General features: G+C 40.4%; 44 protein-coding genes, 1 other RNA gene and 1 pseudogene (1 of these 46 running past the window's edge). 35 read left to right on the top strand and 11 right to left on the bottom strand.

The genetic code is table 11. The features are described 5' to 3' along the window. The 3 genes in view from nfi to CWB72_RS17125 are tightly spaced (at most 42 nt apart) and all read right to left on the bottom strand, a layout consistent with a single transcriptional unit that may run on beyond the window. Window positions 1-99, bottom strand: the beginning of a protein-coding gene (nfi, locus tag CWB72_RS17135; RefSeq protein ID WP_252371584.1) for a deoxyribonuclease V. The gene continues 564 nt to the left of window position 1, outside the view; 99 of the gene's 663 nt are visible here — the first part of the coding sequence; it begins with the start codon at window positions 97-99; its stop codon lies off the left edge, out of view. Window positions 100-141: 42 nt separating this feature from the next. Further along, on the bottom strand, window positions 142-915 hold the full coding sequence (locus CWB72_RS17130) for a Zn-ribbon-containing protein (protein ID WP_138633933.1): 774 nt from the start codon (window positions 913-915) through the stop codon (window positions 142-144). Window positions 916-917: 2 nt separating this feature from the next. Next, window positions 918-1181: a hypothetical protein gene (locus tag CWB72_RS17125; protein ID WP_138633930.1), complete on the bottom strand. Its 264-nt coding sequence runs from the start codon at window positions 1179-1181 to the stop codon at window positions 918-920. A 246-nt stretch (window positions 1182-1427) separates the two neighbouring features. On the opposite strand from CWB72_RS17125, the gene CWB72_RS17120 reads away from it, so the two are divergent. The 4 genes and pseudogenes from CWB72_RS17120 to CWB72_RS17105 all read left to right on the top strand — a co-directional run bounded on the left by CWB72_RS17120 (window position 1428) and on the right by CWB72_RS17105 (window position 6389). Continuing rightward, complete coding sequence (locus CWB72_RS17120) at window positions 1428-2078, top strand: GNAT family N-acetyltransferase (RefSeq protein WP_138633927.1); 651 nt, start codon at window positions 1428-1430, stop codon at window positions 2076-2078. A gap of 1620 nt (window positions 2079-3698) precedes the next feature. Continuing rightward, a pseudogene (locus tag CWB72_RS17115) lies at window positions 3699-4856 on the top strand (IS3 family transposase). Window positions 4857-5106: 250 nt separating this feature from the next. Next, entirely contained in the window at window positions 5107-5337 is a 231-nt protein-coding gene (locus CWB72_RS17110) for a helix-turn-helix domain-containing protein (protein WP_138633924.1), read from the top strand. Then, entirely contained in the window at window positions 5334-6389 is a 1056-nt protein-coding gene (locus CWB72_RS17105; protein WP_138633921.1) for a restriction endonuclease, read from the top strand. The genes CWB72_RS17110 and CWB72_RS17105 overlap by 4 nt, the downstream gene beginning before the upstream one ends. On the opposite strand, the gene CWB72_RS17100 is transcribed toward CWB72_RS17105, so the two are convergent. After that, window positions 6386-8062 (bottom strand): Eco57I restriction-modification methylase domain-containing protein, encoded by a 1677-nt coding sequence (locus CWB72_RS17100; RefSeq protein WP_138633918.1) that lies wholly within the window; start codon window positions 8060-8062, stop codon window positions 6386-6388. The genes CWB72_RS17105 and CWB72_RS17100 overlap by 4 nt on opposite strands. Window positions 8063-8306: 244 nt before the next feature. Between CWB72_RS17100 and CWB72_RS17095 the strand changes: the two genes are divergently transcribed. Then, a complete protein-coding gene (locus CWB72_RS17095) occupies window positions 8307-9362 on the top strand; it encodes a restriction endonuclease (RefSeq protein WP_138633915.1) in 1056 nt (351 codons plus the stop codon). A gap of 178 nt (window positions 9363-9540) precedes the next feature. Here the strand turns inward: CWB72_RS17095 and CWB72_RS17090 are convergent, their stop codons facing one another. Both CWB72_RS17090 and CWB72_RS17085 read right to left on the bottom strand, forming a co-directional pair. Beyond that, window positions 9541-9843: a DUF3301 domain-containing protein gene (locus CWB72_RS17090; protein WP_138633912.1), complete on the bottom strand. Its 303-nt coding sequence runs from the start codon at window positions 9841-9843 to the stop codon at window positions 9541-9543. Continuing rightward, window positions 9843-10871 (bottom strand): DUF3549 family protein, encoded by a 1029-nt coding sequence (locus CWB72_RS17085; RefSeq protein WP_138633909.1) that lies wholly within the window; start codon window positions 10869-10871, stop codon window positions 9843-9845. The genes CWB72_RS17090 and CWB72_RS17085 overlap by 1 nt, the downstream gene beginning before the upstream one ends. Before the next feature lie 140 nt (window positions 10872-11011). On the opposite strand from CWB72_RS17085, the gene CWB72_RS17080 reads away from it, so the two are divergent. Genes CWB72_RS17080 through CWB72_RS17065 form a run of 4 tightly spaced genes read left to right on the top strand, consistent with a single transcriptional unit; the run spans window position 11012 to window position 13117 of the window. After that, window positions 11012-11338, top strand: a complete 327-nt coding sequence (locus CWB72_RS17080; RefSeq protein WP_138633906.1) for a YqcC family protein — start codon at window positions 11012-11014, stop codon at window positions 11336-11338. Window positions 11339-11350: 12 nt separating this feature from the next. Continuing rightward, window positions 11351-12085: a tRNA pseudouridine(65) synthase TruC gene (gene truC / locus CWB72_RS17075; protein ID WP_138633903.1), complete on the top strand. Its 735-nt coding sequence runs from the start codon at window positions 11351-11353 to the stop codon at window positions 12083-12085. Next, window positions 12085-12525, top strand: a complete 441-nt coding sequence (locus CWB72_RS17070; protein WP_138633900.1) for a flavodoxin — start codon at window positions 12085-12087, stop codon at window positions 12523-12525. Before truC ends, CWB72_RS17070 begins: the two co-directional genes overlap by 1 nt. Window position 12526: 1 nt before the next feature. Continuing rightward, a complete protein-coding gene (locus CWB72_RS17065; RefSeq protein ID WP_138633897.1) occupies window positions 12527-13117 on the top strand; it encodes a hypothetical protein in 591 nt (196 codons plus the stop codon). Between the two features lie 56 nt (window positions 13118-13173). On the opposite strand, the gene dapD is transcribed toward CWB72_RS17065, so the two are convergent. The 3 genes from dapD to map form a co-directional block, all read right to left on the bottom strand. Continuing rightward, window positions 13174-14001 carry a 2,3,4,5-tetrahydropyridine-2,6-dicarboxylate N-succinyltransferase gene (gene dapD / locus CWB72_RS17060; protein WP_138633894.1) on the bottom strand — a complete coding sequence of 276 codons (828 nt, stop codon included), beginning with the start codon at window positions 13999-14001 and terminating at the stop codon, window positions 13174-13176. Window positions 14002-14009: 8 nt separating this feature from the next. Beyond that, window positions 14010-16628, bottom strand: coding sequence for a [protein-PII] uridylyltransferase (gene glnD / locus CWB72_RS17055; RefSeq protein WP_138633891.1), 2619 nt, complete (start codon window positions 16626-16628; stop codon window positions 14010-14012). A gap of 230 nt (window positions 16629-16858) precedes the next feature. Beyond that, window positions 16859-17647, bottom strand: a complete 789-nt coding sequence (gene map / locus CWB72_RS17050; RefSeq protein WP_138568032.1) for a type I methionyl aminopeptidase — start codon at window positions 17645-17647, stop codon at window positions 16859-16861. A gap of 264 nt (window positions 17648-17911) precedes the next feature. Here map and rpsB point away from each other — a divergent pair, with 264 nt between their 5' ends. The 19 genes from rpsB (at window position 17912) to CWB72_RS16950 (ending at window position 38682) form a co-directional block, all read left to right on the top strand. Next, the gene (gene rpsB, locus CWB72_RS17045) at window positions 17912-18640 is read left to right on the top strand and encodes a 30S ribosomal protein S2 (protein ID WP_130257130.1); all 729 of its coding nucleotides are present in this window, start codon (window positions 17912-17914) and stop codon (window positions 18638-18640) included. Between the two features lie 104 nt (window positions 18641-18744). Beyond that, window positions 18745-19596, top strand: a complete 852-nt coding sequence (gene tsf, locus CWB72_RS17040; protein WP_130257129.1) for a translation elongation factor Ts — start codon at window positions 18745-18747, stop codon at window positions 19594-19596. A gap of 150 nt (window positions 19597-19746) precedes the next feature. Then, window positions 19747-20484, top strand: coding sequence for a UMP kinase (gene pyrH / locus CWB72_RS17030; RefSeq protein WP_058030520.1), 738 nt, complete (start codon window positions 19747-19749; stop codon window positions 20482-20484). 23 nt (window positions 20485-20507) lie between these two features. Continuing rightward, window positions 20508-21065: a ribosome recycling factor gene (gene frr / locus CWB72_RS17025; RefSeq protein ID WP_138633888.1), complete on the top strand. Its 558-nt coding sequence runs from the start codon at window positions 20508-20510 to the stop codon at window positions 21063-21065. Between the two features lie 76 nt (window positions 21066-21141). Continuing rightward, window positions 21142-21915: an isoprenyl transferase gene (locus CWB72_RS17020; protein WP_138633885.1), complete on the top strand. Its 774-nt coding sequence runs from the start codon at window positions 21142-21144 to the stop codon at window positions 21913-21915. An 11-nt stretch (window positions 21916-21926) separates the two neighbouring features. Continuing rightward, window positions 21927-22793: a phosphatidate cytidylyltransferase gene (locus CWB72_RS17015; RefSeq protein WP_138633882.1), complete on the top strand. Its 867-nt coding sequence runs from the start codon at window positions 21927-21929 to the stop codon at window positions 22791-22793. Further along, window positions 22790-23980: a 1-deoxy-D-xylulose-5-phosphate reductoisomerase gene (gene ispC / locus CWB72_RS17010; protein ID WP_138633879.1), complete on the top strand. Its 1191-nt coding sequence runs from the start codon at window positions 22790-22792 to the stop codon at window positions 23978-23980. The genes CWB72_RS17015 and ispC overlap by 4 nt, the downstream gene beginning before the upstream one ends. 2 nt (window positions 23981-23982) lie before the next feature. Beyond that, window positions 23983-25335, top strand: a complete 1353-nt coding sequence (rseP, locus tag CWB72_RS17005; protein WP_138633876.1) for a sigma E protease regulator RseP — start codon at window positions 23983-23985, stop codon at window positions 25333-25335. Between the two features lie 68 nt (window positions 25336-25403). Then, entirely contained in the window at window positions 25404-27875 is a 2472-nt protein-coding gene (gene bamA, locus CWB72_RS17000; protein ID WP_138633873.1) for an outer membrane protein assembly factor BamA, read from the top strand. 58 nt (window positions 27876-27933) lie between these two features. Beyond that, window positions 27934-28404 (top strand): OmpH family outer membrane protein, encoded by a 471-nt coding sequence (locus CWB72_RS16995; RefSeq protein WP_436409865.1) that lies wholly within the window; start codon window positions 27934-27936, stop codon window positions 28402-28404. After that, on the top strand, window positions 28404-29441 hold the full coding sequence (gene lpxD / locus CWB72_RS16990) for a UDP-3-O-(3-hydroxymyristoyl)glucosamine N-acyltransferase (protein WP_138568008.1): 1038 nt from the start codon (window positions 28404-28406) through the stop codon (window positions 29439-29441). The genes CWB72_RS16995 and lpxD overlap by 1 nt, the downstream gene beginning before the upstream one ends. Before the next feature lie 10 nt (window positions 29442-29451). Then, entirely contained in the window at window positions 29452-29904 is a 453-nt protein-coding gene (fabZ, locus tag CWB72_RS16985; RefSeq protein WP_138568006.1) for a 3-hydroxyacyl-ACP dehydratase FabZ, read from the top strand. Continuing rightward, window positions 29904-30677: an acyl-ACP--UDP-N-acetylglucosamine O-acyltransferase gene (gene lpxA, locus CWB72_RS16980; RefSeq protein WP_130257119.1), complete on the top strand. Its 774-nt coding sequence runs from the start codon at window positions 29904-29906 to the stop codon at window positions 30675-30677. The genes fabZ and lpxA overlap by 1 nt, the downstream gene beginning before the upstream one ends. A gap of 80 nt (window positions 30678-30757) precedes the next feature. Then, entirely contained in the window at window positions 30758-31915 is a 1158-nt protein-coding gene (lpxB, locus tag CWB72_RS16975; RefSeq protein ID WP_138633868.1) for a lipid-A-disaccharide synthase, read from the top strand. Beyond that, window positions 31905-32501, top strand: coding sequence for a ribonuclease HII (gene rnhB / locus CWB72_RS16970; RefSeq protein WP_138568000.1), 597 nt, complete (start codon window positions 31905-31907; stop codon window positions 32499-32501). Before lpxB ends, rnhB begins: the two co-directional genes overlap by 11 nt. Then, window positions 32501-35992: a DNA polymerase III subunit alpha gene (dnaE, locus tag CWB72_RS16965; protein ID WP_138633865.1), complete on the top strand. Its 3492-nt coding sequence runs from the start codon at window positions 32501-32503 to the stop codon at window positions 35990-35992. The genes rnhB and dnaE overlap by 1 nt, the downstream gene beginning before the upstream one ends. 14 nt (window positions 35993-36006) lie before the next feature. Further along, window positions 36007-36963, top strand: coding sequence for an acetyl-CoA carboxylase carboxyl transferase subunit alpha (gene accA, locus CWB72_RS16960; RefSeq protein ID WP_130257115.1), 957 nt, complete (start codon window positions 36007-36009; stop codon window positions 36961-36963). 53 nt (window positions 36964-37016) lie between these two features. Next, on the top strand, window positions 37017-38342 hold the full coding sequence (gene tilS / locus CWB72_RS16955; protein ID WP_138634052.1) for a tRNA lysidine(34) synthetase TilS: 1326 nt from the start codon (window positions 37017-37019) through the stop codon (window positions 38340-38342). A 1-nt stretch (window position 38343) separates the two neighbouring features. Beyond that, a complete protein-coding gene (locus tag CWB72_RS16950) occupies window positions 38344-38682 on the top strand; it encodes a hypothetical protein (protein WP_138633862.1) in 339 nt (112 codons plus the stop codon). 52 nt (window positions 38683-38734) lie between these two features. Here the strand turns inward: CWB72_RS16950 and CWB72_RS16945 are convergent, their stop codons facing one another. After that, on the bottom strand, window positions 38735-39631 hold the full coding sequence (locus tag CWB72_RS16945) for a GGDEF domain-containing protein (RefSeq protein ID WP_130257112.1): 897 nt from the start codon (window positions 39629-39631) through the stop codon (window positions 38735-38737). Window positions 39632-39775: 144 nt separating this feature from the next. Here CWB72_RS16945 and CWB72_RS16940 point away from each other — a divergent pair, with 144 nt between their 5' ends. Beyond that, window positions 39776-41749: a cation:proton antiporter domain-containing protein gene (locus tag CWB72_RS16940; protein WP_138633859.1), complete on the top strand. Its 1974-nt coding sequence runs from the start codon at window positions 39776-39778 to the stop codon at window positions 41747-41749. A gap of 104 nt (window positions 41750-41853) precedes the next feature. Here CWB72_RS16940 and CWB72_RS16935 read toward each other — a convergent pair whose 3' ends face one another. Then, complete coding sequence (locus CWB72_RS16935; protein ID WP_138567990.1) at window positions 41854-43005, bottom strand: patatin-like phospholipase family protein; 1152 nt, start codon at window positions 43003-43005, stop codon at window positions 41854-41856. Between the two features lie 151 nt (window positions 43006-43156). Here CWB72_RS16935 and CWB72_RS16930 point away from each other — a divergent pair, with 151 nt between their 5' ends. From CWB72_RS16930 to CWB72_RS16905, 6 genes are all read left to right on the top strand, one after another. Continuing rightward, on the top strand, window positions 43157-44047 hold the full coding sequence (locus CWB72_RS16930) for a DUF3014 domain-containing protein (protein WP_138633856.1): 891 nt from the start codon (window positions 43157-43159) through the stop codon (window positions 44045-44047). A 131-nt stretch (window positions 44048-44178) separates the two neighbouring features. Beyond that, window positions 44179-44275, top strand: an RNA gene (ffs, locus tag CWB72_RS16925) — signal recognition particle sRNA small type. 345 nt (window positions 44276-44620) lie between these two features. Continuing rightward, a complete protein-coding gene (locus CWB72_RS16920) occupies window positions 44621-52687 on the top strand; it encodes a SpvB/TcaC N-terminal domain-containing protein (protein WP_171037351.1) in 8067 nt (2688 codons plus the stop codon). Window positions 52688-52697: 10 nt separating this feature from the next. Continuing rightward, window positions 52698-53135 carry a DUF4265 domain-containing protein gene (locus tag CWB72_RS16915; protein WP_171037350.1) on the top strand — a complete coding sequence of 146 codons (438 nt, stop codon included), beginning with the start codon at window positions 52698-52700 and terminating at the stop codon, window positions 53133-53135. A gap of 2502 nt (window positions 53136-55637) precedes the next feature. Further along, window positions 55638-57491 carry a motility associated factor glycosyltransferase family protein gene (locus CWB72_RS16910; protein ID WP_138633846.1) on the top strand — a complete coding sequence of 618 codons (1854 nt, stop codon included), beginning with the start codon at window positions 55638-55640 and terminating at the stop codon, window positions 57489-57491. Further along, window positions 57481-57671: hypothetical protein (locus tag CWB72_RS16905; protein WP_138633843.1), on the top strand; the 191-nt coding region annotated here is incomplete at its 3' end. The genes CWB72_RS16910 and CWB72_RS16905, both read left to right, overlap by 11 nt.

Raw genomic sequence — 57671 nt, 5'->3', positions numbered from 1 at the left:
ACCTGCAACGGTATTTATGCTATTAAACTCGTTATATGTAATGACTTGTTTTGCAAGTGTTGCTTGCAACAATTCTGCGTCATGAATTTTATCTGTCACAGTAACTTCCATTTATAGTTAGTATATTGTTGGGTAGCGCGATCACTGAAAATCCCAAGAGATATTCGACACCAGCTCACAGCTGTCACAGCGAAAATCAAATAAGCCAAACCAAGGTTCCTCTAACTTCCAATCACCGCCACAGCTTGGACATATTCGCGCTTGCTCTGCTGCCAAGCTCTCACCACCAACGCGATACAAATAGTAATAAACCGGCTTTTTGGTGAGATAGCGAATACGTTTAGACAAGTCCATACCACGACGGAACAAATCGCTTTCAGTACTAGAAATCTCTTCTAACGCCGCAAACTCACAGCGCGTGGCACCGTTGATCTGGATCTGATCGCATGCTTGCCAATCCTCTTGCCACTTAATTAAGGCCTTGTAATCGCCATTGGCAATGGCAGGAATTTTATAAAGTGGCACAGGCTGAAAGTCATCGCCGCAATACAGCGGGCTACATGTATGCACATAAGTGGTATATAAAATATAAGAAGACGGAGCGTCACACAGGTCGGCGCCATTGGCATGAATATCCTGACCGATCACCTTTACTTTCGGTGCCAATAAGCCTGCATCTTGTAAAAGCTCAATGGCCTTTTTTACAAACGGGCTGTGATTAAGTGGGTGTAGCGCATCTTCAAGCGGGCACATAACACGGGTAATAAAGTAGCCGTCTTTTAATACGGTCGGAAACTCATCCCCGAAGATCTGTCCGTTAAAACGTAGGGCATTCACCACGCGATTAATGGCACGCTCGGCATCATCTAGGGTGGTGTCTTGGTAACAATCAAAAGTTAAATCTACAACGAACATAATTAGTTATCTTTTTCTAATAGAGCGAGTAAGCGGTCAAGTTTTTGTTCAATGCGGTCAAGCTGACTTTGTTCTGTAGCCTTGGCTTTTGGGGCTGCTGCAGGTTGAGTGTTGATACAATTTGGATCATTTTTGTAGGCGGTCAACCCAGCAATAACCAAAGGCATAGGTACAGGCTCTGACAACTTAGATTTAGTTAAAGCAACAGTGGGTGTTTTGTTTTCAGCGACTAAGGCTGCAATAGCAGAATGAACAGCGGGATGCATGCGTTTTACTCAACAAAATAAAACGCATTCTAGCATAAATCTTTAAAGCGCATAGCTGAGCTCGTAACCATGCTAAACGGTTTGTTTTGCATAATGCACAGTGATCGATTCGTTCTTTCTATACTTATGTTAACAACGAGAGACTAGATATTACTGACTAGTATTAGCATGTCTTTTTGCTTAAAAAACACTCAGTAACTATAGTTGACTAAGTTTTCTAGTAAAAATTAGGTAACAGGAACAATAATGAAAATAGTAGAAGCAGATCAACTGAGCCTAAAGTATTTGGAGCCGGAAGAAATAAACATTGCAGCAAGCCTGCTATTTCAAGCTTATCATAGTGATGAATTACTAAAGCAAGTGTTAACTGCAGATTCTGACGTAGACTTTGCGAAAAAGTTGCGCGCACTTATTCGCGAAGAGTTACAAACATTCTCACAAAGTGGTCAAGCCATGCTAGGCGCGTTTATAGACAAACAACTTGTTGGTGTTGCGTGTGCAATCGCAACCAACGGGCCTTTGTCAGCGCAGCGTTTTTGGCATTGGCGTTTAAAACTCATGCTCAGCGCCGGGTATGTTCAAACCAAGCAACTGGTTGCTAAAGAGCAAGCGATAAGAGCGGCCCTAGAGCAATATGGCGAGTGTTTTTATTTGTCATTAATTGCCATTCATCCGAATGCGCAGGGGCAAGGTCTTGGTCATTACTTATTAAACGGGGTGGAGCAACTTCACCTAGCCGAAGAAGACATCACTGGCGTGGCGGTATTCATTACACAAACAGCGCAAAAAGCCTTCTTCTTAAAGCACCAATATGAGGTGATTGAGCAAATGACCTTCGGTGAAGTGTCGGGTGAGCTGATGTATAAAAAGTTAGATGCGGACGGATCGGAAAGTTAGCTGTGAGATATTTCCCACATGGTTGTGGGTTTTAGTGTTTTAAGCACTTTGTTTTGGCTGTGGTTTATATTTAAGTATATGAAAATAAAAAGGTATTTTATTTTTAAAATAATGTGACAACAAATGATTTGCTGTAAGTCGCTTTTGCACACGGCAAATTACCGTATAATTAATCATGTCAGGAAGGCAAAGGGATAGGAAAAACGGAATAAGCACAAGGTTATGGACAGGTGCCAGGGCAAGAAGCTCAACAGGATACTCAGGATGAGGTGTAACGGAGTTGCACTCAGGAATAGGATACACACAGGAGTGTGAGGACAGCCCAAAGACGGGTGAAGCGGAAACCAGGATGGTTACAGGTGTTAGGACAACACCTAGGATGAGGATGTAGTACAGGGTGTACTAGGAGCGCATAGGATTTTGCGAAGCGGATTTAGGATATTAGGAACACAGGACGTGTATAGGATTTTAAACGGATTTTTGGTTGTCGATGGAAGACGGCCATTCAGCGGAAGATAAAACAGGATTATAGGCTTTGGAAGCTATCATGGATGTTGTCAACTTTAGGCGCGACTTATGTTGCGCCTTAGTTCTTTCTGGCGTTAGGTTATTTCTTTTATCACCTCTAATTTTATCAATGTTTATCTTTTCTTAGGTAACAACCTCGACAAGAAAGTCTTTTATCTATTGAGTCTTTCCTCGCTTAATTAACCTTGTTGCGAATGCTTATTTAATTCAACGCATACTGCAAATCTAACAAAGCTCAAATTTAAGCAGTTGGAAATCAAGCTATCCTTCTTCTTTGACCAAGATTCTCATATTGGATGATAAATCAAAAAATTAGATAAGGACGGATCGGAAACTTAGCTGTGAGATATTTCCCACATGCTTGTGGGCTTTGGTGTTTTAAACACTTTGCCCTGGCTGTGGTTTGACTATAACAACATGAAAAATAACAAGTATTTCATTGTTAAAATAAAATGACACTAAATAAATTGCCGTAAGTCGCTTTTGCACACGGCAAATTACCGTAAACTTAATCATGTCAGGAAGGCAAAGGGATAGGAAGAACGGAATAAGCACAAGGTTATGGATTAAGTGCTAGGGCAAGAAGCTCAACAGGTTCCTCTGGATGAGGCGTGTAACGGAGTTGCACAATGGAGATAGGATACACACAGGAGTGTGAGGACAGCCCAAAGATGGGTGAAGCGGAAACCAGGATGGTTACAGGTATTAGGATGATACCTAGGATGAGGATGGAGTACAGGGTGTACTAGGAGCGCATAGGATTTTGCGAAGCGGATTTAGGATATGAGGAACACAGGACGTGTATAGGACTTTAAATGGACTTTTGGTTGTCGATGGAAGATAACCATTCAGCGGAAGATAAAACAGGATTTAGGCTTTGGAAGCTATCATGGATGTTGTCAACTTTAGGCGCGACTTATGTTGCGCCTTAGTTCTTTCTGGCGTCTGGTTTTTCAGCCGTATCGACTTTATGTCTGATTTCTCACCTCAAATGACTTTTCGTGCAAAATACACGTTGCGGAGCAAGGTGAACTGATTTAATTAGACAGGACACTTTAATAATGGAAAATGATCCAATTATTGAGGTGTTAAATGACAAAAAGAAAAGTAAGAAGTTATACGGCTGAGTTTAAGAAAGAGGCAGTAGCTTTAGTTACAGAACAAGGCTATAGCGTATCAAAGGCAGCAGCGTCTTTAGGTATCACAGATAAGTTGCTTTATAACTGGAAAGCCAAATTTGAAGCTGAGCAATCTGGTTCCGCTTTTGAATGAAGATGAGCGAGCTGAGCTTAAAAGACTACGAAAAGAAGTTAAAGATCTCAAAATGGAGAAAGAGATCTTAAAAAAGGCCAGTGCCTTCTTTGCGAAAGAAATGAAGTAAAGCATCAGTTCGTCAAAGACAATAGCCAAGCTTATCCTGTTGTTAAATTGTGCTCAGTCATGCAGGTGAGTCGCTCAAGTTATTACGCATGGCTAGAGCGGCCTGCAAAGCTTATAACGGCAGATGAATTACACCTGTATCGTAGAACCAAAAAGCTGTTTAAACGAAGTCGAGAGAGCTTAGGCTACCGTGAGTTGTGTAAGAACTTACGTAAAGAAGGTTTTAAAATAACATTCTATAAAACCAGAAAGCTAATGGCGCGGTTAAATTTAACTGTTAGGCAACGAGTAGCATATAGGGTAACAACCAAACGTAAGCACTCTGACGCAGTTGCAGATAATTTGTTTAACTTAAGCTTTAATCCTGTTGCCGCTAACCAAGTTTGGGCTGGTGATGTGACGTATTTGAAGACTGGCGAAGGCTGGATGTACTTAGCCATCGTAATGGATTTATATTCACGTCGTATAGTAGGTTGGCATATAGATAAGCGCATGACGACTGATTTGGTTATGAAAGCAATGATTAAAGCTTATAACCTAAGAAGACCGCCTAAAGGTTTGGTATTCCACTCTGATAGAGGCTCACAGTATACGAGTAGACGTTATCGCAACCTACTTAATCAGTTCAATATCAGGGCGAGTATGGGTGATGTTGGAGCTTGCTGGGATAATGCAGTGGTTGAAAGATTCTTCGGCAGTTTAAAGCATGATTGGCTACTAAAAGTACCACAACCAACTCGTGAGCATATGATAAATGACGTTGTTGAATATATGCGATATTACAATTTAGAAAGGCTTCATACGGCTAATGGTGATCTGTCGCCAGTAGAGTATGAGAATTCTTTAGAAAAAGTGTCCTGTTGGAGTTGACCAGTTCAGTTTTTCATTAATTCCTTTTTTGTTCTCCTTTCAATAAACCACATATTTTTTATTAATCAATACATGTGAATTAATTTTTTTTAATGCCTTAGCCCACTAAAGCATTGTTCCAATGCAGCGGGCAAAATCACAGATTTTGGAAAGAGATAGAAACCCAAACCAACCAGAAATGCTACTTATAGTGTGTAGACTCAAAGTCATCAATGTCGGACTATTTGGTTGATTTAAAAGGGGATAGGTAATGAGAAAACCAAGCAAGCTTCTGTTGGTAACTCTTTCTGAAAATGTGCAAAAGTTCAGAAGAGAAAACAGCCTGTCACAAGAGGAGTTGGCAGAACTGTGTGGATTTCACAGAACCTATATTGGCTCGATTGAAAGGTGCGAACGAAACGTAACATTGAGCACACTAGAAACCCTTTCTAAAACTCTGAATACCTCGGTTCCACATTTATTAAGTAAGGATACTCAATGACATTAAACACCTTAGAGATCGCCACAACCAAAGTTCAAAATATTAGTAGCTCAAATCTTTCAATTTACGATCACATCGATATTGGTGATTCAAAACTTTGGCTTACAAGTGAAGAGTTGTCGGCAATTCTTAATAAAAAACTAGTTGGGTACTCTTTTGAAGGGTTAGCATTAAGAACAAGGTCTAAGGTCGCTAAGGAAATAGTTTGTGAAGCACTTGGATACCCATTACCTTCTTCATTCAAAAAAGTACAACCAAGGTTTACTGGTCAGCAATTCGACACTTATGTGCAGAAATCTAATAACTTACAAGTTTGGAATGAAGAACTAGACGTTGAGCGTCGATACGTATTAATTCGAATAAATCAAAATTCAATTATCACAAAAGTTAAAGTAGTTACTGGTAGTGATCTTGTAGTGTTAGATACCACAGGTAAGTTGACCCAAAAGTATCAGGCAAAGTATTCGGGCACCGTAGAAGAGGCTTTATTACTATCTAAATCAGATACTGACAACCTTCAAGCAATAGTATCAGAAGGTAACTTAGACTTATCGAACTACTCCCCAACTAATTCACCCCAAAAGAGTCAATTGTTGAGCATAGAGCAGCTATATGCGTCTTTAAAAAATATTGTTGGTAAAGAGTTTGATGCACCAGAAGCAGATCAAGAAAGAAAACGAGGAGACTTATTACACTCTCTGGTTTGTAAAGCTCTCGGATATAAAGAATTTAATGACCATGGGACTTTCCCAGACGTAAAGCATCAGCTATTGGAAGTTAAACTGCAAACTTCACCAACAATAGATTTAGGCTTGATTTGCCCAGATAGTGAGTCAAAGTTAGACATTAACAAAATAGAACAAACCCAGATCAGACACTGTGACGTAAGGTACGCTATTTTTTATGGATCTATTGAAAATAAGAAAGTTGTTATAAGTAACTTTTATATTGTTACAGGGACAAAGTTTTTTGAACACTTTTCAAGATTTGAAGGCAAAGTTCTTAATAAGAAAATTCAAATCCCTTTGCCAACAAATTTTTTTAACGACTAATTTAATCCAAATGCCTGATATACGAGAGAATTAATAGCTGATTCCAGTTTCGTTCTCTCAATATCTGTCTCACAATTCATTCGAGCTTCAACAAGCTCTATTAGTTCTAATGCTATATCCGAATTAGGGTCAGGTAACGGAAAGTTTTCAACATACTGAGACATGAATCTTCGTTTGTTGGAATATAACTTATTGTTAAACTTGATATCGTAGTAGTCTTCAATGAACTTTGAATTAGCTACTGCCAGAAGCAAGAACAAGATACTGTCTTCTAGTTCCTCATTATCTTTTACAAGCCAATAACAATCACCATTTACAATTGAGTTAGTGTCGTCAAACCAAAAAGTAGGGCTTTCACAAATATCCCTGAAAACAACTTTTGGAGAACTCCATAACTCTGGGTTTTGAGGAACCCAAATTTCCCACCAATTTCTTTTGGCTTTGATTACATAGTTCCTACTAGATAATTGTTCTTTGTGAGAATTTAAATACTCTTCTGAAATAGGATAATCTTCAATGGAAACAGGGCGTTTTTTACCACTAACAGTGGTATGAGTGTATAACACACCTTTCAATCTCTGAGTCACAGATTGAGTATACTTGTTTCCTACATGGTGAGTGATTAAAGGGCGTACAAGCTCTGGTACGACACCAACCTCTTCTTCCCAGTTGTCTTTGATAAAAACGTTATCAGCTGTTGTTTTTATACCAACACGAATTTTACCTATGTCTTTAAAACGTAAATAGGTTCTTTCTTCTATATTATTTAGCCAAATTTCAGACGAGGTATCTTGTATTCTCCATACGTCTTTGGGAGAAGCGTCATACGTAAGAAAACCTTTTCTAACCTCATAAGTTTTACCATTTGAACAGGATATCACTCCCTCATGTTCTAGTGCCGAAATAGGTGAATCGCTGACAATTTCTGAGTTACAACTTTCTGTACTCTCATAAATTGAAACAAACTCAGTATGATCATGATTTTGAACTTTGAGTTTAAAGAACATTACTGCGGGAAGAACAGCAGCTTCAAATAGCTTTGTATCACCAAAATCTACGATTTTTTCAATCGAATACAAGTCAGAAAGTATATTTCTTAGGGTACCGCTTCCTTTTGTTGTAAGAAATCTATTTGAAACAATATAACCAGCAACACCATTGGGACTTAGAACTTTTGATGTTGCGACTAGAAAAGCTTGGTAAATATCAACTCGTCCCTTTAAACCAAACTGCTTGGCTAAGACTTGTGCTTTTTCGGCTCCAAGTACCTGAGTTCTAATGTAAGGCGGGTTAGCAATAATAAAATCAAATTTAATTTCATTGAATTCATGACTTAATGACTGATCTAAAAAGTCTCCAAAATAAGCTTTAAAAGTAACATTTGGGAAAAGCTCATTTATTCTTCGTTGAGCTTTCTCTAACGAAATTTCATTTGTATCAAACCCGAATACTTCGATTTCTTTGTTGTCATTGATGCGACTTAGTAGAGATATTATTAGCTCTCCGTCACCTATTGCAGGATCGGCAATTCTAACTATTTTTTGGTCTGCGAAATTGCTGTTGAAGCTCACTAATTCTTGCGAAACAAAATTAGATAATTGAGAAGAGGTATAGTGCGCTCCTTCACTTTTTCTGCACTCTACGTGTTCATATCTTTCTGCAACTTCTAACAAATTATACCTCTACTTATCGTCGTCATATATATGAAGATTAACATGATGATTCGGCTAATACACACTGTTAATTCACTTAGTTTCTCCTAATCGAAAATACTTCATATTGATCAATTAATTAATACGCCTTAGAAGTGAACAAACCTAATTAGCTACTTATAGTGTGTAGACTTAAAGTCATCAAAACTCAATCATTTCTCTTCCCAAAGATATCTAGCTTATTCCTTAGGAAAAGAAAAATAATATGGATTCAAAGGTTTTAAAAAACGCTCAAAGAAAAGTCGAAAACATAAAAAAATCAGATTATTCGATCTACGATAGCATCGATATTGGCGATCCTAATCTTTGGTTAACAAGAGAAGAACTAGTAGCGATCCTAAATCAGAAATTGAAAGGCATGTCTTTGGCAAACTTTGCATTAAAGACTAGATCAAAGGAAGCAAAAAAATTAGTTTGTGAAGCTCTTGGTTTTCCTACCCCTAATAGCTTCAAGAGAGTCAAACCAAGCTTTCCATGCTTACAATTCGATATCTATGTCCAGAAAAGAAACAACTTACAAGTATATAACGAAGCATTAGCAGCTCACCGAAAGTACGTTCTTATTCGAGTCGACAAAAACTCGATTATAAGTGAGGTCAAAATACCGCTAGGTAGTGAAGTAATTTTTTGGGACAGAACAGGAAAATTAACAAAAAAGTATCAAGCAACATTTGGTGGAGATCATTTACAGACTTCCTTGTTGATAAAAAAGGATACGAGTAGCCTTTCTTTGCTCGCTACTAACGAAATTATTGATTTATCGAGTAAGTCCCCGACAGAAGACCCAAAGAACAAAGAGTTGTATAGCGCTGTGTCATTATTTGAGCGACTCAAAACACTGATCGGTACTGAATTTGAAGCTCCTAAAATAGATCAAGAGCGAAAACGAGGGGACAAATTACATTCTCTGGTTTGCAAGGTTTTAGGGTATGAACAGTTTAGTGATTTAGGTAAGTATCCAGATTTAAAGCACCAGCTATTAGAATTAAAAATGCAAACTTCACCAACAATAGATCTAGGGGTAGCACTGCCAAATAGTCAATCAGCGCTTGATCTAGAAAAAGTTAACGGCAATCAGATAACTCATAGAGATATTAGATATGGCATTTTTTATGGTGAAATAAATGATACCAAAGTAAAGATTCGTAGCTTATTACTTACCAATGGAGAGAAGTTTTTCGAAAGCTTTAACCGTTGCGGAGGAATTGTTGTGAATAAGAAAAAGCAGCTTACTATTCCAAAAAATTATTTTTCAGAATAATTTCCACTCACCAAAATAAAAATAATGGTTAACAATATCAGTGTGTTAACCATTTTCCTGTAATTATCTGATTAAGGGTTATTCTAGTGAGTGGATATAAGCAAAGTGCGAACAAGCTACATGATTCTATAGCTTGCTCGGTAGATGAATTAGCTCAGTAGATGAATTAGCTTCAGCGTTAGCCCAAGCGATGCGGTGGAATATCTGCTTGCACTAGCTTTTCATTTTCAAGATACAAATAACCTTGATATAAACTCTCGCCGTCTGAGCTAAATTCAAACAAAAACTGACTTTTTATTCCCAAACGACCACTTTTTAAAATACCGGGTAGCACTTTTTTACAGGCGACACTGAGCAACTGCACTTGCAATTGCTTTGCTTGTCTTTGTGCATGTTCGTTTGCGGCTTCCGCAATTTTACGGCTATACCAAAAAAAGCCGATAACGCTGCCAATAACAATAAAAAGCCAGAGAGTTGTCATTAAGAGAATAACCTACCTATTGCGCGAGATAAGGTGTCGCTGCGATTTTCTGCTCGAAGAATACCTAGTACGTGTGGGCGAAGTGACGGAATTGCAACTAGGTCCGCAAAAATACTTGGGAATAATTCAGGCATTTGCTCATTATTAGCAGCCGCATCAAGTAGTTTGAATAGGGCTTCTGGTTTTTCAAAGCATAACCAATAACGACCTGCTAGAGTAAGCAACACGTCTGGTTGACTGCCGAGCTCGCTTGCTAGTACTTGCTCGACTAACTGAGACTTTAACCCTTGTGCTTTGCTACCTGAAAGTGCACGCATATTGTTAATTAATAGGTTTAAATTATTTTCAGCGATGGCTTTTTCGCACTGTGCAAAGAATAACTCAGCAAGTTGCGTGTTAATTTCAACATGTTCTAGCATCGCACTTAAAGGCTGCTGCACCTCTTGTGGTAAGCTCGTCCACACTTTAGTTAGGTTTGCACTGTTTTGGCCGTGGTCGAGTCTAAAGGCGAAATCAGCCAGTCCTTGTACCGCAATACTTTGCCACGCATCGTCAGTTAAGTTGCCAGCAAAAAATTGCTCGGTAAATTCATAATACTGAGATGCAGGGCGCTTTAATTCAGTTTTTAAAAGTGCATTGAACGCGGCAAGTTTATTGGCATTAGGTGTAAATACATACGGGTTATTGTCTAGCTTGCCATCTGCTTGCTCGCCCGTTAACTCAGTACCTAATGCTTCAAGCACCATATTTGCGAAGTGGTCACGGCTTGCAAGCACTAACTTACTTTGCTCATCAAGGGGCATTTTTAAAAACCACACATACGGATCAGCGGTGGCTTGGTTATCCCAAAATTGAATGGCTATCAGGGCATGACCAGCAAGCGGGTAAGGGTAAGGTACCTGACCGTTTTCAAGTTGATTGAAGAGGGCTTTATCAATTTTAGTGATTTTTCGACCCATGTCGTAAACACGCCACTGTGTGCCAGCTGTGTTAAGAAGATCACCTAAAGTAGAAATATGCGCAGTCATAGTTCGCTCATGCAAATTTTAAATTAGCCGAATTATACGGATTTTCTCGGCGCTTGATAAGCGAAGCCGTAAAGCTACTGTAAAGAAGTTAGCTGGGCTATAATTCGCGGGTTTTAAATAGTCTATTAAGAGTCGGTTTGATGAGTCACGCCCAATACCAAGCAGTTTATACCTTATTGAAAGAGCTCGAAGCGGTATTACGCATCGCCAAGCTTTGGCAAAGTGAAAGCATTGAAGCTGAAAAGCTAAATTCTACAGCGCCATTTTGTTGTGATGTGATGACATTTGAGCAGTGGTTGCAGTTTGTGTTTATTCCTAAATTGACCTTGATGATAGAGCAAGGTATGCCGCTACCAGTCAATATGTCGATTGCCCCCATGGCTGAAATGAGCTTTGCCACACACCCGCAATATCCACAGATTTTAAGTCTACTGACTAAGTTAGACGAAAGCTTACAACAGAATTAAAAGAGAAAGATCATGCTTGAGATTGTCTATCAAGACGAAAACTATGTGGCGATTAATAAGCCTTCGGGCTTATTGGTGCATCGTTCATTTTTAGATAAACGCGAAACCCAATTTGCCATGCAAATGTTGCGTGATCAGTTAGGTCAGCACGTATTTCCAGTGCATCGATTAGACCGTCCTACCAGTGGTATTTTGTTGTTTGCGCTCAGCTCAGAAGCAGCCAGAGATATGAACCAAGTATTCATTGAGGGCAAAATCGAAAAGCGTTATTTGGCACTGGTGCGAGGTTTTGCGCCAGAGCATATTTATCTAGATAGACCTTTAAAAGAGCATTTAGATAAAATCGCCGACAAATTTGCCGATCAAGATAAAGCACCGCAAGAAGCGCAGACAGAGTTTAACTGTTTACATCAGGCAAGCTTGCCAATTCCTTTTGGTAAGTTTCCGAGTATTCGCTATTCGCTGGTGGAGTGCTTTCCTAAAACCGGCCGCAAGCATCAAATTCGACGTCATTTAAAGCATTTAGCCCATCCTATTTTGGGTGATGTGAACCATGGAGATAGCAAGCATAATCACTTTTTTTATGAACATTTTGGTTTGCAGCGCTTAATGTTATTTGCAACTCGGTTAAAGTTTGTTCATCCTTATACAAAACAAGAAATTACCATTCGGGCAAACCTAGGCGAAGAGATGCTAAATATCTGTGCGCAGTTGGGGTGGCCCAGCAGCGAACAGGATTATCAATAATGGCATCAATTTCAATTTTTGTAGGCAGTGTGTATGGCAATGCACAGAATTTAGCTGAACAGGTGCAAACTGTTTTGTCATCTTCACATCAAGTGAGCTTATTTGAAAGCGCAAGCATTGATGATGTAAAGGCAGCTGAAGTGGCATTGTTTATTACCTCGACCACAGGCTCTGGCGACCTGCCTGATAACATTGAGCCATTAATTATACAATTGCGAAGTCAGTCGCCGATGTTAACAGGTAAAAAAGCTGGGGTGATTTCGTTAGGCGACTCAAGCTACGGTGACACCTATTGTGGCGCGGGAAAGCAAGTCGATGTCTTATTACAAGAATTGAATGCACAACAAACTGCACCGCGTCTAGATGTTGATGCGTGTGAGCATTTTGAACCATGGGAGGTGGTTGAAGCCTGGCTAACGGATTGGCAGAAAACCCTTTAATATGTCGAGATTACAACAATTTAAATGGGTGTTTTTACTCAGTAGCATTTTAATTGTGCTGCCAGCAATTGAAAGCAGCTGGTTTGATAACGCATTTGGCTTAAAGTGGGGCAGTGAAAAGCTCATGTACTATTTCAGCGTGTTTTTAGTGCCGCTGAAGTTAGCCATGGTCATTGCCGGCTGTTGGCTGCTTATTTACTTTGTGAAGCATAATGAGGTGAGCAGTAAGGTTAAACTAGCAGTACTACCATTAATGTTTGTTGCCTCTGTGCAAGTGATCATGCTGAGTATCACATCGGTGTATTATGTGTTTAATGGCACTAAGGCCGATAATTTCATTGAGCAAGCCAATATTAGTATTCAAAGCCAAGCACCGGGTAAGCTACTCACGGCATTTCACGATATTAACATTATGTGCGACAAGGGATTTGGGTTTTATAAATTGTTATCGGTGGCAAAAGAACCTTGGCTTGGTAAAGCACTGAACATAGAAAGTTATGAGCCGTTTGAACAACTTACCATCAGCTTTACAGAAAATAATAAAAGGCAGTTTAAACACTATGATATTCAAGGTTTAAGTTGCGAGAATTAAGCATAAAAAAGGCCGCAAATCGTCATTGATTGCGGCCTTTTTTTATATTTTATTGATTACTCATCGACAGAGCGAAGTAGGGCATTGATGCCAACTTTTTCACGTGTTTGTTGGTCAACTTTCTTCACAATAATCGCTGCGTAAAGGCTGTGTGAGCCATCTTTACTTGGTAATGAACCCGGAACTACAACAGCGCCTGCTGGAACGCGACCGTAGTGGATTTCGCCTGTTTCACGGTCGTAAATACGCGTACTTTGAGAAATGTAAACGCCCATTGAGATAACCGCGCCTTCTTCAACAATTACGCCTTCCACGATTTCAGAGCGTGCGCCGATAAAACAGTTATCTTCGATGATAGTTGGGTTTGCTTGCAATGGCTCTAAAACACCACCAATGCCCACACCACCAGAAAGATGCACGTTTTTACCAATTTGTGCACATGAACCAACAGTAGCCCATGTATCAACCATAGTGCCTTCATCAACGTAAGCACCAATATTTACGTATGAAGGCATCAGTACCACGTTCTTACCTACGAAGCTGCCCTGACGTGCTACAGCGTTTGGCACTACGCGCATACCCCCTCGTTGGAATTGCTCTGGCGTGTAGTCAGAAAATTTAAGTGGCACCTTGTCATAAAACTGGTTTACGCCATCGTTCATTGGCTGGTTATCACGAATACGGAAAGACAGCAGTACCGCTTTTTTAAGCCACTGATGCACAACCCATTCACCACTGATTTTTTCTGCAACTCGCGCAGCGCCAGAATCTAGTAATGAAAGAGATTGAATGATTGCACTTTTTACTTCGTTGCTCACTTGTGTAGGAGTAATGCCATCACGTTGCTCCCATGCTTGTTCAATGATGGTTTTTAAATCTGACATAGTTTCCTCTAATTTGTTTCTGCGTTTAATTTTTTCATTAAGTCTCGTTGAAGCTCTACTTTATGCTCTTCATCGAGGGCTTGATACTCTTTATTTGAAATAACAAAAAAGTCTTCTGCACGCTCGCCAACCGTTGTAATACGTGCGGCATGAATATGCAGTGAATTAGCCTGAAATACTTCGGCTATTTTGGTTAACAGCCCCGGAATATCGATGGCTTGAATTTCAATTAGGCTACGGTTTTCACGTGCATGCGGGCGCACAATAACCTTAGGTTTGATATTAAAATCTTTAAATCTGTGAGAGCGATTTTTCTTAATTCTGATCTTCTTCTTTGGATCTTGAAGGATCAACTCAATCCCCTTTCGAATTGAGCGAGCACGGTTCACGGAGACAGGATCGCCATCTTGCTCAAGTATCACAAAGTTAAATACCACAAAGTCATCTTTAGTCGTCATCACTTGTGCGTGCTGAATTTGCGCTTTTTTGGAGCCAATAACACTCACAAGTTTGGCAAATAAGCTGGCTTCATAAGGACTGTAAACAAAAACCTGGGTACCACCATGCAGCGGTTTCTCACCAACAATGACACTAAAGTCATTCAAGTCTTTTACTTTTAATAGGTGCTCAGATTGCCATGAAATTTGTTGTTCACTGAATCCGGTAAAGTAGTTTGCTTTGAAGCGAGACCAAATAAAGTCAATTTGGCTCTCTTCAAAACCCAGCTCTATCAGGCGCTGTTTGGCTTGTTGTTTTTTATCGCGAATTTGGTCACGCATGTCCATTGGGTTTTCAAGACCGGCTCTTAAAGCACGTTGCGTGTGTAAATAAAGTTCACGCAGCAGGGTGTTTTTCCAGTCATTCCAAAGGTTGTCATTAGTGGCTCGAATATCTGCAACGGTTAAGCAATATAAGAAATCAAGTTGGCGTTCATTTTTTACGTGTGAAGCAAATTCAGCAATCACATCTGGGTCATTAATATCTTTACGCTGCGCTGTCACCGACATGAGTAGATGGTTTTCTACTAGCCATGCGACTAGTCGAGAGTCTGAGTTACTAAAGCCGTGCATTTTACAAAAAGTATTGGCATCGACCGCCCCAAGCTCTGAGTGATCTCCGCCTCGGCCTTTTGCAATGTCGTGGAAAATACCCGCTAGATACAATAATTCGGGCTTATCCATGTTTTTGACAATCGCAGAGCAAATAGGAAAGTCTTTTTGCTTTTCTTTATCAAAGTACTGGTAAATATTATTGATTAACTTGTGGGTGTGTTCATCAACGGTGTAAGCATGGAATAAATCGAATTGCATTTGCCCAAAAATATTACGCCATTGCGGTAAATAAGCTGCAATGATCCCATGCTTATGCATTAAGGTGAAAGCGCGACCCATACCATTAGGGTGCTTAATTAAACGCAAAAACGCTTCTCGACAACCTGCATAATCTTGTAAGTCGCCCAGTAAACGGCGACGAACTTGGCGAATAGTTTTGAGTGTGCTGGGCTCAATATCAGTGATACTAGGGTTATCGGCGATATGCTCGAATAACATAAAAATTTGTTCTCTACGGAAAAACACCGAAGGATCAGTAACCTTGATACGATTTCCAACGCGTTCAAAGTTTTTATCGAGCGGCTGAGGCTCGTTTTGTACTTTATCTGACAAAATACTTTGTTCAAAATAAGAGAGCAGCATTTGGTTCATTTCGCGCACTCGGCTCATGATCCTAAATAAGCGTTTCATCATACGTTCAACAGAGGCTTTACCTTCAGAACCAAAACCGAGTAATTCAGCAGCATGAGGTTGGTAATCAAATAATAAACGGTTTTCATTTCTGCCCGCTGCAAGATGCAGGGCAAAACGAATATTCCAGAGGTTTTCAATACACTCTAGCAGCTCCTGATACTCTTCATGCGTTAAGTAGCCATGACTAATGAGTTCACGCAGTGTTTCAGCATGAAAGTGCTTTTTAGCCACCCAGAAAATAGTTTGCAAGTCGCGCAAGCCGCCTGGATTTTCTTTTATATTGGGCTCAAGGTTATAGGCTGTACCGTGGCATTTTCTACGGCGCACTTTTTGCTCATCTACTTTGGCGATGAAAAATTCGTCAGAGCGCCAGATTGGTGTTTCAATGATATGACTTTTTAGGCGCTCAAATTCTAACTCATTACCACTGATTAAGCGGCACTCAAGCAAGCTGGTGGTAAAGTGTACATCTTGTTTTTTCTGTTCTAATACTTGCTCATGAGTTCGAACACTGTGACCAATTTCTAAGCCTAAATCCCATAGGTGAGTTACAAATTGCCCGAGAGATTCTTTTAAAGTTTCGCTGGGTTCAGATTTCACCAGTAGTAAAAAGTCGATATCGGAATATGGATGTAGCTCACCTCGACCATAGCCACCGACAGCGATGAGCGCGATATCTTGATGCTCGCTTAGGCCGGTTATCTTGTAGAGTTTTTGTAGCAGTAAGTCGACAAAGGCTGCTCTAGAGCGGATAAGGTGTTTTACAGGTTGCTTAGAAAATTCATTGCTAAGCCATTTATAAAAATAACTTGAACAATCTTTGAAGTCGTCAAGCGTATTCGCTGCTTCAAGAAGTGTTTTTAATTTGTTGGATAGTGCCACGGAGTATCCCTGATTTTTAGATCAAATGAATTGATGAGCGCTTAGTAAGTTTTACACTAAGTCACAATAAAATGCGAGCAGGGCGGCTTGTTGTATATGATAAACGCCTAGTTAATAGGCAAAATTTAGTAAAGAGAAATTAGTGATGGATGAGATTTGATTCAACAGTCTCTAAAATTAAAATGCCAGCAGTTTGCTGGCATTTAGGAAATCAAGCAGAAACAGTTAAATTAGTTATGCTCAATTACACGGTCAATTGTTTCATCGTTACGCAGTGTTAAAATTTCAACACCGTTATCAGTAACGAGTAGAGTGTGCTCCCATTGCGCTGATAAGCTACGGTCTTTAGTAACAACCGTCCAACCGTCTTTTAGCAGTTTGCACTGGCGCTTACCTGCATTCACCATAGGTTCAATCGTTAAACACATGCCCGCTTTTAATGTTTCGCCTGTGCCAGGTTTACCATAGTGCATGACTTGTGGTTCCTCATGGAATTCAGCACCAATACCGTGGCCACAATATTCACGAACGATTGAATAGCTAAAGCCTTCTGCATATTTTTGAATTGCAGCGCCGATATCACCTAAACGCACACCTGGCTTAACCATTTTAATAGCAAGGTATAAGCTTTCTTGCGTGATCTGGGCTAAACGTTTGCCCTGAATATTTGGTGTACCAACATGGAACATTTTTGAAGTGTCACCATGGTAGCCATCTTTGATTACAGTGATATCGATATTGATGATATCGCCGTCTTTTAATGGTTTGTCATTTGGGATGCCGTGACAAATTACATGGTTTACAGAAGTACAAATTGATTTTGGAAAACCATGATAGTTTAGAGGTGCAGGCACCGCACCTTGAACGTCAACAATATAATTGTGACAAATGGTGTTTAGCTCTTCTGTTGTTACCCCAGGCTTCACATGAGGTTCAATCATTTCTAAAACTTCAGCCGCTAAGCGACCGGCAACACGCATTTTTTCTATTTCTTCAGGGGTTTTAATCACTGCACTCATTGAGGCTCCAATCGTTAATTTTTCACTTTGCAATAACGCACAAATTTTAGACGTATCGTTGAATCTGGCGCTTTAATATGGTATAAAGCGCGCCGTCTTTTTACAAATTTATCTTACGAGATAGTTTGTAGTTAAGATAAACATACTTTTTATATTAACACACACACATATCGACACATACACTTGGGTGCATGTAATTACTTATTACGTGTTGGTGCTATGGGATATGTGGAGGCCTAACCCTAAATATTAGAGGAAATTAAAATGGCAAACGTTTCAATGCGCGATATGCTTCAAGCTGGTGTTCACTTTGGTCACCAAGCACGTTACTGGAACCCTAAGATGAAGCCGTTCATCTTCGGTGCTCGTAACCGCGTTCATATCATCAACCTAGAAAAAACTGTTCCTATGTTCAACGATGCACTTAAGTTCTTATCGAACGTTGCATCTAACAAAGGCAAAATCCTTTTCGTAGGTACTAAGCGCGCTGCAAGCGAAGCAGTTAAAGAAGCAGCTCTTCAAAGCGATCAGTTCTATGTAAATCACCGTTGGTTAGGTGGTATGTTGACTAACTGGAAAACAGTTCGTCAATCAATCAAGCGTCTTAAAGACCTTGAAGCTCAAAGCCAAGACGGTACTTTCGAAAAGCTTACTAAGAAAGAAGCGCTAATGAAAACGCGTGAAATGGAAAAGCTTGAGAAGAGCCTTGGCGGTATCAAAGACATGGGCGGTCTTCCAGACGCTATCTTTGTAATTGACGCTGACCACGAGCACATTGCGATCCGTGAAGCTAACAACCTAGGTATTCCAGTAGTATCTGTAGTTGATACTAACTCAAACCCAGACGGTGTTGACTTCATCGTACCAGGTAACGATGACGCGATCCGCGCTATCCAGCTTTACACTGGTGCTGTTGCAACTGCTATCACTGAAGGTCGTGAAAGCAACATCGTTGCACAAGCTGAAAACGACGATTTCGTAGAAGCTGAGTAATTAGCTGTCATCAAGTCTTCATCAAAATAAGGTGAAGGCTTGATATTCTTGAAGAGCGGTCATTCCGCACCCCGAAAAAAAACTTCATATTTGAGGATATACTAATGGCTGTAACTGCTGCCCTAGTTAAAGAATTACGCGAGCGTACTGGCGCTGGCATGATGGATTGTAAAAAAGCACTAACTGAAACTAACGGTGATATCGAGCTAGCTATCGAAAACATGCGTAAGAGTGGTGCTGCTAAAGCTGCTAAGAAAGCGGGTAACATCGCTGCAGAAGGTACAATCCTTATCAAGCAAGGCGAAGGTTTTGCTGCACTTCTAGAAGTTAACTGTCAGACTGACTTCGTTGCTAAAGACGAAAACTTCCTAGGTTTTGCTAACACTGTTCTTGATGCTGCTGTTGAATCAAAAGCTGACGTTGACGCACTTAAAGCTCAATTCGAAGAAACGCGTGTTGCTCTAGTTGCTAAAATCGGTGAAAACATCAACGTTCGTCGCGTTGAGTACATCGATGGTGACAAGCTATCTGCTTACCGTCACGGCGACCGTATCGGTGTTGTTGTAACTGGTGACGCTGACGAAGAAACACTTAAGCACGTTGCTATGCACGTTGCTGCTTCTAAGCCTGACTTCGTTAACCCTGAAGACGTTCCAGCTGAAGTGGTTGAAAAAGAAAAAGCAGTTCAAGTTGAAATCGCAATGAACGAAGGTAAGCCTGCAGAAATCGCTGAGAAGATGGTTGTAGGTCGTATGAAGAAGTTCACTGGTGAGATCTCTCTTACTGGTCAAGCATTCATCATGGAACCTAAGAAATCTGTTGGCGAATTCCTTAAAGAGAAAGGCGCTTCAGTTTCTAACTTCATCCGCTTAGAAGTTGGTGAAGGTATCGAGAAGAAAGAAGAAGATTTCGCAGCAGAAGTTGCAGCGCAAATCGCAGCAGCTAAAGGCGAGTAATTTTACTCATGAAGCAGAGGCAAAAAGCCACCTTTAGGCAGCATTTGCTTTTGCTTCAATGCTGAAAATTCTTTAGAATAACCGCGCATTTATGAGTTTCATAAGCGCGGTTATTTTTTATCCCCCACTTTTACATATGGCCCTGAGATTATGACTACGAATAGAAAACCTGTTTTTAGACGCGTTCTTCTTAAATTAAGCGGTGAAGCTTTAATGGGAGACGAAGGCTTTGGTATCGATCCGAAAGTATTGGATCGTATGGCGCAAGAAATCAAAGAGCTTGTAGAACTCGACGTAGAAGTAGGTTTAGTTATCGGTGGCGGTAACTTCTTACGTGGTGGCTCATTAGCAGAAGCGGGCATGAACCGCGTAGTTGGCGACCATATGGGTATGCTAGCAACAGTAATGAACGGTTTAGCAATGCGTGATGCACTTCACCGTGCATTTGTAAACGCACGTCTTATGTCTGCTATTCCTCTTAATGGTGTATGTGATGCATACAACTGGGCTGAAGCAATTAGCTTATTAAAGTCTGGCCGCGTGGTAATTTTCTCTGCGGGTACAGGCAACCCATTTTTCACTACAGATTCTGCAGCGTGTTTACGCGGTATTGAAATCGAAGCCGATACAGTAATCAAAGCAACGAAAGTTGATGGCGTATTCAGCGACGACCCAGTGAAGAACCCAGACGCGACACTTCACCGCCATTTATCTTATAATGAAGTGATCGACAAAGAATTAAAGGTTATGGACTTAGCGGCATTTACGCTAGCTCGTGACCACAATATGCCTTTAAGTGTATTCAACATGAATAAACCTGGTGCGCTTAAACGCGTTATCATGGGGGAAGAAGAGGGTACCCTTATTTCTTCACAAGCAGCTGAATAATCTACAAAGACTAGGATTGAATTGTGATTAACGATATTAAAAAAGACGCTGAAGAGCGCATGAAAAAAAGCGTGGCAGCACTAGCGAGCCAGCTATCAAAAATCCGTACTGGTCGTGCACACCCTGCATTATTAGACGGTATTACAGTTTCTTACTATGGTGCAGACACGCCTCTAAACCAAGTAGCAAACGTAACGACTGAAGATTCACGTACATTAGCAATCAATGTATTTGATAAGTCTTTAGCGCAAGCTGTTGAAAAAGCTATCATGTCTTCAGATTTAGGTCTAAACCCTATGTCTGCAGGAACAGTTATCCGTGTACCACTTCCTCCTCTTACAGAAGAGCGTCGTAAAGACCTAATTAAGATTGTACGTGGTGAAGTTGAAGGTGGTCGTGTTGCTATCCGTAATATTCGTCGTGATGCGAATGGTGATATCAAGTCACTGCTAAAAGACAAAGACATCTCAGAAGATGAAGCGCGTCAGGGCGAAGATGAGGTCCAAAAGTTAACAGATAAGTATGTTAAAGAAATGGATACTCAGCTGAGCGCGAAAGAAGCTGAATTGATGGAAATCTAACCAACTCAAATTTATTAGTTTTGAAACGCCGTCTAGGGTATACTAGGCGGCGTTTTTTTTTACCTAAATCGGAATTATGGTTTTAAGTACTGAAACAGTTTCAAAGCAGTCTTTGCCGAAGCATGTTGCTATTATCATGGACGGGAATGGGCGCTGGGCGCAAAGCCGCAATCGTCCTCGTACATACGGACACAAAAAAGGTGTAGATTCCGTTCGTTCGGCTGTTCAGTTTTGTACAAAACTGGGTATTGAATCGTTGACGCTTTTTGCTTTTAGTAGTGAAAATTGGCGACGACCTGAAGATGAAGTCAGTACCTTAATGGAACTGTTTTTATTTGTCTTATCTAAAGAAGTTAAAAAACTACATAAGAATAATGTAAAACTGACTATTATTGGTGATATTTCACGCTTTCCTGAATCTCTACAAGATAGGGTTAAATCGGCACATGAATTAACCGCTAATAATACAGGTCTGAAATTAAATGTTGCGGCAAATTACGGTGGCCGTTGGGATATTGTACAAGCCGCTCAATCAATGGCACAGCAAGTGCAAGATGGTCAACTTACTGTGAGAGACATCACAGAAGACGCTTTGTCAGCACAATTAAGTATGGCAGATCAAAGTGAATTAGACTTGTTGATAAGGACTGGCGGAGATTGTCGCATCAGCAACTTTTTACTTTGGCAGGCAGCGTATGCTGAACTCTATTTTACAGATACTCTTTGGCCAGATTTTAATGAAGAGGCTTTTTCTGAGGCAATTGCCTGTTTTGTATCTCGAGAGCGACGCTTTGGCTGTACCGGCGAACAAATAAAACAATTACTTGCCGAGTCCAAAACAACAAGTTAAAGGTTATCAATTTGCTTAAATTACGTATTTTAACGTCAGTGGTTCTAGCGCCACTGGCTTTGCTTTTGGTGTTTTATACACCGCTTTCATTATTTAGTTTTATTGCTGGTGCGATTACCCTTTTAGGTGCTTGGGAATGGTCTTCATTGATGGGCCTCAAAAAAATGGCGCAAAGAGGCACATTTGTGGCTTTAGTCGCTTCTATTCTTGGCGCACTTCACCTGCATTGGCCCATAGAATCACTTTGGCAAAATGGGCAATTATTGTCTGATGCAAACTATGTTTTCACCCTTGCATTTGCCTGGTGGTTAGTTGCTACTTTTCTTGTTGTTAAATACCCAAGTATGTCTCGCGCATGGTCAGAAGGTCTGGTAATGAAGGCTGTGGCTGGCTTATTGACACTCGTGCCGCTTTGGCTTGCACTCAATGTTTTACGTAGTGCTGAATATCAACAATCTGAGCTATTCGGTTCAACTCTGATTATGGTGGTATTGGGTATTGTCTGGAGTGCGGATATAGGTGCTTATTTTGCGGGTAAAAACCTAGGCAAACATAAGTTAATGCCAAAAGTAAGTCCAAATAAAACCATTGAAGGCCTAGTCGGTGGATTACTGACAGCTGTTATTTTTGTAGTTATCTTCTGTGCTTGTGCAGACGTCGAACAAGCGATGTGGCCAGTTTATGCCTTATTAACTGTGTTTATCGCACTGTTTTCAGCCGTAGGCGATTTACTAGAAAGTATGTTTAAGCGTGAAGCTGGTTTGAAAGACTCAGGCAGTTGTTTACCAGGTCATGGCGGTATCTTAGACCGTATTGATAGCCTTACTGCTGCTGCGCCGATATTCGCCCTGTGTTATGCGTGGACGGTGGCGTTATGAGCATTCAACAGGTAGCAATCCTTGGCTCAACAGGGTCAATAGGTGTTTCTACTTTAGATGTGATTGCCCGCAATGCTGATAAATTTTCGGTACTCGCCTTAGTTGCAGGTCGTAATGTTGAGGTGATGCGTCAGCAGTGCCAGACATTTAAACCAAAATTTGCGGTGATGCAGTGTGAGCAAGCTGCAAAGCAACTCAAGGATGACTTAGCAGGAACAGAGATTCAGGTTCTGACAGGCGTTCAAGCGATGCGAGATGTGGTTTCTCACAGTGACGTTGATATCGTTATGTCAGCGATTGTCGGAGCAGCAGGTTTGTTGCCGACAATCAGTGCGGTTGAGCACAGTAAAAAAGTACTTTTAGCGAATAAAGAATCTTTGGTGATGTCAGGCCAAATCTTTATGGATAAAGTGAAGCAACATGATGCCATTTTGTTGCCGATAGATAGCGAACATAATGCTATCTATCAAAGCTTACCAACTGCATTTCAACAACATTCAGATCCTAAGCTTGAACAGTTCGGCATTCGTAAAATACTTTTAACTGGTTCAGGTGGACCTTTCTTAAATCGCGGTATTGATACTTTAGCTGATGTAACCGTTGAAGAAGCCGTCGCCCATCCAAACTGGTCTATGGGTCAGAAAATTTCTGTCGACTCGGCGACCATGATGAATAAAGGGCTAGAGTTTATCGAAGCGAAGTGGTTGTTTAACTGTGATGCAGACGATATAGAAGTAGTAATCCACCCACAAAGCATGATCCACTCAATGGTACAGTATCAAGATGGCTCTGTGATTGCACAAATGGGTCAACCTGATATGAGAACACCTATTGCATATGGTTTGTCTTATCCTGAGCGTATCGACGCAGGTGTCGCCCCCCTAGATTTCTCACAAATCTGTGATTTTACTTTCACAAAGCCTGATTATAATCGCTATCCTAACTTAGCTTTAGCGATTGATGCTTGTAAGACTGGCCAGGCTGCAACGACGGCTGTGAATGCGGCAAATGAAATTGCAGTGGCTGCGTTCTTAAATAAACAAATTAGTTTTACTGATATTTATAAAGTGAATGCTGAAGTACTTAATCGCATCGCGATTACAAACCTTTCAAGTATTGATGATGTACTTGCTCAAGATAATGAAGCAAGAGTCCTTGCTAACAACGTACTTAAAACCATGGAGTGATTATGTTTGAGTTTTTCTGGCACTTAGGGTCATTCATTGTTGCATTAGGTATTTTGGTTACAGTACATGAATATGGACATTTTTGGGTTGCAAGAAAAGCTGGCGTAAAAGTTTTAAGATTTTCTGTTGGTTTCGGTAAACCTTTGTGTCGTTGGCACGATAAGCACGGCACTGAGTATGTGATAGCTATGATCCCACTCGGTGGTTATGTGAAGATGCTCGATGAGCGAGTAGAAGCAGTTGACCCCAGCGAAGCGCATCTTTCTTTCAATAATAAATCTGTCTGGTCTCGTATTGCCATTGTCATAGCAGGTCCAATGGCTAACTTTATTTTTGCTATTTTCGCGCTGGCACTCATGTATATGATTGGTGTGCAAAATGCTAAACCTGTGGTAGGTGATGTGCATGCACAAAGCCGAGCAGCAACGTCACAATTACAGTCGGGCGATCATATTTTAGCTATGGGTGGTCAAGATGTACTTTCTTGGCAAGAAGTGACCTTCAGCTTAATGTCTCATCTGGGTGAGCAATCAGTCGATGTCAAAGTGCAAGACGCTCAGCAGCAAATTAAAATTCGTACCATCGACTTAACAGGTTGGAAGTTAGATAAAAAAGATCAACCACCTCTAGATGCGATTGGTATCGTACCTTATAGACCAGCTCTAACCCTCACTATTGGCCATGTTGCAAAAGGTTCGGCTGCAAACCAAGCAGGTTTATTAGTTGGAGATAAACTCCTTGCTGCAGATGGTCAAGAAATTGAACAATGGCAATCACTGGTTAGTCTTGTACAGGCATCGCCTAACAGATCAATTCAGCTAGAGGTGATGAGAGATGGGTATCGTCAAATTTTATCTGTCACACCTGAAGCGAGAACAGGAGCAAATGGTGAGCAGCAAGGTTTCTTAGGCGTTGTTCCTCAGTTAGAAAGTTGGCCTGAAGGTTATATTGAAACTAGACATTATGGTCCATTGGATAGTATTGTGCTGGGCGTACAAAAGACCTACGCGTTAATCACGTTAAGTTTTGACATGATCGGTAACCTAATTACCGGCAAAGTGTCAGTCAATAATTTAAGTGGCCCGGTAGGTATTGCTGTAGGCGCGGGCACCAGTGTCAGTTATGGGTTGGTGGCTTTTCTAAGTTTCTTGGCGTTAATAAGTGTCAATCTTGGGGTTTTCAATTTACTGCCCCTGCCAGTTTTAGATGGCGGACATTTAATGTATTACATAATTGAACTTATTCGCAAAAAGCCAGTCTCTGAAAAGACACAAGAGTTAGGTTATAAGATTGGAGCCATGCTGCTTCTAGGCCTAACCTGTTTTGCATTGCTTAATGATGTTTCAAGGCTTTAAGCCGAAAAGTCATTTAAAGCCATAAAGCGATATGTACGCTAATAGTTGTAAAGGATAAAGATAATAAAATGCCGATAAAAAAACATCTCGCAGTAACCAGTTTACTTGGCGCAAGCTTTGCGGCAGCTGGGCAAAGCTCCTTTATCGTAGAAGATTTAAAAGTTGAAGGCTTACAGCGTGTAGCATTGGGTGCTGCATTAACTCATATTCCAATCAATGTGGGCGATAACATTGATGAATATACGATTTCTCAAACAATCAAAGCTTTATATAAGTCAGGTCATTTTGAAGACATTGCTGTGTATCGTGACAATGACTTACTCGTTTTTAAAGTAAAAGAAAGACCAACAATTTCTTCAATTGAATTTGATGGCAACAAAGATATTAAAGACGAGCAGCTAAATGAAAGTTTAGAACAGCAAAATATTCGTGCTGGTGAGCCTTTAGATAAAACAGTTGTATCTAATATTGAAAAAGGCTTAATCGACTTCTTCCATAGTATCGGTAAGTACAACGCTAAAATTGAAGTAAGCATTACCGAGTTACCTCGTAACCGAGTTCGTCTAAACCTTGAGTTTGATGAGGGTGATGCAGCATCAATCAGACAAATTAACTTGGTAGGTAATGAGCTTTTCTCTGACGAAGAGCTACTAAATTTAGTTGAGTCTCAGCAAGACTTGCCGTGGTGGAAATTCTTGTCTAATGACCGCTATCAAAAGCAGACAATTGAAGGCGATCTTGAGAAGTTAAGAAGCTTTTATCTCGATAAGGGTTACCTACGTTTCAATATTGATTCAACTCAAGTTTCAGTTAGCCCTGAACGCGAGTCAGTTTATGTCACTGCAAACCTGACTGAGGGTGAGCAATACACAGTTAAAGATTTTGACTTTATTGGTGATTTGCTAGGTCGTGAAGAGCTTATCAAGAGTATTGTCCCATTAAAAACAGGTGAGTTATACAATGGCTCAATTGTCACAGCGTCTGAAGAGTATATTAAAAGTTATTTAGCACGCTTTGGTTATGCCAATGCAGAAGTTCGCACCATCCCAGATATTGATGATGAAAATAAAGAAGTAAAATTAACCTTATCAGTTAATCCTGGCAAGCGTATTTATGTTCGCCGTATCATGGTAAATGGAAACCAAGTTACCGCTGATGAAGTCGTTCGACGTGAGATGACGCAACTTGAAGGCGCTTGGTTATCTAATCAGAGTCTTGAGCGCTCTAAACTACAAATTCAACGTTTACCTTATATGGAGAATGTTGAGTTTGAGGTTAAGCCAATCGCCGGTATTGATGACCAAGTAGATGTAGACTTCACAGTTAAAGAGCAACCAGCTGGTAGCTTCCAAGCAGGTGTGGCTTATGGCTCATATGGCGGTTTACAGTTTAATGTTGGGGTCAGTGAGTCAAACTTTTTAGGTACTGGTAACCAATTAGCATTTAACGTAAACACTTCAAAAGGTTCAGATCGCTATAGTATTTCATATACAAACCCGTACTTTACGCCTGATGGTATTTCACAAGGTAGCAGTATTTTCTATAGCAACTATGATTCGTCGGCATATAGCTTAGTCCCTTACAAATCTAAGAGTTATGGTATTGGCACAAACTTTGGCTTTCCAATTAATGCTGTAAATCGTATTAACTTTGGTGGTCGTTGGATTGAAGAAAGCTTATCTGACATTGCCGATTATGAGCAAACACGAATTATGCGTTTGGCATTCTTTAACCCAGATGATCCTGATGCAGCTTATGAGTTTACAAAGTATGAGTTCAGTATGGGGTGGTCTCGAATTACCGTAAACCGTGGTATGTTCCCAACGGCTGGCTCACGTCAAAATTTATCACTTAATGCGACGACGCCAAACTCAGATTTAAACTTCTTTAAGATTAACTATAAGTCCCGTTTTTACTGGCCAATCAGTAATGACCACAGATGGGTGTTCTCAACCAGAGCAGCATTTGCATATGGTAATGGTTACGGTGAGACGAATGGCTTCGAGCAAATTCTACCATTCCAAGAATACTTTAGAATCACTGAAGAGGAGTTAAGAGGTTTCGATCGAAACACAATTCTTCCTCAGGCAATTAGAAGGGTTACAACTGCAATTGATGGTTCAGTGTTACCTGATGGAAGTAAAACAGGTACAATCGGTTCGCCATCTGAATTTGACCGATTACAACAGTTGGGTCGAATTGGTGGTAATGCTAAAGCAATTGCAGGTATGGAATTAATTGTCCCTACACCGTTCTTAGACGAAGACAGTACGAGCTCAGTGCGCACAAGTTTATTCGTAGATGCAGCTAATGTATGGGATACTGAGTTTGATATAGACCGCTATGCTGACTTACCAGAAGAGCAAGTTGCGCAGTTGAGAGATTACTCAGATCCGGGTCGATTCCGTGTATCTACGGGTCTATCAATTCAATGGATTTCCCCAATGGGACCAATGCTGATCAGTTTTGCTTATCCGCTTAAGAAAGAAGACACAGACGAAACTAAAACTATCAGCTTTAACATAACGAATACTTTCTAAGGAGTTTTTTGTGAAAACGATTTTAAAAACAACAGCATTAAGCATTTTAGCCGCATTAATGATGGGTACATCGGCAAGTGCATTAGCACATAAAGTGGCTATTGTTGACATGCAATCTATTTATCAGCAGATCCCACAAATGGCTAAAATTGAACAACAATTACAAACAGAATTTGCTGAGCGTCGCCAAGAGTTAGAAAAGCTACAAGGCGATATTCGTTTTGAAGCTGAAAAGTATAAGCGTGAAAGTGCAACTATGAGTGAAGAACAGAAAACTTCACTTGAAGGCAAAATTCGTGATATGCAAAAGCAACTAGCTGAAAAAGGTCGCCCTTTAGAGCAAGAAATCAAAGCACGTCAAAATCAAGAATTAGCAAAGGTACAAAAGCTGATCATCGAAACGATTGAATCTGTTGCAAAGAAAGGTAAATTTGATGAAGTTAAAGTAAAAGAAACGACAATTTACTTTAACCCTGATAAAGTAACCGACCTTTCAAGCAAGGTTGTTGAAGCAGTTAGCAAAAAGTAATGACAAAACAGTATACCCTCGCACAAATTAGCGAATATTTAGACGCATCCCTCGAGGGGGATGCGTCTCATTGTATTGAGAAGATAGCAACTTTAGCGAATGCTAAAGGCTCTGACATCGCATTTCTCGCAAATAAGAAATACCGTGCTCAACTTGATGAAACTCAAGCGGGCGCAGTGATTATTTCAGAAAAAGAAGCTGAGCTATACGCAGGTAATAAAGTCGTTGTGAAGGACGCCTATATTGCTTACGCAAAACTTGCGCAAATGATGGATACAACACCAGCTTGTGCAAACAGTATTCACCCTACAGCAGTGATAGACAATACGGCTCAATTAGGTGAAAACGTTAGCGTTGCAGCAAATGCGGTTATCTCTGCGGGCGTTATACTTGGTGATAATGTTCAAATTGGTGCTGGATGCTTTGTTGGTGAAAAAACTAAAATAGGACAGGGCTCAAAGCTTTGGGCTAATGTGAGTGTTTACCATGATGTTGAAATTGGCGAACACTGTTTATTCCAATCAGGTGCCGTAATTGGTAGCGATGGCTTTGGTTATGCTAATGAAGCTGGTAAGTGGGTTAAGATTCCACAGCTTGGGCGAGTTGTAATTGGTGATCGCGTTGAAATTGGTGCGAGCACAACCATCGACCGTGGCGCTTTAGACGATACCATCATCCATGACGATGTGATTTTAGATAACCAAATTCAAATCGCACACAATGTTGAAATTGGTCAAGGTAGTGCAATGGCAGCTTGTTCAGTCATCGCTGGTAGCACAACCGTTGGTAAATATTGCCAAATTGCAGGCCTTGTCGGTATTAACGGCCATATTGATATTTGTGACGGTGTTATGCTGACAGGTATGACCATGGTGACTAAGTCAATCACTGAGCCGGGCGCATATTCTTCAGGTATGCCGCATACGACCAACAAAGAATGGCGTCGTAACATGGCGCATTTTAGAAATTTATCTGATTTTAAAGAGCGTATTAAAGAGTTAGAAACACGCTCATCTCAAAAAACAGTTGATGAATAAGGATACTATTTTGGCTAACGAATTAAACAGTTTTGATGTTCAAGAAATCATGCGTTTATTACCACACCGTTACCCTATGCTTTTGGTAGACAAAGTGGTCGATTTTGAGCCGGGTGATTACTTGCATGCGGTAAAAAATGTTACCGTGAATGAGCCAATTTTTACGGGTCACTTTCCTGACCAAAAAATCTTCCCAGGTGTACTTATTTTAGAAGCTATGGCGCAAGCAACTGGCTTATTAGGTTTTAAAACAGTGCAAAATACTGGTGACAACGAGCTATACTTGTTTGCAGGCGTTGATAACGCGCGTTTTAAGCAGCCAGTTGTACCAGGCGACCAAATGCATATTCACGTTAAGTTTGAAAAAGAACGTCGCAACATTTGGCGTTTTTCAGCAGAAGCAAAAGTAGATGGTAAGGTTGTGTGTAGCGCAGACCTTATGTGTGCAAGAAGAGAGTTTTAATGTTAATTCATCCTACTGCAGTTATTGAATCAGGCGCCCAACTTGGCGAAAACGTTAAAGTAGGGCCTTACAGCTATATTGGTAATGATGTTGTTATCGGAGATAACACGATTATCGAATCTCACGTAGTTGTTAAAGGGCCTTCGAAGATTGGTAAAGGTAATCACTTTTATCAGTTTGCGTCTATTGGAGAAGCCTGCCAAGACAAAAAGTACAAGGATGAACCAACTCAATTAATCATGGGCGATAACAATATTGTTCGAGAGTGTGCGACGATACATCGTGGCACAATTCAAGATCAAGGCGTGACTAAAATAGGTAGTAATAACTTATTTATGGCTTATACGCACATAGCACATGATGCAGTGATTGGTAATAATGTCATTTTTTCAAATGGCGCCAGTGTAGCAGGTCATGTTCACGTAGGTGATTGGGCTATTCTAGCTGGTAATACGGGTGTACATCAGTTTTGTAAAGTTGGTGCCCACGCATTTATTGGTATGTATTCAGGTGTGAGTAAAGATGTTCCACCATTTGTTACAACCACAGGTATGCCAGCAAAACCTGCAGCAGTGAATACTGAAGGTATGAAGCGTCGTGGGTTTGCAAGCGACGAAATTATGGCGGTTCGCAGAGCATACAAAGCGCTTTTTAGAAAGGGTTTAACACTAGAAGAAGCAGTGGCTTCACTGGCTGACGATGCGAAGCAGTTTGCAGCAGTGCAAAGCATGATTGATTTCTTAGACACGTCTGAGCGCGGCATTATTCGCTAGCCTCGACGGTTTAATTAAAGCATGTACAAACGCCATACAATTTAATGTGTATGGCGTTTTTATTTAAAAAGAATTAGAACATGACGACAAATACACAGCCAATCACGATTGGTGTTGTTGCGGGCGAGTTGTCCGGCGATATTTTGGGCGCAGGCTTAATTAAAGCGTTGAAAGTACATTATCCTAATGCACGTTTTATTGGTATTGCTGGCCCTAAAATGCAGGCTGAAGGCTGCGAGAGTTTATTCGATATGGAAGAGCTCGCAGTGATGGGGTTAGTTGAAGTTTTAGGCCGCTTACCGCGTTTATTGAAGATCAGAAAACAGCTCGTTCAGCACTTTATAGATAACCCTCCAGATGTCTATGTAGGTATTGATGCGCCAGACTTTAACCTTCGTGTTGAAAAGCCTTTAAAAGCAGCCGGCATTAAAACGGTGCAATATGTGAGCCCTTCAGTGTGGGCTTGGCGTCAAAAGCGTATATTTAACATTGCTGAAGCAACCAGCTTGGTTTTGTCGTTATTACCATTTGAAAAAGCTTTCTATGACAAACATGAAGTACCGTGTACGTTTGTCGGCCACACTTTAGCAGATGACATTTCACTTGAAACCGATACCAATGCGGCAAGAACTAAGTTAAACCTTTCTGCTGAAGATACTGTTTTAGCGCTTCTTCCGGGCAGTCGCGGCTCTGAGGTTGGATTATTAAGTGAGACTTACCTGCAAACCGCTCAAAAACTACAAGAACGTATTCCTGAATTAAAAGTGATCGTGCCTTTAGTAAACGATAAACGCAAAGCACAATTTACTGAGATAAAAGCAAAAGCCGCCCCGAATCTAAAAGTTCAATTGTTAGACGGTCAATCTAGTGAAGCGATGACCGCAGCAAACGCCGTATTACTAGCCTCTGGTACTGCGACACTTGAAGCCATGCTGTATAAAAAGCCTATGGTGGTAGGGTATAAATTTAAGCCTGTGAGTTATTGGATCTTTAAAAACTTCTTTACTTTCAATATTAAGTATTTCTCTCTTCCTAATTTATTGGCTGATGCGCCCTTAGTGCCTGAATTTTTACAAGATGAATGTAATAGCGATGCGCTAGCCGATGCGCTTTTTCCTATGCTAAAAGGCGATAGCCAAGCATTGATTGATAAATTTTACGATATTCACAACAACATTCGACTTGATGCCAGCAAACAAGCGGCTCTAGCAGTTAAGGAGCTTATTAATGCAAATTGAACGACCAAATGTTAAATATATTGCCGGTGTAGACGAAGTTGGCCGTGGCCCGTTAGTGGGCGATGTTGTCACCGCTGCGGTTATTCTAGATCCGAGTAAGCCCATTGAAGGACTTGCTGATTCTAAAAAGCTCTCAGAAAAAAAACGTAATGTGCTCGCTGAAGAAATCAAAGAAAAAGCACTTTGCTACCACATTGCCCGAGCCAGTGTTGCTGAAATTGATGAGTTGAATATTTTACACGCCACTATGCTTGCTATGAGCCGTGCCGTTGAGGGCCTGACTCTCCAGCCTGAATTTGTATTTGTAGATGGCAACCGTTTACCAAAACTAATCATGGCAGCGCAGAGTGTGGTTAAAGGCGATAGTTTAGTGGAAGAGATCAGTGCAGCGTCAATTTTAGCAAAAGTTGCACGTGACCAAGAAATGTTAGAACTTGATGCACAATACCCAGAGTATGGGTTTGCAGGTCATAAAGGTTATCCAACTAAAGCGCATTTTGCAGCGCTAGAGCAATACGGTGCAACACCACATCATCGCACGTCTTTTAAGCCCGTACAGCGAATTTTGCAAAGTAAGGAGCAGTAATGCCAGCACCGCAGTTTGTTCATTTACGCGTTCACAGTGACTTCTCTATGGTTGATGGCTTGGCAAAGACCAAGCCGATTGTTGCGCAAGCACAAGAGTTAGCGCTTCCAGCTTTTGCTATTACTGATCAAATGAACTTATGTGGCCTTGTACGTTTTTATGGCGGGGCACATGGTGCAGGTATTAAGCCCATTGTCGGGGCGGATATTTGGCTTAAAAGTGATGAGTTTCCTGATGAGCCATGCCGTTTGGTGGTACTTGCCAAAAATAACGATGGTTATAAAAACCTGACTTTACTTATTTCGAGAGCCTATCAGCGTGGTCATGTATTCCATCGTCCTGTGGTTGATAAGCAATGGCTTGCAGAGCACAAAGAAGGCTTAATTTTACTTTCGGGCGGTAAAGACGGCGATGTGGGTAAGGCGCTTCTAAAGCATAATCACCAGTTGGCATTAGATACGGTTGCTTTCTATGAAGAACATTTTAAAGATCATTTTTACCTCGAATTAATACGAACAGGTCGTGCTGACGAAGAAGATTACTTGCATGAGGCGGTGAAACTGGCTGAGCAACGTGACTTACCGGTTGTTGCCACCAATGAAGTGGTGTTTTTACATGAGCATGACTTTGATGCGCACGAAATTCGTGTTGCTATTCACGATGGTTACACGCTTGAAGACAAACGCCGTCCAAAACGATTCTCAAAAGAGCAGTATTTAAAAACGCCTGAGCAAATGATTGAGTTGTTCAGTGATATTCCTGAAGCACTTGAGAACACGGTTGAAATTGCGAAACGCTGTAATGTGACTGTTCAACTTGGAACCTACTTCTTACCAGATTATCCGACTGGTGATTTAAAAATTGAAGACTTTTTAGTTAAGGTATCCGAAGACGGTCTTGAAGAGCGTTTGCAGTTCTTATTTCCTGACGAAGATGAACGCAAAGAAAAACGCGTTGAGTATGATGAACGTCTTAAAATCGAACTCGACGTTATCAACCAAATGGGATTCCCTGGTTACTTCTTGATCGTAATGGAGTTCATCCAGTGGAGTAAAGATAACAATATCCCTGTAGGACCAGGGCGTGGTTCGGGTGCTGGTTCATTAGTCGCTTATGCCCTGAAGATCACAGACCTTGATCCTCTTGAATTCGATTTACTATTCGAGCGATTCCTAAACCCTGAACGTATCTCAATGCCCGACTTCGACGTCGACTTCTGTATGGATAGACGAGACGAGGTAATCGACCACGTAGCCAAGTTATATGGGCGGGACGCGGTATCTCAGATCATCACTTTCGGTACTATGGCCGCAAAAGCAGTAATACGTGACGTAGGTCGTGTACTTGGTCACCCTTATGGTTTCGTTGACCGTATATCAAAGTTAGTACCGCCAGATCCGGGTATGACCCTAGCTAAAGCCTTTGATGTCGAGCCGCGTTTACCTGAAGCTTACGACGGCGATGAAGAAGTAAAAGAGCTTATCGACATGTGTCGCATCCTTGAAGGTTGTACACGTAACGCCGGTAAGCACGCCGGTGGTGTTGTTATCTCGCCAACGACCATTACTGATTTCGCCGCGCTGTATTGCGATGAAGAAGGTAAGTTCCCGGTTACGCAATTCGATAAGAATGACGTTGAAACTGCGGGCTTGGTTAAGTTTGACTTCTTAGGTCTAAGAACACTGACAATCTTACAGTGGGCGCTAGATATGACCAACGAGCGTTTAGCTCGAGAAGGCAAAGAGCCTGTCGATATTAATGCCATCCCACTTGATGACAAAGCCAGTATTGAGCTATTGCTTCGCGCTGAAACCACAGCGGTGTTCCAGCTAGAATCTCGCGGTATGAAAGACCTAATTCGTCGTCTTAAGCCCGACTGCTTCGAAGATATGATCGCACTGGTTGCCCTGTTCCGACCGGGTCCACTGCAATCGGGCATGGTAGATAACTTTATCGACCGTAAGCATGGCAGAGAAGATATTTCATACCCTGATGCACAATATCAGCATGATAGTTTACAACCTATTCTAGAACCAACCTACGGGATCATCCTCTATCAGGAGCAAGTCATGCAGATCGCGCAGGTGCTAGCTGGTTATACGCTAGGTGGCGCCGACATGCTTCGTCGTGCGATGGGTAAGAAAAAACCTGAAGAAATGGCAAAACAGCGTTCAACCTTCGAAGATGGTGCTGTAAACAACGGTGTCGATGGCGAACTCGCCATGAAGATCTTCGATTTGGTAGAAAAGTTCGCGGGTTACGGCTTCAACAAATCTCACTCAGCAGCTTATGCATTGGTTTCGTATCAAACGCTGTGGATGAAAACCCATTACCCAGCCGAGTTTATGGCTGCGGTAATGTCGGCGGATATGGATAATACTGACAAAATTGTCACCTTGGTTGATGAATGTGAAAACATGAAGTTGGCCTTATTACCGCCTAACGTCAATGAAGGTTTATATAAGTTTACTGTAAACTTAAAAGGCGAAATTGTTTACGGTATCGGTGCAATTAAAGGGGTCGGTGAAGGCCCGGTTGAAGCCATCCTCGAGGCGCGTGAACAAGGTGGGAAGTTTAAAGACTTATTCGATTTCTGCGCCCGTATTGATTTAAAGCGTTTAAATAAGCGTGTGGTTGAAAAGCTGATTTATGCAGGTGCCTTAGATAAGCTGGGACCTGAGCAAAATCAAGCTGGTCGTTCAATCCTAATCGCGAGTCTACCTGCTGCAATGAAAGCTGCTGAGCAGCATCACAAAGCAGAAGCGATTGGTCAAAGTGACTTGTTTGGTTTGCTTGCGACAGAGCCAGATGAAGTTGAGCAAGCGTTTGAGTCTGCTCTACCTATGCCAGATAAAGATTGGCTAAATGGTGAGAAAGAAACCTTAGGCTTGTATTTAACAGGTCACCCAATAAATCAGTATCGTAAAGAGTTAAAGCACTATACGTCGGGTAAACTAGTTGACTTACAGCCGACTAACCGCGATGTGAGCGCAACGGCGGCCGGTTTGGTGATTAATGCGAGAACGCTGATTAATAAACGAAATCAACGTTGGGGTTTAATAACTTTAGATGACAAAAGTGCCCGAATTGATGTACGCTTATTTCCTGAACAGTACGAAACTTATCAAGAATTGCTGCAAATTAACCAAATCTTGGTAATATCTGGACAGGTCAGCTTTGATAACTTCTCTGGTGGCATTACAATGACTGCCAGAGACGTGTGTACCATAGCTCAGGCGCGTGAAAAACGCATCAGAGCAATAAAAATGACTCTAAATATGGTGCAAATTGACGCGAACTTCTTCGATAATTTACGAAAAGTCTTAGAACCTTATAAGTTCGGTACTTGCGAAGTTAAGGTTCAATATCAGCGTCCTGATGCGTTAGCAGAACTAACGTTAGGTACAGAATGGTGTGTGACGCCAACAGATGATCTAATAACGCGATTATCTCAGTTGGCGGCACAAGATATAGAATTAGAATTTAATTAATTAGGTTGTAGAGCATGAGCCTCAATTATCTTGATTTTGAGCTTCCAATTGCTGAATTAGAAGCGAAAATTAAAGAATTACAAAATGTTAGCCGTTCAGGCAGTTTAGACCTGAGCTTAGAAGAAGAAATTTCTCGTTTAAAAGAAAAGAACGTTGAGCTAACCGAAAAAGTATTCTCTGAATTAGGTGCATGGCAGGTTTCTCAACTTGCACGTCACCCGTTACGTCCATATGCACGTGATTACATCGAGCGCATTTTTACTGAGTTTGACGAATTTGCGGGTGACCGTACTTTCGCAAATGACCCTGCAATTTTAGGTGGTGTAGCACGTTTAGATGGTAAGCCTGTTATGGTTATCGGTCAGCAAAAAGGCCGTGATACAGCAGAAAAGATTAAGCGTAACTTCGGCATGCCAAAGCCAGAAGGTTACCGTAAAGCCCTTCGTTTAATGGAAATGGCTGAGCGTTTTAAAATGCCAATCATTACATTCATTGACACACCGGGAGCATACCCAGGTGTTGGCGCTGAAGAGCGTGGTCAAAGTGAAGCAATCGCACGTAACCTAAAAGTGATGGCTGCGTTAAAAGTACCAACAATTTGTACGGTTATTGGTGAAGGTGGTTCAGGTGGTGCACTAGCCATTGGTGTTGGCGACCGTGTAAACATGCTTCAGTACAGTACGTACTCTGTTATCTCTCCTGAAGGTTGTGCATCAATTCTTTGGAAGAGTGCTGAAAAAGCGCCACTTGCTGCAGAAGCGATGGGTGTATCAGCAACGCGAGTAAAAGAGCTAGACCTGATCAACAACATCATCGACGAGCCACTTGGTGGCGCGCATCGTAACTACGATGAGATGGCGAAGAACTTAAAAGCTCAACTTAACCGTGACCTTGCTGAACTGACAGCATTAAGCACAGAAGACATGCTTGAGCAGCGTTACAAGCGACTAATGTCTTTTGGTTACTGCTAAACTTAAGTTTTTGAAAAAAGCCGCATTATGCGGCTTTTTTGCGTTTTAGAGTTATGATACAAACCACTTTATTTAAACAGTTTAAAACAGCATTAGAGCCCAAATTACATTCAGGCTCAGGCCTAACGGTGGCACTTTCGGGTGGTGTCGACTCTGTTGTGTTATTACATTTATGTAAGACTTATCTTGAAAGTCTAAATTCAAACCAATCCATTTCAGTCGAAGCTATTTACGTAAATCATGGTTTATCTGAAAACGCTCAAGACTGGCAGAAGTTCTGCGAGCAGCTTTGTCTATCTCTGAATATTCCTTTTAAAACCAAGCGCGTTAATGTTCAGCCAAAATCGAGACAATCTCTTGAAGCGCTTGCCCGAGATGCGCGTTATCAGGCACTTGATGAGCTAGCAGAGCAGGGCAACCTAATTTTATTAGGTCAGCATGCGGACGATCAGTTAGAAACCTTCTTATTGCGACTCAAGCGTGGTTCTGGCCCTACAGGGCTCAGTGCAATGCATGACGAAGTTCGTTTATCATCTAGGCGGCAATGTATTAGGCCGCTTTTAAATATTTCACGAGAAGACATTGAAGCATTTGCTCGCACTTTTTCTTTAGCGCATATCGAAGATGAGTCGAATCAAGATCATAAGTTCGATCGTAACTTTTTACGCAACCAAATCATTCCGCCGCTTAAAAAACGCTTTAATGGTTTTTTAAAAAGTACACTTCGCAGTATTGAGCTGTTACAGCAGCAGCAAGCATTAATTGACGAAATAAGCCAAGCCGACTTATCACACTGTGAAGATAAAAGTGATATGCCTGCCACACTAAAACTTAACGAGTTAAAACAGTTTAGCGAACTTAGGCAGAGTAATGTTGTGAGAGCATGGTTAAGCGGTTTAGGTGTTGTTATGCCTTCAAAAGCTCAGATGTCACAGATTTTAACGCAAAGCCTAGAAAGTCGTGAAGATGCACAAATGCAAGTGCAGTTATCGAAAGGGGCGATTAGACGTTACAGAGATAAGTTGTATTTTGATACGCAGGACGCCACTCCAAATAACATTGAAAACATCGAAAGTGCAATACTAGTCTTAAATGATAAAGCGACGTTAAAGCGCGAGCCTTGTGGATTACTAAGACTGCCTTTCGAGAATGAGCGCGTTTCTATCCGTTTTGGTCTGTTAAAGTCACAAATAAAACCATATAAGAAAGCACGAAGTAATACGTTAAAATATTGGCTTAAAGAATTGAAAGTCCCCACATGGCAGCGTGAACGTATTCCCTTAGTTTTCTACAACGATAACCTCGTACAGGTCGTGGGTCATTTTGTATCTGCTGATTATATCAGTGAGGATAGCGGTATTTCTTGGGAGTTAACCTAATATGCAACAGAGAGAAGTTGGTCAGTCATTGGCTCAAAAGTCACCTATCGGCATGGTATTTACCTTGCTGCTTTTTATTCCTTTGGCTGTAAATAGCGAGCTACTACTTGGTAATTTAATCTCAGCGATAGCACTTGGTATAGTCACCGTGATTTTATTGTTGAGTTATTGGCATGGTAAAGGTGGTAGCTTTTTTATTTTCGCGCTTTTAATGCCATTGGTTTTAGTTGTGACTGCTGAGTTACCGAGTTTTGTTGCACTGGCGTGGTTGATCAATGCTTTTTTCTTTGGTGCTTCGAGTTGTTTGTTCGCTTATTTATTGTGGAGCAAATCAAAGTAATAGAAAGGGCATAAGAGCCAAAGCAAGTTAGGGGCTTGCTTTGGCGAATTGTTTAGATGGCGCGAGCGCAGTTCCTGCCTGCTGCTTTAGCCTTATATAAGCCTTTGTCGGCTCTAGCAAAGATATTTTCTTCACAGTCAGCGCCTTCGGCGAGAGTGAACCCAATGCTGGTTGTGACACCATATTTAGACATTAATTTACAGTGACCTACAGAATGCATGATGCGTTCAGCAATCAATTTATTAGTAACAAACTCAGGATCATCAATTAAAATCGCGAACTCATCGCCTCCAAAGCGGTAGACACTTTCAGTTGTTCTAATTGACGCCTTCAGAATGTTTGAAAACTCAATTAACACTTCGTCACCCGCTTTGTGACCAAAATTGTCATTTACTTGCTTAAAGTTATCTAAATCAAGCAACATCAAACTAAATTTACGCTGATGTCGTCTGCCATTTTCAATTCTTTGCGCTAAGCTGTCATTGAATTGACTACGGTTGTACAAACCTGTCAGAGAATCTTTAGTGGCAAGTTGAAGTACACGTTGATACATCAAGGCGTTTCTAAGTGGATAAATTAAAACTTGGTGTATAGATTGCAACTTTTGCTTAATTGCAGCACTAAGCTGATATTGGCAAAAATAAACCAGCTTACCGAGATACTCACCATTTAAATCTAGCTCGAAACTAAATGGAGTGTATTGTTTATCGCTGCCTTGTAATTCAAATGCGCCAAGAGCAGTATGAAATTGCAAGCCTGAAAGTTTGGTTATACGTTCAGCATGCTCAGAATAAATGTTCAGTAGTTCTTCAATATCGAGTGTCGTTTGTAGCTTTTCTACTAATCTATGAGCAAATTGAGGCTCATGATTTATATATTGCTCAGCATTAAACGGCAAATAGTCGCCGCGCGTTGTTAATCTTTGCGTCAGAATATGGACGTTTTCCATCAGTTAGAACCCCTAATTATCATAACCAAAGGTATCTAAGCTATTTCTATGCCAAACTTTTAAACTGGCTGAAAAACAGACGCTTGCTATAGTTAATTTAAGTCTAAAAATAAACTCATACAAAATTGACTCTCTGGAGGGCGTTTGCAGAGCATTTATAGTCAAGTTTTTGCCTTATTACTTGCCGCAATGTTATTGGTTTGGCTGTTTAAGCGCATCGGTTTGCCGGCCATATTGGCGTATCTCGTAACCGGAGTGCTTGTTAGCAGCCCAAGCATTGGCTGGATGAGTATGAGCTATGAAATGAACTTCATAGCAGAGCTAGGCATTGTATTTTTGCTATTTAGTTTAGGTCTTGAGTTTTCAGTACCAAAGCTCATGGCAATGCGAAACCTGGTTTTTGGCTTAGGAAGCCTTCAGGTGCTATTAACCATTGTTATTGCCATGCCTATTGTCCGATTTTTTGACTATGGGTGGCTTAGCGCCTTTACCATTGCCAGTATTATGACACTGTCTTCAACAGCTGTTGTGGTAAAGCTACTCAAAGAAAACGGTGCGCTTAATCAAAGACGTGGTCAATTATCAATCGGCATTTTATTGTTTCAAGATATCGCTGTTGTCCCACTGCTGATCAGTATTCCTTTATTTGCCCAAGCAGATAATCAAATGCTTGCCTCCACACTTGCAATTGCCTTAGCGAAAGGTGCATTTGTTTGTATTTTACTTTGGGCTGTAGGTAAGTGGTTACTTCCTATTGTGTTCAATGAAATAGCGCAGGTAAGAACCGATGAGCTATTTGTTTTATCTACCTTAATGGTTGCGTTATGCGCCGCAGGCCTGACTTACCTATTTGGATTATCTATGGCTCTTGGTGCCTTTTTAGCGGGGATGATGTTAGGTGAAAGTCAGTATCGACATCAATTAGAAGCTGAAATCCGGCCCTTTAGAGATATATTGATGGGGCTGTTTTTTGTCACCGTGGGCATGCAGCTCAACGTTGGTTTTGTCATAGAAATGTTTTGGTATATTTGTGTGGCTTTAGCAGTTTTATTTATTATAAAGTTGCTCATTATTTGGGGTTGCGCACAACTCATTGGCGAGCGGAAAAAAGACGCCATTGCTTCCGGTATTTTGCTTTGGCAAATGGGTGAGTTTGGCTTTGTACTGATTGCACTCGCTTCTAAAAATGAGCTTATGGCCTCAACCACCGCATCATTCCTAATTGCCTTAGGGGTTCTATCCATGGCACTTACCCCCTATTTAATAAGCCAAACTGACCGCATATTAAGTTTCTTTAAAATTGAGAATGAACAGAATAACGAGCAGTTCCAAAAAACTTTTGGCAGTCATAATTTATATGGTCACGTACTAATCCTTGGTTATGGTCGGGTAGGGCAAACCATTACCCGCTTTCTAAAACCTGAAGCAATCCCTTATGTCGCAATTGAGCGAAATCCTTTATTAGTGCAAGAAGCACAAAATGCAGGAGAGCCTGTTTTGTTTGGCCATGCTGCGCAAAATACCATTTTAAAATCAGCTAAAGTTGAACAAGCTAAGTTGGTGATAGTCACAATGTCTGACTTTGAACAAAACCAACCTGTGATAGATGCAATTAAAAGAGTTGCGCCCGGCGTATCAATTATTGTTCGCGCCACTGATGATATACACCTCGAAGATTTTAAAAAAATGGGGGTGGCAGAAGTCGTGCCAGAAGCCTTAGAGGCCAGTTTAATGCTCATTTCTCACGTGCTGCATATGTCAGGTGTACCGATGCGGCGTATTTTACGAAGAGTCAGTCAAGAAAGAGAGAATCGCTACGAATTCTTACATGGCTTTTTTACTGACGGCTCGATAGAACAAAATAGTGAGCCATTAGAGCGTCTAGAATATCTTCACGCAATTGCATTGCCAGAGTCTGCATATGCTGTAAATAAACAAATTGCACAGCTAAATTTGAAGCAGCAGAGGGTTGTGATCACTGCATTGAGACGAGATGGTCAAGAAATAGACTCTCCGGCAGATGATATGCAATTACAAGTTAATGACATCTTATTGCTCAAAGGTAAGCCTAGAAGAGTCGAGCGTGCTGAGCAGTTTTTGTTAGAAGGGTTATCTTAAGCATTTTTTTTCTAAGCAAAGCGTAACAGTTTTTAGATTCAATAGAGAATTACTCTGAGGTTCTGCTAAGTGCAACTTTCTTTTGTCAGGCTTTTACGCTAATCCTAATTCAGTTCAAGAAACTCTCGAATTTCTTCAAGTCTATCTAGCCCATCTTGATAACCAAATTCAATGAGCCTTCGGGTATAGGCTTTCTCAAACATTAAGTAACTCGCTAAGCTCGACTCCGAGTGCTTTTTGATACCTATCGAACGTAATAGCATTCTGACTGCCAGTGGCATATGTTCATAGCATTGTGTCGCTATTTCATTAAAGTTTTGCGTCGGGTTAATGACGAGTGTTGAAACTTGCTTTAGCTCTTTGTGTTTATTCTTTGAGTTAGAAGGCAGTAAACCTATGGTTCGGTTAACTCGTTCTAAACGTTCCAAATCTGATTGCAGCGTATCTGCAAAGACGCTATCTAGCAAGTGGCCAGCAACCGTTGATACACCAGGGAAATGAGGTTCGTAACCTATGGCGCGTTGGCGTTTTGGCTGCTCAACACCAATGATAAATATTTTATCAGCACCTAAATGAATTGATGGGCTAAGCGGAGATAATTGGTGAATAGACCCATCTCCATAATAATGATGCTTTACTCTAACACTTGGAAACACCATAGGAATGGCACTAGAGGCCATGAGCAAATCTAACGTGATCTGATCTGCGACCCCTTCGCGTTTTGCTCGTTGCCAAGGGGCTGCATTATTCGACTGAAATACAGCCACTGACTTTCCAGTTGAATAGCTCGAGACCGTAACAGACACAGCCTCTAGATATTTTCTATGTAAGTTTCTATCAATGCGAGATAAATCTAAAACATCATCAAGCAATGCTCGAAGCGGCGAGTTATCTAGTAGGCTAGCGGGGGGATGATTTAAATAGTCAGATTGAAAGCTGCGCATCATATTGCCCAGAATATAACTTGATGCACCTGAAAATGAGCTTTTATAGACCATATGAGTATGAAATTGTCGCCATACCCACTCAATTTTTCTCACAGCTAAATGCATACATGAGGCATAACACGCCATGGCCGCAGAGTTTATTGCGCCTGCAGACGTACCATTAATAATTTGAAAGGGAATTTTGGCATTGCGAGGCATGCTCAAAGCCAATGCTTTTAACACGCCGACTTGATACGCCGCTCTTGCGCCACCACCTGTCAGTAGCAGAGCCATTTTTGAATGCTGAGTATTTTGCGGTTTTTTTTCCATATTCGCCCTTAATTATTATGAACTTTTTGCTGCGAATGCCATCAGTTATCGTATATCACTTGCATCAATCACTCAGTGATATATCTTTACTTTATAACTAATTATAGAATATTCAATGGAATATTGTGTTCAGCCATTAAACGGAGAAAACATGTCAGAACAACCATCTTCAAAGCCTTCCCAAACCCAGCTGCTATTTGCAGCCGTTGTTGTTATGGCGTTAATCGTCGTTGCTGTTTTTGTGCTTTCAAGTAAATCTGAAAAGCCTGTAGAAAATGAAAAGTTCAAACAAGACGTTGTGGTACCACAAACAGACCCTGTTAAGCCGGTCAATACGGCGCAAACTCAACCAGAGCCTGAGCCAGAACCTGAGGTTGTAGAAACGTATGAACCTGAACCGCAGCCAGAACCGACCCCTGAGCCTGTTGAAGAACGAATTGTTGAAGCAAAACCTGCTGAGCCTCAGCTTCCATCGTTGGATGACAGTGATACAGAAGTTAAACAAAGCTTGGGTGAATACCTTACCGAGCAATCATTAGGGTTATTAGTTACAGAAGACATGGTACGTCGTACCGTTGTTTTTGTTGACAATCTAGCGCAGGGTAAAGTCGCTAAGAAGCACATTCCATTAAGTGCACCTGTAGATAGTTTCATGGCCCTTGAGTCAGATATCATCATCACAGATCCAAATAGCTTTGAGCGTTACACACCATACGTTGATATGCTTTCTCAAATGAGCAATGCACAAATTGTTCGTCTTTATAAAAAGTTCCAGCCACTGATTTTTGAAGCTTATGAAGAGATTGGCTATGAGGGTGAAGATTTTAATTACACTTTAAATGAAGCAATCAGCGAACTGTTAGAGACGCAAATTCCAGAGACTAGCCTGCCGTTGATTAAAGATTCAGTGACATATAGCTATGCATACCCAGAGTGGGAAAAGCTGTCAGATGCGCAAAAACAGTTTTTACGCATGGGTCCTGCAAATATGAAGCGCGTGAAGAGCAAGCTTACGGCTGTTCAAAAATCATTAATCAAATAATCTAGTGTTACATTTTAAACCGATTGCTTAAGCATTAGGCAATCGGCTTAATTAATTAAGTTTTTCCTTGAATCTAAAGCACATAATAGAGATAATCCTTCCGCGCCTAACAAGGCCCACTATGGTGGTCTTATTGGTCCTCTCGCAACAATAGTTCGTGAACCTGGTCAGGTCCGGAAGGAAGCAGCCACAGCGGATGACTTGTGTGCCGGGATGTGGCTGGTAAGACTACCACCCAATTTATTGTAGTAACTTCTCCTTAAAGCATACTTTTTTAATAGCCCTCAAAAATCTATTCAAACTCTTATAAATCTAATCAACAACTAAGCATCATTTCTTTAGAACTATACGTTTTCCCTTCTTTAACGTAATGATGATTTAAATCTTTACCTACTATTTACAACTTTTAAGAAAGCCTCTCTTTCAATTGATTCCAACTGGTTATTTTACTTCATTATTTTCAATTTATTGTGGTTAGGTTTGAAGGTGGGTACAATGCGTTTACATTTTTCACTGAAAATAAACAAAATATAAACAATGGGTGTCTTAAGAATAATAATAATTATAGGGGCATTGCTCCCTTCTTTCGCGTTTGCCAATTTATTTGGGCAATTGTGTTTTGAAGAGCAGTCTAGTTTTTCTATTAGTAATACAGCTTCAACTCAATCACCATCAACTTCTTTACCAAGTTTTATGGCTTTACCGGGTGATTGCTTTGGCTGTAGTGATTCAGGTGATGTCAAAAAGCCAACTCATTTGCAGTTGTCCAAAAGTGGTACAAATCTCACGTTAATGTGGGAAGATGGTGGACAAGGCGCTTGCCAGTCAACAGCAAGCACAGGTTTACTTGACCCATATAAACCATCCGTTAGCTACACAATACAACAGAACGTAAATGGGGTTTGGAAAAGTCAAACCTATCAATCTTCGCGTCGCGCTTTTTCAGTTCATGGAATTTTGGGTAATACATATAAATTTAGAGTGAAAGCTTGCGATTCTCAATTAAATAAATGCTCACCTTATTCTGCTGCAAGTAACCAAGTTTCTTTTATTGGTTTACCTCAAGCACCCACTTTGCCACCTTCAGTTTCTAGTGTGCAATCGGAGCCCTCTGCCTCTGGTTTCCAATTTAAAGCAATTGTTAATTTAACAAAGCAACACAATGCGACACACTATGAAGTTGAACAGTATTTTTATCATAAGGATGAATTTAGTAGAAAAATAAAAAAAAGTACTTATAAATCATCTAGCTCTACGAATAATATTGAGTTTCAAATAGTTCCAAATAGGGACTACTTTTATCGTTATAAAGCATGCAGTTCTCTAGGATGTTCAAATTATTCACCGCTTGAAAGATCTTTTTACAGGATACAACCAAGCCCTGCGAAAGGGTTATCAATCTCTTACTCTGCACAGAAATTAAAATTACTTTGGCTAACATTAAACGGAGGCACACCATGGTTTCCTGAAGGGTTAACTTATAAAATTTCTGTTCAAAAGGATGGAATCAATGATGCCATTGAATTAGCAAGTAACTCTTTAAGCTATGAGTACATGACTACAAATCCTGGTATTTATCGATTTAGAGTTAATGTGTGTGATAAAGCAATAGAAAATAATTGTTCTGGTTATTCATTTAATTCTAATGAAGTAGAAATTTTTAAAGTACCTGACCTACCCGTTATTGAAAGTTTAACATCTTCAACAGATCATGAGGCCTTTATTAGTATTCAGCATCTAGAGGATGTAGTTAATAACTATGAATTTAAAATTACTCGTAACCAACAAATTATTGAATCTAAGATTATTTCAAATCTCCCTACATCAACCGGTGAGAGCTCATTAATAAATTCTACTTTTAATGTAGATCATAATAGGTTTTACAGTTTTCATGTCAGAGCCTGTAACGAAACGGGATGTAGTGCATGGGCAGAAGAAAATAACTACTACACATTATTAGCACCACCCACTCCAAGAAATTTAAACCTACAAGCACAGGGTACGGCAATCAATGCGACTTGGTCTCATGCTCCCATTGATCCTGCTGACTTTCAATTGGGCGTTCATTACGAATTTGAATTATTAAGAGATGGGCAATCAGTCCATAGAGCTACAACAAGAGAAAATTCTCTCAGTGTCGAGTTAGAAAACACAGGTGACTATACTTTTAATGTTCGTACATGTGATGTATTTAACCCCGTAAACTGTTCACAACGTGTTGACCTTGGCTACGATGTTACATTCAATCCTGTCTTTGACTACGAAACAACATCAACTGAAACAATACCAAATGCTTCGTTGCCAAATATAACGGCACCGTCGGTAAACAACATAGGTACTATCAAAGGCCAAGCGGGTGTGTCGGGAGGTGCTGCTAGTTATCATATTCCAATAGATTTACCACCAGGTCGTGCGGGCATACAGCCCAATGTGTCTCTTAACTATTCATCACGCTCGGGCAATGGTATTGCTGGTGTAGGTTGGTCCTTATCAGCAGGGCAGAGTATTACCCGTTGCCCAGCTACTTTTGCACAAGATCGCTTTACCCAAAACCCGCAATACAATGGTAATGATAAGCTGTGTTTAAATGGCCAAAGGTTAGTGATTGCTGATGGCGGTACTTATGGAGCAAGTGGAGCGATATATCGTACTGAAATAGATAGCTTTGTACGGGTTACCCAATCTGGAGGTATAAATGACGAAGAAACATCGTTTACCGTCGAATACAAAAATGGCCGAACAGCAGTATTCGGTGAAACCGCCGCTAGTCGGGTAGTACATGATGGGAAAACCGAAGCGTATTCATGGTTAATTGAATATGAGTATGATGCTACTGAACAAAACTATATTAACTATAACTATACTGACTATGGTGAAGGTGAACGACTTTTAACCAGTATTAATTACACTGCTGACAGCAGTTCAACTTCAGGTCAACAATCCGTTGTATTCGACTATCAAAACAAAGATGAGGTACGCTCAGGCTATGTTGCAGGGGGTTACTATGAGTTGACTCAGCGACTACATCGAGTAGTGACTCAATACACCGATGGTGAGACTACAAATGATGTTAACACTTACACGCTCAGTTATCAGCAGAGCGCTGCAACATCGCGAGACCTGCTTAAATCGATTGAACAATGTATGGGGGACCATTGCTTCCCTGCAACAGAGTTTTCATGGCAACATAGTGCCCAGGTAATAAAAAAAGAACATATAAGCGTTGCAAGTGCAGACTTAATCCAACTAAATTTACCCGTAGCGGATAGAAATGGGGATGGTGCAAAAGACTGGCCTGGCCTTTACATCACTCCTGAGGGGAATGAAACAACAAATTCTCATCCAACTAACTCTTGTAATTATGGTTCGCAAATAAACTGCCACCTACAAACAGCAGACGTCAACTTGGACGGTTACTCAGATAATATTAACTTGTCGACTTCTGATTCCGGTAAAACCCTTGAGGTGATATTAAATAATAAAAATGGTAGCACTACGGCTATCAACACAAATGTACAGCTTGAAGAGTTGGCGAGTATTTTGTCGGTAGACGATTACAACGGAGACAGCTTTCCTGATGTCGTAGTTGTAAACAAGTTTGCCTCCACGACCGAAGATAAGCTGTTGATTTATTACCACAGCGGTGATGTTGACGCGCCTTATTCTGCGAGCCGCAGAGATGTTTTACATACACTGAGCAAAGACATTGTGACTGCGCCTTATCAATCTCAATACAGTGTTGTGGCGGCTAGCGATCTCAATGGCGATGGTTTAAGAGATTTTTATGTCACCAACGGGTATAACCGTAGTGAGCCAATAATGGGGCAGGCCCCGATTGAAAGCCTATATTTTACGGTTCTAAATGGCACACGAGTAGAATTGAATCGCACGGGCATATCTCTAAATAGTGGCCATTATAGTAATAGTTACGGAACTCGCACGCGCTTTTACTTATTTGCTGATGTAAATGGTGATGGCCTACAAGACTGGTTGGGTTGGTATAATCCAAATTCTTCGAGAAATACAAATAAACTGGGCTTGTTTGTGCGCTATAACAAAGGTGGCAGCTTTAGTGGCGCTATTGATACCGGCTACACAATGCCAGAACGTAGATTTAGTTATGAGTCGTATTGGGACTCTGAGGGGATGGAAGTTAACAATGTCATGTTCTCTCCCAAGTATGCGAATGCACTGCAAGTAGGGGATATAGATAATGATGGTAAAGATGAAATTCTTTACCCTGGTAGTATTTCTGTAGAGCATTGCATTACAACAATTACGAATGATCTATTTCAAGAGGGAGAGGTATGCGGTAGTGACTTTGATTCAAAGGCTTATGAAGAAATAGGGCAAGGGTCAAGTAGGTTTAGGTCTTTAAGTGACGACAAAGACCGAAGCATATATCGCTATAAGGTGATTCAACTGACGGATGGTGTGTTTACACGCGATGATAGCAGTTTTTATGGTGCGCGTAATCATACCGCATTAGTCGATGGCCAGGGGGATGGCCTATTAGATATGGTTTTTCACTACGGCTTTAGATGTGACTCTGAAGCGAGTACTCTGTGTAATTTTTCTACCTCTCCACCAAGTGGCCTTGCAGAGGGGGTTGTAAATATCAGCCGCAACTATGGCTCGGGAGGTGGCACCTCCAGCGCGGACTACGCAGCGATTGATATGTTGCAATCGGTGACGAATGGGGTTGGCTACCAGAGCAATTGGTCGTATCGACCTCTGTCTTCGGAGGTCAACGCCAATATAAATAACGTTTCAAAACTCTACATCAAGGGAGATAACTACCAAGCTGGATATCAAAACTTTACCTCTAGCATGTATGTTGTAAACAGCTTTGAACAAAGTGACGGACTTGGTGGGTTGCGTGAACGTAATTATGCATATCGAGGAGCGGTATATAACTCTCGCGGTCGAGGCTTTATGGGCTTCAAAACCATAGTTGAACAAGACCAAGTTTCAGGCCTAGTGACCCAAACTGACTTTCGTCAAGAGTTTCCTTACCAAGGAAAAATACAAAGGCAAGCCACTTTTAAATCGGACAGCTATACCAAAAATGGCGCACCATTGAGCGACAATGATTCAAGTGCGATAAACTTAAGCACTTACAGCTGGGCTGATAACCCAAGCCATGACTTAAGCGGTATTTATCATATTTATCCCTCAAGCATTGTAAAAATAGTAAACGATCTAGATGGTAATTTACTCACAACGCACACAACGCAAAATACTGAGATTGATGAATTCGGCAATATTACTAATTCAACGGTAACCATTGACGACACTGACCTCATAAGTTATGAAACCGAAACAGTAAGTGACTATGAGAATGATGAAGAGACATGGTTTCTTAACCAGCTTAGATCAAGCAAAGTAACAAAAACGTCTGCAGGTGATACTAAAACTACTTCAACGGTTTTGAGTAATTACCATGCCAACCGCAAGCCTGAAACTGTAGTATTAAAAGAAGGCTCTGCAGAAGAAATTGACAATGAGTTAAAAACAACTACGACAGTCTTCAATGACTATGGTTTACCGACGTCTATAACCGAAACGGCCACAACATACGCCATCGATGGCTCAGAGCAAGAAAGTAACCGAACTTCATCGATAGATTATACAAAAAATGGCACCTTAGTATCAGCCGACGGTTATTTCCCGTTTACAGTTACCAATGCAAAAGGCCACACGGTAACAACAAACATAAACCCTGCCACAGGGCAGCCCACTACAGTGCGCAAACAAATCGGTGCGTCAGCCTATCTAGATACAGTGTATGATTACGACGATTACAATCGCCTTTACAGTGTGCAAACAGGTGGCCAACCCATTCGCTATACTGCGGTTCAAACGCCCGATGATAGCGCCCCGGCAAATGCGGTGATGCAAATTGTCACTAAATCAGCAGGTACACCGACAACGAAAGAGTACAAAGACAAGTTAGGGAGAACATTACGGACTGCGGTACAGGGTTTTGCGAATATCAGTTGGATTTACAACGATGTGCATTACGACAATGAAGGGCAAGTCACATTTGAGTCAGTCCCTTTCATAAATGCAACTTCACCGACAACGTTAGGGGTAAGTTACTCTGAATTTGATGTACTAGGTCGACCAAAGTACAAAGTAACCTCGCAAAGTTGCGCTAATCTTGTTGATGGCACAATGACGGTAGAATATACCTACACAGGTTTTACTACGGAGATAGACGTGGAAGAGACTTGCAACAGCCTGACTTTGCCAAAGATGTTGCGTACTTATAACAGTCAAAAACAGTTGATGTCTACGGTAGACGCCATAGGGGGCACAACAACTTATAGCTACAACAGGCTAGGTTTACCCACAGTTATTCAAGACGCCAATGGCGATAGTATTGTTGCAAGCTATGATAGCTTTGGTCGAAAGACCTCGGTAAACGATCCAAACCAAGGTTACACGCAATTCACATACAATGGGTTTGGTGAGTTGCAAGCAGAGGAACGTAAGCAGACCTCTGCAAGTACTTCAGCTCATACAATTGTAAGGTATGCGGTTGATGCACTGGGTCGCGTCACAAAAAGGCGAGCTACTGGTGAGACAGACCTAACTTATAATTATGACACAGCGAGTAATGGTTATGGCCAGTTAGGTTCTGAAAGTGGCAACGGTGTAACACGTACGTATGCCTTTGACAGTTTCGGTCGCCCAACCACTACCACCATAGCAGGCAGTAGTAAGTCATATACAATTTCTACTTTGTACGACGCTAACTTTGGTCGTGTTAAAGGCTTGCGCTATCCAAATAATCTTACGGTAAAATATGAATACAACACCCGAGGTTATTTAACACACATAAAAAATGCTGCCAGTGGATATGTTTATCAAAACATTACTGGAATGGACAAGTTTGGCAATATTGCTTCAAGCACACTTGGTAATGGTCTAAGAGAGTCGAATTTGTACTATGCTGAGTCTGGTCAAATGGCGAATAAAATTGTCAATAAAACCGGCCAAGGCCAGCTTTTAAATATAAATTACAGTGCCTACGATGGCTTTGGTAACCTAAGAGAACTTTCAGTGACCACTGGTCCTATAGGCGATCAACATACCTTCTCAGAGCGTTTTGAGTACGATGACCTCCACCGTTTAACCTCTAATCAAATTGCGGGTATTACGACCACATCATATAGATACGATAATGTGGGTAATATTACTTATAAATCTGATTATGCTACAACCTATGATTACGACACTCATTTGATTGGTTACAGTGGTGGTGGTGATAATGCGGTCAAAAAAGTCCAAAAGACTGATGGTTCGTGGGTCGGGTTTAGCTACGATGCGCGCGGTAACATGACTAAAGGCGATGGTTTGACTGAGGCACTTTATAACGCCATGGATAAGCCAACCTCTATTGCTAAAAATAGCATCACCAACAGCTTTGTTTATGGCCCTGACCATATGCGTTTCAAACAAACGAAGAGTACAGGCTCAACCATATATTACGCCGACAAACTGTACGAAGAAGAGGTTAAAAACGGTGAAACTACATGGCGAGCCTATATTGGTGATGTTGCAGTAGTTAGCAAATCAGATAATGGGTTAGCAACCATTCGATATACCCACAGAGATAGGCTAGGCAGCGCTCGCTTATTTACCGATAGAAACGGCAATGTTGAAGCACAGCGCAACTACGACCCATTTGGTAAACCCAGAGAAGCAAGTGGCGGTCTTAAGGTTGATAACAAACTTGGCGATCTCAATACAGCAAAAACACGCAGAGGTTTTACTGATCACGAACACCTAGATGATATGGAATTAATTCATATGAACGGTCGGGTGTACGATTATAACCTCGGTCGGTTTATGAGTGTTGATCCGTACGTTCAATCTCCAGGTAATTCGCAGTCGATTAATCCATATTCGTATATAATGAATAATCCGTTGGCGGGGACAGATCCGACGGGGTATGTTGCTATCGTTCCTGTTATAGTATGGGCTGTAAATGCATATGCAGCTTATGAAACTGCGAATGCTGCGGCTGATGCATACGATAGTTATCAGAACGGTGATGTAAGTGGAAGGGAGGTCGCTGCGACTGTTGCTACTAGTGCGCTAGAAAACACGGTTGGTAAGAAATTTAAGGTTGCCAAAGCAGGTGCCCAAAAGATACGAAAAGCATTTAAGGGTGACCCACCAAGTGCCAATAATCAAAAGTCGCAGAATGCTTCGAATACTGATGGCGGGACTAAAACAAGCAATGGTGCTGAGAATACTCAAAGTGCAAATAGTCCAAATCAAAAAACAACTGATATTGGTAGTCAGAAGAGTATAAGTAAAGAAGGTACTTCTGGTGGAGACAGAGCTGGAAAATCCTTTACAAAGAAAGGGAAGCAAACTGTTATTCAGCGGAATAAAGAACAAAATGGTGGTGTTACTAAGTGTGAAAGCTGTGGTGTTGAAACGGTTCCAGCACAAAAAAGCCAAAAAGGTGTGACTCCGCCTAAGAATGAAACTCAAGTAGATCATATACACCCTAAATCAAAAGGTGGTGATGGTTCACCTTCAAATGGCCAAGTGTTGTGTAGGTCTTGTAACAGAGAAAAATCAGATAAGGTTCCTGAGCCTAAAAAGCCAGATGAACTATAGGAACTTAAATATGACAAATAAACACGAAAAAGTGCTATTTCAGCTAGTTCAAGATGAGGATGGGTACCCACCTGATGATTATGAAAGCCTTTGGGCACTGTCAAGTGGTAGTAGTTACGAGATTGATAATATCCCATTTTTTGTACAGGGGATTAGCTGTGGAGATATAGTAGAAGCAGATAATGTAAATGGTGAATTGTGGTTTCGCTCAGTCGTTAAGAAGTCAGACAACTCAACACTAAGAGTGATTTGCTTTGATACATCAAAAGTTATGGAAGTGAGAAATCACCTTTCTAGCTTAGGTAGCTCGTCTGAATTAAGTCATATTGAGGGGTTATTTGCTGTGAATGTACCAGAAAGCTGTGACTACTCCACTATTCAAAAGTACTTAGACCAGAAAGAAAAAGAGGATATATTAGAGTACGAAGAGGCTTCTATTCGCCATTAATCAAATCAAGTATAATTTGTAAATGATAAAGTCTGAGCTAGTAATTAAACGGGGTCAGCTCTTGCATTGTGCAAGCCCCTAATCGCCTACAATATTGCACTGCAAATAGCCTCGTTTTTACGGGGCTTTTTATGGCTAATTCAAACAACTCTTCACCGTAACAACAAGGGCATTTTAGGCAGCGCATTGGGCGCTCATTAGCAGTAGAGGTGTCCAGCAGCTATAGCAAGTTCTGGCAGTGCCACTACTTTCCTAAACAAATACTCAGATAATACTAGTGAAGCGTATTTTGAAGCCTTATATGAACTAAGTTTGAGAAAGGAGAATATAGCACTATAGACGGATGAGCTAACATTGGAGAAATAACAGGGTCAGGTCTTGCATCTTGCAGACCCCTTTAAATCAAAAAGCTTGCACTGCAAATAGCCTCGTTTTCTCGGGGCTTTTTTTTGAGAGTTCTAGTCAATTTTTAACGTTAATGCAGCCTGAAAGCATAAAATTTTAGAGATGTCAGCTCCAAAATACAGGGGGTATTTCGTGGCTAACTCAAATAAATCTTCACAGGTGCAAACAAGATATTTCAGTTAGCTTAAAGTGACTTCGTCAGCAGTTGCGGCAGTATTGAGTAACTTGCTGCATAGGGTCGGAATGGACTGCTACTTTATATTGGATCTGATGCTAGCTTTGTTTGGACTTGCTGCTGAAAGTGATTGGATTTTACAAATGTAGAGTCCATTAAAAGTAGCAATCGATCCAAACTACTCTAGCTTAGATCCGAACATTTTCAGCAAGTAAAAGAGTACCCTCTCTTAAATAATTCATTCAAAGAATTGAGTTCGTATTAGAGATTTCTTGGGATTATATCAGCAGCAAATTATCAAAAAATAGACTTGCAGATCTCAGCTATCTTACTGATCAGGGCACTTCCGTAGGAGAGTATTTAAACAGACAAGGAAACCAACTTGAACCGTTTAAAATTAAAAATCACCAGAACTAAGGACAAACAAATTGCTAGTACTAAGCCCTAATTAGTAATTACTGAGTATTTAAGTTTCGTACTCGTAAAATTCACTTCTGGACAAAAACGTTTCAAGAGCAAAGGTCGGTTTTGTGCCAACACCTGTCATTCGTAACAATTAAAGGGGTCAGGTCTTGCATCGTGCAAGCCTCTAAAGAGGCTACAAACAAGTACTGTAAATAGCCCTGTTTACACGGGGCTTTTTTATGGTCATTTTGGTCCCGTTTCACCGACAATGTGGTCGCAAGTTTTTTGATCACTTTGGTCGCGCCTATCGGCAGCGTGGTCTAACTGGAGTGATATATACACTTGGATAACTCAAGTAGAACTTCACAGGTGCAAACAAGGTACTTTAGGCAGCATGGAGTATCTTCGCCAGCAGATGTGGCAGTATTGAGTAACTTGCTGAATAGGGTCGGAATGGGCAGCTATTTTATATTGGATCTGATGCTAGCTTTGTTTGGACTTGCTGCTGAAAGTGATTGGGTTTTGCAATTAGGCGCTTTCTCATGGCAAAAGTAAAAATAGTCATGACACCCATTTCAAATTGACTGTCTTTTATAAAATTAAAGATGGGTGTCAACACAAAACTTTCAAACAAATTTATAGAGGTTTTTAGCGGGGACATTTAAAGGTGGCTTGGATCAGCAAATGTTTTGTTAAATTAAAATGGATGTCATTTTTGATTTTCCGATACACACATAAAGATTATCCAATACTCAGCTTAAATTCAATCCTTAATCATAGAATATAATTCAGTTATAAAAGTGTTTAAAGACCAATTGAGATTAATTTGCTAAAGGTTGGTAAATAGTATTATGAGTAATAACAAGGCTATGCGCTCCATAATCTGCTCCATTTGCAACAGTTATTCATAAAACTGTTTATAACTTTGAAGCTGATTTTTTAGGTCCCATCTTAATTCTAGATACTTATTATAAGCAATCTTCGACGTACCTATCTCAACGAAGTGTGACAGCACTTGCCTATTCATACTTTTAAAAAAGTACAAAACAGAACATTTTTATCAAAATCAACAAAAAAAGTATTGCTATAGTGAAAAATCAGAAAAGAAAAATATTTTTTCATTAAGTGTTTGTTTTTATTGTTTTTATTTGTGATGTATTTTTACTTTACTCTTGTTTATTATGATCTCAATGCTATATTGGTTTATAGAAGCTAACCGATTAAACTTTATATGTAATTTAAAATAATATTCTAGCATAGAAGATGTTAATATTTATGATTGAAACCATTTATAAAAAATTATTGAAATTCAAAAAAATAATTATGTAAAAAAGTACATAATGGGTCTGGCATTTAGTCGTGACTGTTTTAGTGTTGTTATTTTAGGAGAGCATCAAGGTAACTAGTAATTATTTAAATTTACTACTTTCAAATTATCTTCGAGTAAGCAAACAGCTAAAGAAATTGAGTCAGCATTAAACGAAACTTATATAAATTTTAAAAGGGCTTGAAGCAAAATGGAACTGCTTAAAAAGAACATCAACGAGCTTAACAAAAGCTATAAAAAGCTAAGAAAGCATAAGGAGTTTCAAGAAACGGACTTTTCGGTTACCTCAGATAGCCACCTTTATGACTTTTATGGGTCAAAAAATAATTTGGAATTATGTCGGAATCAAGTAGATCTATTTTTCAAAAAGCCAACGCACCGATCACTGCACTATGACAATGTAATTAATCAAGAGATAGGCCATCAAAACTTTATTGGTCATGCTAACAAAATTGCTCAGGAGTTAGGCTCGCGTCCAACTAAGAAACCAAGAAGTGCAATGTTGGTTGTACTCGGAGCTGGAAGCGGAGGTCATATACCTGAACTCTTAAAACATCTCGATTATCATACTATTGTAATAGTCGAACCAAATTTAGATATATTAAGTTTATTACTTAATAATTTAGATATTTGTAGGTTGAAAGAAGAAAATAAGAATTTAAGAGATATTTATTTCATAATACAATCAAAAATGAGCAGCTTCAAAATTGAGCTAAATAACATATTAAAAAATTCTGGCTACAACTCACTTTCCGATGTTAGTTTGTTTAGACACTACAACACTGATTTATTTGACGAAATATATAATAACTTCAAAAGTTGGAGAAATGATCTCGCTAGTATGTGGGGCTTTTTTGAAGATGAAATTCTTAGTATAAAACACACTCTAGAGAATTCGAAATCCCATAGATTTGATGGGCATTTCATGTTATGCAATGAAGTAATTGAAACACTTCCGATCATTGTCGGAAATGGAGCATCATTGGATAGTGAAATTTCACTATTAAAAAAATATCATAAAAATAATATTATTGTCTCATGTGGTACATCTCTCACTACACTCTTAAAAAATGGTATTGTCCCCGACATACATGTAGAAGTAGAAAGAACACTATTAACCTACACTCTCAAAGCTGAAACACTTAATGATCGAAGATTAAAAAACACTTTACTCATAGGTTTAAATACACTGGCCCCTAAAATGCTATCGTGCTTTAATTATCATTTGATATTTGCAAAAGCGCACGACTCTGGCACTCTACTTATTAATGACCTATATGAAGCTATCCCACTTTTTCATTGTAACCCTACAGTCACCAACTTAGCTGCGGCTGCGTTAAACCGAATTGGATTGAAAAAACAGATTCTAGTAGGCTGTGATTATGGCTATCTAAATATGGTGAACCACCATAGTAAACACTCTGATTATTATAATAAAAAAAGCCAATTAAACGACGTCAAATACTCACAAGATATTAAAGTAATAGGAAATTTCACTCCTTTTGTTTTTAGCAATAGGATTTATAACGGTGCAAGGTTATCAATCGAGAACTTACTTCGAAACGAAAAAGGTCTTCAGATATATAACACGAGTAATGGCGCAAAAGTCGAAGGCGCAATACCGGTCAAGCTCGACGATGTAATTAATAAAAATAGTAACCAAAGAAAGAGTGAGCTCTTAATTGAATTAAAAAATAAGGCCCAATTAGTAAAAAAAGAAAAGATACAGTTAAATTTCTTATGCCTTGAAAGGCAAAGAGTTGAAATTAAAAAGATCCGAGACAAAATAGAGCAGTGTACATCAATGTCCTCATTAATGAACGTAATAGAACAGAAGGCAAAGCACCTAGAAAAAGATAATACTACCACAAAGTTACTGTTACTTGGCTCCTTAAAGTATATTTCGACAACTATTTCTGGCCACATAAATCGTATCCCAGAAGAAAATATTGAAACATATTTTCAAAAAATAAAACCTTTATTAGTTCAAAATTTTAACCACTACCTAAACCAACTTAAAATTAAGGAAAGTAATGAAATTTAATTTATTAGCTGTATTGCCAGCAGTACTTGCATCATCACACATAGCAGAATCACTGGCTCAGCCAGTGAATGTATTATTTGACGAAAAAAAACCTTATTCTCAATACAGTGATACAAGTGACGTTACACAATTAAATACAGAGCAGTCAGTTGAATTTGATTCAGAGGACTCATTTGGTTC

The sequence above is a fragment of the Pseudoalteromonas phenolica genome (assembly GCF_005886345.1).
GTDB lineage: Bacteria > Pseudomonadota > Gammaproteobacteria > Enterobacterales > Alteromonadaceae > Pseudoalteromonas > Pseudoalteromonas phenolica_A.
Note: the sequence above shows the minus strand (reverse complement) of the source record. Positions and strands in the feature narration are given on the sequence as shown.

What these genes read in the sequence shown, in the direction of transcription:
- CWB72_RS17130 (WP_138633933.1), bottom strand. Translation starts at nt 915, where the DNA reads ATGTTCGTTGTAGATTTAACTTTTGATTGTTACCAAGACACCACCCTA.
- CWB72_RS17125 (WP_138633930.1), bottom strand. Translation starts at nt 1,181, where the DNA reads ATGCATCCCGCTGTTCATTCTGCTATTGCAGCCTTAGTCGCTGAAAAC.
- CWB72_RS17120 (WP_138633927.1), top strand. Translation starts at nt 1,428, where the DNA reads ATGAAAATAGTAGAAGCAGATCAACTGAGCCTAAAGTATTTGGAGCCG.
- CWB72_RS17110 (WP_138633924.1), top strand. Translation starts at nt 5,107, where the DNA reads ATGAGAAAACCAAGCAAGCTTCTGTTGGTAACTCTTTCTGAAAATGTG.
- CWB72_RS17105 (WP_138633921.1), top strand. Translation starts at nt 5,334, where the DNA reads ATGACATTAAACACCTTAGAGATCGCCACAACCAAAGTTCAAAATATT.
- CWB72_RS17095 (WP_138633915.1), top strand. Translation starts at nt 8,307, where the DNA reads ATGGATTCAAAGGTTTTAAAAAACGCTCAAAGAAAAGTCGAAAACATA.
- CWB72_RS17090 (WP_138633912.1), bottom strand. Translation starts at nt 9,843, where the DNA reads ATGACAACTCTCTGGCTTTTTATTGTTATTGGCAGCGTTATCGGCTTT.
- CWB72_RS17085 (WP_138633909.1), bottom strand. Translation starts at nt 10,871, where the DNA reads ATGACTGCGCATATTTCTACTTTAGGTGATCTTCTTAACACAGCTGGC.
- CWB72_RS17080 (WP_138633906.1), top strand. Translation starts at nt 11,012, where the DNA reads ATGAGTCACGCCCAATACCAAGCAGTTTATACCTTATTGAAAGAGCTC.
- truC (WP_138633903.1), top strand. Translation starts at nt 11,351, where the DNA reads ATGCTTGAGATTGTCTATCAAGACGAAAACTATGTGGCGATTAATAAG.
- CWB72_RS17070 (WP_138633900.1), top strand. Translation starts at nt 12,085, where the DNA reads ATGGCATCAATTTCAATTTTTGTAGGCAGTGTGTATGGCAATGCACAG.
- CWB72_RS17065 (WP_138633897.1), top strand. Translation starts at nt 12,527, where the DNA reads ATGTCGAGATTACAACAATTTAAATGGGTGTTTTTACTCAGTAGCATT.
- dapD (WP_138633894.1), bottom strand. Translation starts at nt 14,001, where the DNA reads ATGTCAGATTTAAAAACCATCATTGAACAAGCATGGGAGCAACGTGAT.
- map (WP_138568032.1), bottom strand. Translation starts at nt 17,647, where the DNA reads ATGAGTGCAGTGATTAAAACCCCTGAAGAAATAGAAAAAATGCGTGTT.
- rpsB (WP_130257130.1), top strand. Translation starts at nt 17,912, where the DNA reads ATGGCAAACGTTTCAATGCGCGATATGCTTCAAGCTGGTGTTCACTTT.
- tsf (WP_130257129.1), top strand. Translation starts at nt 18,745, where the DNA reads ATGGCTGTAACTGCTGCCCTAGTTAAAGAATTACGCGAGCGTACTGGC.
- pyrH (WP_058030520.1), top strand. Translation starts at nt 19,747, where the DNA reads ATGACTACGAATAGAAAACCTGTTTTTAGACGCGTTCTTCTTAAATTA.
- CWB72_RS17020 (WP_138633885.1), top strand. Translation starts at nt 21,142, where the DNA reads ATGGTTTTAAGTACTGAAACAGTTTCAAAGCAGTCTTTGCCGAAGCAT.
- ispC (WP_138633879.1), top strand. Translation starts at nt 22,790, where the DNA reads ATGAGCATTCAACAGGTAGCAATCCTTGGCTCAACAGGGTCAATAGGT.
- rseP (WP_138633876.1), top strand. Translation starts at nt 23,983, where the DNA reads ATGTTTGAGTTTTTCTGGCACTTAGGGTCATTCATTGTTGCATTAGGT.
- bamA (WP_138633873.1), top strand. Translation starts at nt 25,404, where the DNA reads ATGCCGATAAAAAAACATCTCGCAGTAACCAGTTTACTTGGCGCAAGC.
- CWB72_RS16995 (WP_436409865.1), top strand. Translation starts at nt 27,934, where the DNA reads ATGATGGGTACATCGGCAAGTGCATTAGCACATAAAGTGGCTATTGTT.
- lpxD (WP_138568008.1), top strand. Translation starts at nt 28,404, where the DNA reads ATGACAAAACAGTATACCCTCGCACAAATTAGCGAATATTTAGACGCA.
- lpxA (WP_130257119.1), top strand. Translation starts at nt 29,904, where the DNA reads ATGTTAATTCATCCTACTGCAGTTATTGAATCAGGCGCCCAACTTGGC.
- lpxB (WP_138633868.1), top strand. Translation starts at nt 30,758, where the DNA reads ATGACGACAAATACACAGCCAATCACGATTGGTGTTGTTGCGGGCGAG.
- rnhB (WP_138568000.1), top strand. Translation starts at nt 31,905, where the DNA reads ATGCAAATTGAACGACCAAATGTTAAATATATTGCCGGTGTAGACGAA.
- dnaE (WP_138633865.1), top strand. Translation starts at nt 32,501, where the DNA reads ATGCCAGCACCGCAGTTTGTTCATTTACGCGTTCACAGTGACTTCTCT.
- accA (WP_130257115.1), top strand. Translation starts at nt 36,007, where the DNA reads ATGAGCCTCAATTATCTTGATTTTGAGCTTCCAATTGCTGAATTAGAA.
- tilS (WP_138634052.1), top strand. Translation starts at nt 37,017, where the DNA reads ATGATACAAACCACTTTATTTAAACAGTTTAAAACAGCATTAGAGCCC.
- CWB72_RS16950 (WP_138633862.1), top strand. Translation starts at nt 38,344, where the DNA reads ATGCAACAGAGAGAAGTTGGTCAGTCATTGGCTCAAAAGTCACCTATC.
- CWB72_RS16945 (WP_130257112.1), bottom strand. Translation starts at nt 39,631, where the DNA reads ATGGAAAACGTCCATATTCTGACGCAAAGATTAACAACGCGCGGCGAC.
- CWB72_RS16935 (WP_138567990.1), bottom strand. Translation starts at nt 43,005, where the DNA reads ATGGAAAAAAAACCGCAAAATACTCAGCATTCAAAAATGGCTCTGCTA.
- CWB72_RS16930 (WP_138633856.1), top strand. Translation starts at nt 43,157, where the DNA reads ATGTCAGAACAACCATCTTCAAAGCCTTCCCAAACCCAGCTGCTATTT.
- CWB72_RS16915 (WP_171037350.1), top strand. Translation starts at nt 52,698, where the DNA reads ATGACAAATAAACACGAAAAAGTGCTATTTCAGCTAGTTCAAGATGAG.
- CWB72_RS16910 (WP_138633846.1), top strand. Translation starts at nt 55,638, where the DNA reads ATGGAACTGCTTAAAAAGAACATCAACGAGCTTAACAAAAGCTATAAA.